This is a genomic window from Chloroflexota bacterium (assembly GCA_016235055.1).
Taxonomy (GTDB): Bacteria; Chloroflexota; Anaerolineae; order JACRMK01; family JACRMK01; genus JACRMK01.
The window spans coordinates 1-49469 of sequence record JACRMK010000028.1 but is presented as its reverse complement, the minus strand read 5'-3'; the positions used below and the strand labels follow the sequence as shown (position 1 = coordinate 49469).

43 protein-coding genes are annotated in these 49469 nt (G+C 66.2%); 33 read left to right on the top strand and 10 right to left on the bottom strand.

The genetic code is table 11. From position 1 onward, the window contains the following. The first annotated feature begins 239 nt into the window (after positions 1-239). The 9 genes from HZB53_07365 to HZB53_07325 all read left to right on the top strand — a co-directional run bounded on the left by HZB53_07365 (position 240) and on the right by HZB53_07325 (position 12011). Positions 240-740 carry a DinB family protein gene (locus HZB53_07365; GenBank protein MBI5877453.1) on the top strand — a complete coding sequence of 167 codons (501 nt, stop codon included), beginning with the start codon at positions 240-242 and terminating at the stop codon, positions 738-740. Between the two features lie 165 nt (positions 741-905). Beyond that, positions 906-4349 (top strand): chromosome segregation protein SMC, encoded by a 3444-nt coding sequence (smc, locus tag HZB53_07360; protein ID MBI5877452.1) that lies wholly within the window; start codon positions 906-908, stop codon positions 4347-4349. A 35-nt stretch (positions 4350-4384) separates the two neighbouring features. Beyond that, positions 4385-5503, top strand: a complete 1119-nt coding sequence (locus HZB53_07355; GenBank protein ID MBI5877451.1) for an aminotransferase class V-fold PLP-dependent enzyme — start codon at positions 4385-4387, stop codon at positions 5501-5503. Positions 5504-5551: 48 nt separating this feature from the next. Further along, positions 5552-8296, top strand: a complete 2745-nt coding sequence (locus HZB53_07350) for a PD40 domain-containing protein (protein MBI5877450.1) — start codon at positions 5552-5554, stop codon at positions 8294-8296. Between the two features lie 9 nt (positions 8297-8305). Further along, positions 8306-9139: a serine hydrolase gene (locus tag HZB53_07345; GenBank protein ID MBI5877449.1), complete on the top strand. Its 834-nt coding sequence runs from the start codon at positions 8306-8308 to the stop codon at positions 9137-9139. A gap of 338 nt (positions 9140-9477) precedes the next feature. Continuing rightward, positions 9478-10035, top strand: a complete 558-nt coding sequence (efp, locus tag HZB53_07340) for an elongation factor P (protein MBI5877448.1) — start codon at positions 9478-9480, stop codon at positions 10033-10035. 37 nt (positions 10036-10072) lie between these two features. Continuing rightward, positions 10073-11278, top strand: a complete 1206-nt coding sequence (gene xseA / locus HZB53_07335) for an exodeoxyribonuclease VII large subunit (GenBank protein ID MBI5877447.1) — start codon at positions 10073-10075, stop codon at positions 11276-11278. A gap of 32 nt (positions 11279-11310) precedes the next feature. Further along, a complete protein-coding gene (xseB, locus tag HZB53_07330) occupies positions 11311-11568 on the top strand; it encodes an exodeoxyribonuclease VII small subunit (protein ID MBI5877446.1) in 258 nt (85 codons plus the stop codon). After that, positions 11562-12011, top strand: coding sequence for a divergent PAP2 family protein (locus HZB53_07325; protein MBI5877445.1), 450 nt, complete (start codon positions 11562-11564; stop codon positions 12009-12011). Before xseB ends, HZB53_07325 begins: the two co-directional genes overlap by 7 nt. A gap of 6 nt (positions 12012-12017) precedes the next feature. Here the strand turns inward: HZB53_07325 and HZB53_07320 are convergent, their stop codons facing one another. Next, the gene (locus tag HZB53_07320) at positions 12018-13328 is read right to left on the bottom strand and encodes a hypothetical protein (GenBank protein MBI5877444.1); all 1311 of its coding nucleotides are present in this window, start codon (positions 13326-13328) and stop codon (positions 12018-12020) included. Positions 13329-13843: 515 nt separating this feature from the next. Between HZB53_07320 and HZB53_07315 the strand changes: the two genes are divergently transcribed. The 14 genes from HZB53_07315 (at position 13844) to HZB53_07250 (ending at position 30017) form a co-directional block, all read left to right on the top strand. Further along, the gene (locus HZB53_07315) at positions 13844-15541 is read left to right on the top strand and encodes a cyclic nucleotide-binding domain-containing protein (protein ID MBI5877443.1); all 1698 of its coding nucleotides are present in this window, start codon (positions 13844-13846) and stop codon (positions 15539-15541) included. Positions 15542-15577: 36 nt separating this feature from the next. After that, on the top strand, positions 15578-16807 hold the full coding sequence (locus HZB53_07310; protein MBI5877442.1) for a GAF domain-containing sensor histidine kinase: 1230 nt from the start codon (positions 15578-15580) through the stop codon (positions 16805-16807). Then, the gene (locus tag HZB53_07305; GenBank protein ID MBI5877441.1) at positions 16804-18819 is read left to right on the top strand and encodes a hypothetical protein; all 2016 of its coding nucleotides are present in this window, start codon (positions 16804-16806) and stop codon (positions 18817-18819) included. The genes HZB53_07310 and HZB53_07305 overlap by 4 nt, the downstream gene beginning before the upstream one ends. Before the next feature lie 490 nt (positions 18820-19309). Next, complete coding sequence (locus HZB53_07300) at positions 19310-20575, top strand: glutamyl-tRNA reductase (GenBank protein MBI5877440.1); 1266 nt, start codon at positions 19310-19312, stop codon at positions 20573-20575. Beyond that, positions 20565-21500 (top strand): hydroxymethylbilane synthase, encoded by a 936-nt coding sequence (hemC, locus tag HZB53_07295; protein MBI5877439.1) that lies wholly within the window; start codon positions 20565-20567, stop codon positions 21498-21500. The genes HZB53_07300 and hemC overlap by 11 nt, the downstream gene beginning before the upstream one ends. Continuing rightward, complete coding sequence (locus tag HZB53_07290) at positions 21478-22230, top strand: uroporphyrinogen-III synthase (protein MBI5877438.1); 753 nt, start codon at positions 21478-21480, stop codon at positions 22228-22230. Before hemC ends, HZB53_07290 begins: the two co-directional genes overlap by 23 nt. 41 nt (positions 22231-22271) lie before the next feature. After that, entirely contained in the window at positions 22272-23261 is a 990-nt protein-coding gene (gene hemB, locus HZB53_07285) for a porphobilinogen synthase (protein ID MBI5877437.1), read from the top strand. A 28-nt stretch (positions 23262-23289) separates the two neighbouring features. Continuing rightward, positions 23290-23988 (top strand): chlorite dismutase family protein, encoded by a 699-nt coding sequence (locus HZB53_07280; protein ID MBI5877436.1) that lies wholly within the window; start codon positions 23290-23292, stop codon positions 23986-23988. Further along, the gene (gene hemE, locus HZB53_07275) at positions 23985-25004 is read left to right on the top strand and encodes a uroporphyrinogen decarboxylase (GenBank protein MBI5877435.1); all 1020 of its coding nucleotides are present in this window, start codon (positions 23985-23987) and stop codon (positions 25002-25004) included. Before HZB53_07280 ends, hemE begins: the two co-directional genes overlap by 4 nt. A 4-nt stretch (positions 25005-25008) precedes the next feature. Further along, positions 25009-25998, top strand: a complete 990-nt coding sequence (gene hemH / locus HZB53_07270; GenBank protein MBI5877434.1) for a ferrochelatase — start codon at positions 25009-25011, stop codon at positions 25996-25998. A 91-nt stretch (positions 25999-26089) separates the two neighbouring features. Next, complete coding sequence (gene hemL / locus HZB53_07265) at positions 26090-27373, top strand: glutamate-1-semialdehyde 2,1-aminomutase (GenBank protein MBI5877433.1); 1284 nt, start codon at positions 26090-26092, stop codon at positions 27371-27373. 206 nt (positions 27374-27579) lie between these two features. Next, positions 27580-29565 (top strand): ferrous iron transport protein B, encoded by a 1986-nt coding sequence (feoB, locus tag HZB53_07260; GenBank protein MBI5877432.1) that lies wholly within the window; start codon positions 27580-27582, stop codon positions 29563-29565. A 1-nt stretch (position 29566) separates the two neighbouring features. Further along, positions 29567-29776 (top strand): hypothetical protein, encoded by a 210-nt coding sequence (locus tag HZB53_07255; protein MBI5877431.1) that lies wholly within the window; start codon positions 29567-29569, stop codon positions 29774-29776. After that, positions 29766-30017, top strand: a complete 252-nt coding sequence (locus tag HZB53_07250) for a ferrous iron transport protein A (GenBank protein MBI5877430.1) — start codon at positions 29766-29768, stop codon at positions 30015-30017. Before HZB53_07255 ends, HZB53_07250 begins: the two co-directional genes overlap by 11 nt. Before the next feature lie 402 nt (positions 30018-30419). Here the strand turns inward: HZB53_07250 and HZB53_07245 are convergent, their stop codons facing one another. The 9 genes from HZB53_07245 to HZB53_07205 all read right to left on the bottom strand — a co-directional run bounded on the left by HZB53_07245 (position 30420) and on the right by HZB53_07205 (position 38714). Continuing rightward, on the bottom strand, positions 30420-31181 hold the full coding sequence (locus tag HZB53_07245) for an SDR family oxidoreductase (protein MBI5877429.1): 762 nt from the start codon (positions 31179-31181) through the stop codon (positions 30420-30422). 164 nt (positions 31182-31345) lie between these two features. Beyond that, positions 31346-32245 (bottom strand): fumarylacetoacetate hydrolase family protein, encoded by a 900-nt coding sequence (locus HZB53_07240; protein MBI5877428.1) that lies wholly within the window; start codon positions 32243-32245, stop codon positions 31346-31348. A 74-nt stretch (positions 32246-32319) separates the two neighbouring features. Next, positions 32320-32736, bottom strand: a complete 417-nt coding sequence (locus tag HZB53_07235; GenBank protein MBI5877427.1) for a putative toxin-antitoxin system toxin component, PIN family — start codon at positions 32734-32736, stop codon at positions 32320-32322. A gap of 12 nt (positions 32737-32748) precedes the next feature. After that, positions 32749-33048, bottom strand: a complete 300-nt coding sequence (locus HZB53_07230) for a type II toxin-antitoxin system Phd/YefM family antitoxin (GenBank protein MBI5877426.1) — start codon at positions 33046-33048, stop codon at positions 32749-32751. 345 nt (positions 33049-33393) lie between these two features. Continuing rightward, positions 33394-34449 carry an Ldh family oxidoreductase gene (locus tag HZB53_07225; protein ID MBI5877425.1) on the bottom strand — a complete coding sequence of 352 codons (1056 nt, stop codon included), beginning with the start codon at positions 34447-34449 and terminating at the stop codon, positions 33394-33396. A 29-nt stretch (positions 34450-34478) separates the two neighbouring features. Then, entirely contained in the window at positions 34479-35336 is an 858-nt protein-coding gene (locus HZB53_07220) for an SDR family oxidoreductase (protein MBI5877424.1), read from the bottom strand. Continuing rightward, complete coding sequence (locus HZB53_07215; protein MBI5877423.1) at positions 35317-36672, bottom strand: 2-oxo acid dehydrogenase subunit E2; 1356 nt, start codon at positions 36670-36672, stop codon at positions 35317-35319. Before HZB53_07215 ends, HZB53_07220 begins: the two co-directional genes overlap by 20 nt. A 34-nt stretch (positions 36673-36706) precedes the next feature. Beyond that, positions 36707-37684, bottom strand: coding sequence for an alpha-ketoacid dehydrogenase subunit beta (locus tag HZB53_07210; GenBank protein ID MBI5877422.1), 978 nt, complete (start codon positions 37682-37684; stop codon positions 36707-36709). Positions 37685-37724: 40 nt separating this feature from the next. Continuing rightward, on the bottom strand, positions 37725-38714 hold the full coding sequence (locus tag HZB53_07205) for a thiamine pyrophosphate-dependent dehydrogenase E1 component subunit alpha (GenBank protein ID MBI5877421.1): 990 nt from the start codon (positions 38712-38714) through the stop codon (positions 37725-37727). A 272-nt stretch (positions 38715-38986) separates the two neighbouring features. On the opposite strand from HZB53_07205, the gene HZB53_07200 reads away from it, so the two are divergent. From HZB53_07200 to HZB53_07155, 10 genes are all read left to right on the top strand, one after another. Then, positions 38987-39769 (top strand): hypothetical protein, encoded by a 783-nt coding sequence (locus HZB53_07200; GenBank protein ID MBI5877420.1) that lies wholly within the window; start codon positions 38987-38989, stop codon positions 39767-39769. An 83-nt stretch (positions 39770-39852) separates the two neighbouring features. Further along, positions 39853-40509 carry a hypothetical protein gene (locus tag HZB53_07195; protein MBI5877419.1) on the top strand — a complete coding sequence of 219 codons (657 nt, stop codon included), beginning with the start codon at positions 39853-39855 and terminating at the stop codon, positions 40507-40509. A 28-nt stretch (positions 40510-40537) separates the two neighbouring features. Then, complete coding sequence (locus HZB53_07190; protein MBI5877418.1) at positions 40538-41488, top strand: dihydrodipicolinate synthase family protein; 951 nt, start codon at positions 40538-40540, stop codon at positions 41486-41488. 559 nt (positions 41489-42047) lie between these two features. Continuing rightward, positions 42048-43424, top strand: a complete 1377-nt coding sequence (locus HZB53_07185) for an extracellular solute-binding protein (protein ID MBI5877417.1) — start codon at positions 42048-42050, stop codon at positions 43422-43424. A gap of 141 nt (positions 43425-43565) precedes the next feature. After that, on the top strand, positions 43566-44450 hold the full coding sequence (locus HZB53_07180) for a sugar ABC transporter permease (GenBank protein MBI5877416.1): 885 nt from the start codon (positions 43566-43568) through the stop codon (positions 44448-44450). A 5-nt stretch (positions 44451-44455) separates the two neighbouring features. Further along, on the top strand, positions 44456-45307 hold the full coding sequence (locus HZB53_07175; GenBank protein ID MBI5877415.1) for a carbohydrate ABC transporter permease: 852 nt from the start codon (positions 44456-44458) through the stop codon (positions 45305-45307). Between the two features lie 73 nt (positions 45308-45380). Then, entirely contained in the window at positions 45381-46430 is a 1050-nt protein-coding gene (locus tag HZB53_07170) for a C-terminal binding protein (protein ID MBI5877414.1), read from the top strand. A gap of 41 nt (positions 46431-46471) precedes the next feature. Further along, complete coding sequence (locus tag HZB53_07165) at positions 46472-47218, top strand: ribonuclease activity regulator RraA (GenBank protein ID MBI5877413.1); 747 nt, start codon at positions 46472-46474, stop codon at positions 47216-47218. Between the two features lie 62 nt (positions 47219-47280). Further along, entirely contained in the window at positions 47281-48102 is an 822-nt protein-coding gene (locus HZB53_07160; GenBank protein MBI5877412.1) for an SDR family oxidoreductase, read from the top strand. A 378-nt stretch (positions 48103-48480) separates the two neighbouring features. Beyond that, positions 48481-49311: an SDR family oxidoreductase gene (locus HZB53_07155; protein MBI5877411.1), complete on the top strand. Its 831-nt coding sequence runs from the start codon at positions 48481-48483 to the stop codon at positions 49309-49311. The last annotated feature ends 158 nt before the right edge of the window (positions 49312-49469 follow it).

The following is a 49469-nucleotide window of genomic DNA, read 5'->3' as shown; positions in this document are numbered from 1 at the left end:
CACCTCCCCGTTAGCTTTTCCCCTGCTCCCCCGCGCGCGCGGGGGAGAAGGGGCAGGGGATGAGGGGGCATATTGGCAGCCGACTCCAAAATGAGAATTGCTGCGCGAGGTGCTGACGCGTTGACACTGCTTCCTATCTCGCCTATACTAGCCACGGTTGAAACTGGGCCATCCGCGCGTAGTCGCATACTGCGGATCTTCAGGCGTTTCATTACCATTCGGGCAAGAAAGAGCACGCAATGAATCTCAATGAGTTCCTGGTCGCGGAGTTGATGACGGCGCACAGCATTTTGGATGGCGTCATCAATGACCTGAGCGCCGAGATGCTGGCGGTGAGTTCGCAGGGCACGGCGAACCCGATCGGCGCAACGCTGGCGCATGTGATCGGATCGGAAGACCGCATGATCCACGCGCTGTTCCAGGGCAAACCGACGGAGTGGGAGCGCGGCGGATGGGGTGCGAAACTCGGCATGGCCGCGCAACCGCGCCAGTGGGACGAGTTGAAGTCGCTGGCCATCGATCTGCCCGCGTTTCGCGGATACATCCAGGCGGTGTCCGCCTCGGCGAAGGCCTATTTCGCAACGGTGTCCGAGGCGGATCTGGAGCGCACCGTGCCGTTCAATGGCCGTGACATGAAGGTGGGCCAGATCGCCGGGCTGATGCTGTTTCACCTTGGTTTGCATGCCGGCGAGATCGCCGCGCACAAGGGCATCCAGGGCGCCAAGGGCTTGCCGTTCTAACGCGCGCATCGCACGCAATGCACCGGGGCCGCAAGGCACGGGCAGTAGAAGTCTCGTCACCCATCCAGCCACACGCCGGTGAGAGCCGCGCAGGCGCACCTCTCACCTTTTGTTTGCGGCCGCGTCGCAGCGCGCACCGGCTGATGACTATCCGCGATTATTTCCATGCACCTCAAACGGCTTGAACTGCACGGCTACAAATCTTTCGCCAACCGCACCGAGTTCGTCTTTCACGATGGCGTGACGGCCATCGTTGGTCCCAACGGCTCCGGCAAGAGCAACGTCGCCGACGCCATCCAGTGGGTGCTCGGCGAGCAATCGTTCAGCAACCTGCGCGCCAAGAAGACCGAGGACATGATCTTCGCCGGCAGCGCCAGCCGCGTGCGCATGGGCATGGCCGAAGTGTCGATGACGCTCGACAACAGCACCGGCTGGCTGCCGATCGAGTTCAGCGAGGTCACGATCACGCGCCGCGCCTATCGCTCCGGCGAGAACGAGTACCTGCTGAACGGCACGCGCACGCGCCTGCGCGACATCAACGAACTGCTGTCGAAAGGCGGCCTCGGGCGCGGCTCCTATGTGGTCATCGGCCAGGGACTGATCGACTCCGCGATCTCGCTGCGGCCGGAGGAGCGCCGCAACCTGCTCGAGGACGCGGCCGGCATCAGCATCTACCAAACGAAGAAAGCCGATGCGCTCGGCAAGCTGGCCGGCACGCAGGAGAACCTGACGCGTGTGGGCGACATCCTGCGCGAACTGGAACCGCGCGTGCGCCGCCTGCGCGAGCAGGCCAACCGCGCCGGGCAGTTCAACGAGGTGCAGAAGAAGCTCGCCGAGCGCCTGCAGGAGTGGTACGGCTTCCAGTGGCAGCAGGCCGAGACGCAACTGGCCGAATCGAACGCCGAGTCGGAGCGCATGCACGCCGAGTTGCTGGCGTCCCGCGACGCGCTGCAGTCGTCCGACGCCGAGCGCACCGCGCTGCGCGAGCGTATCCAGTCCCAGCGCGCCGCCGTGAACGGCTGGCAGCAAGAGGCCAACGAGCGCCAGCGCGCGTGGCAGTCGCTCGCGCAGAAACGCGCCGTGGCCGAGGAGCGCACGGGCCTGCTGGCCCAGCAGCGCGACGAACTCCTGCGCGAACTCGATGCGCTGGCGGCGGATGCGCAGGCGGCAAGCGAAAGCAAAGCGCAGTTGGATGCCGAGCTGACGCAGTTGCAGTCGGCGCACGGCGAGACCGCGTCGCGGCTCACTGAACTGCGTGCGCGCGCCGCCGATCAGGACCGCCAACGCCGGCAGACGCAGGCCGCGCAGGCCGAGCGCCAGCGCGCCGCCGTCGACCTGGCCCGCCGCATCGCCGAGCACGGGCAGCGCATCGCCGGGGCGCGCGAGCAGTTGCGCCTGCTGGGTGGCGATCTGGCGCAGCACGAGCAGGGCGCGGCGGCCGCCGCCGCCGAAGCCAAAGCCATCGAAGATCGCCTGGCTGTAGCCACACTGCTGTTTGACTCGCTGACGATGCAGACCAGCGAACTGTCGGCTGACTTCAGCGCCGCGCAGCAAACGGCCGGCGAGGCGCAGAAGGCCGCCGCCGACCTGACGGCGCAATCGGCCGAAGCCGAAGCGCGCCGCCGCTCCGCGCAGGCTGAACTGACCGGCGCGCGCGAACGCGCTCAGCGCGCCGTGGCCAACCTGGCGAACGCCGGCAGCGCCGTGAAGGCGATCCGCACGCTGTACCATGTCGCCCCGGAACATGACCTGCTGGTGCGTGCCGCGCTCGGCGCCGCCGCCGATGCGCTTGTCGTGCCAGCCTGGGCCGACGCCATGCCAATCGCCGAGCGACTCAATGCCCGCCAGATGATCCTCGTGCTCGAATCGTTCGGCACGGACGGCGACAGCGCCGAAAGCGGCGATGTGCTCCCGCTGGTGCAGTGCGAATCGATCCACCGGCCGCTGTTCCGCTCGCTGCTGAACGGCATCCGGCGCGGCGACGACGGCGCCCCGCGCGTCACCTCCAACGGCCTGTTGATCGACCAGCACGCCATCACGACGCCCGACCGCGGCGCACCGAACCTGTCGGCGCTGGAAGCGGCGGCCGCCGAGCGCGAGGCGCGGGCGACGCAACTCGCAGCACAACTGGTAACCGCGCGGGCCGCCGCCGAAACATCCGCCACGCACCGCGACCAACTGGCCGGCCTGCGAACCACGCTGCAGTCCGATCATGCGCGCCAGCAGAATAACACGGCGTCGGCGCAGCGCGAACTGGAACGCATTCGCCGCGACCAGGAGCGCCAGGCGTCATCGCTGGAGCGGCAGCGCCACGAGCGGGCACGTCTTGAAAGCAACATCGCACAATGGGAACCGGCGCTGGAAGCGCTGCGGGCGCAGCAGGAACCGCTGTCGTCGGAGCTGCTGGTGGCCGCGAGCGGCGATAACGACCTGACCAGCGCGCGGGAACTGGCACAGCAGGAGACGCGTGTCGCCCTGCTCTCCCAGGAACTGAGTGCGCGCCGTCAGTCATTGGCACAACTGGGCGCGCGCATGGAAGTCGCTTCCGGGCAGACGCAGGCCAAGCGCACGCGCGCCGAGGCGCTGCGCGCCGAACTCGAGCGCCTGCAGAGCGAGACGGCGCAATACCAGGCGCAGGCCGACGCGCTGCGCGCCGAATTGGACGCGCTGAACGGCGAGTTGCAGCCCGCGGCCGCCGAACTGGCGGTGGACGAGGGCAACCTGCGCGCAATGGAAACGGGCGACAAGGCCGCGCGCGAGCGCCTCTTCGCCGCCGAGTCCGCACACAGCCAGGCGCTGGTCAACCTGCAGCGGCGGCAGGACCGGCTGGCCACGCTGCGCGACCAGATCGAGAGCGACTACGAGTTCGTCGCGTTGACGACCGACCTGCCGATGCAACTGGCGCTCGAACTCGGCGAGAACCGCGTGTTGCGCCTGCCTCATATCACGGCCGTGGCCGACACGCTCGAAGCCGAGGTACGGTCGCTCAAGAACAAGATGCGCTGGATCGGCAACGTCAATCTCGAAGCGCCGTCCGAGTACGCGCTCGAAAAGACGCGCCTGGAGTTCCTGCAGGTGCAATCGACCGACCTGCAGCGCGCATCGGAATCGCTGCAGCAACTGGTGCTGGAACTGGACACGCTGATGCAGACCCGGTTCCAGGAGACATTCCGGGCGGTCGCCAAAGCGTTCAAGGAGTATTTCACCAGGCTGTTCGGCGGCGGCTCGGCCGAGTTGGTGCTGACCGAACCGGAGAACATCGGCGCGACCGGCATCGATATTGTGGCGCACCCGCCCGGCAAGCGCCGCCAGCCGCTCGGGCTGCTGTCCGGCGGCGAACGCTCGCTGACCGCAGGTGCGCTGGTCTTCGCGCTGCTCAAGTCGAGCCAGGCGCCGTTCTGCGTGATGGACGAGGTGGACGCCGCGTTGGACGAGGCGAACGTCGGTCGCTTCCGTACCACCCTAAAGGAAGTCTCCGACAGCAAGCAGATCCTGATCGTGACGCACAACCGCGGCACCGTCGAAGTGGCCGGCTCCGTGTACGGCATTTCGATGGGCGCGGACGGCGCCAGCCAGATGATTTCGCTGCGACTAGCAACTAGCGACTAGCAGCTAGCGACTAGTCATTAGCCCAAGGAACGCTCATGAAACTCGAAACTCTCGCCATTCATGCCGGCAAGCACATCGACGCCGAGACCGGCGCGGTGACGCAGCCGATTCACATGTCCACCACGTTCGAGCGCGCGGAAGACGGTTCCTACCCGCTTGGCTACTCGTACGGGCGCGGCAACAACCCGACGCGCGCCGCGCTGGAACGCCGGCTGGCCGCGCTGGAAGGCGGCGCGGCGGCGGCGGCCTTCTCGTCCGGCACCGCCGCGATCAGCGCGATCCTGCAGACGCTGGCGCCCGGCGATCACATGATCGCCCCGCGCGACATCTACTATGGCGTCATCCGCACGCTGCGCGAGGTCTTCACGCCATGGGGCTTGCAGGTCACGTTCATCGACATGACCGACGAGGCCGCGCTGAAGGCCGCGCTTCGCCCTCAGACGAAGCTCGTCTGGGTCGAGACGCCGTCGAACCCGTTGATGCGCATCACGCCGATCGCGCGCGTGGCCGAGATTGCCCACGCGGCCGGCGCACTGTGCGTGTGCGACAACACGTTCGCCACGCCCGTGCTGCAAAACCCGCTGCGCCACGGCGCCGACGGCGTCATGCACTCGACGACCAAGTTCATGAACGGGCACACCGACATCATCGGCGGCGCGGTCATCGCGCGTGAAAACGGCGAATTCTTCCAAAAGGTCAAGAAGGTGCAGACCAACGTCGGCGCGATCCCGTCGCCGTTCGACTGCTGGCTGCTCATGCGCGGCATCGCCACGCTGCCGCTGCGCATGAAGGCGCACGGCGAGAACGCCATGCGCGTTGCGTCGTACCTGGCCGCGCACCCGAAGGTCGAAGCCGTGCACTACCCCGGCCTGCGCGACCACCCCGGCCACGATATCGCCGCGGAGCAGATGAGCGGCTTCGGTGGCATGGCCTCGGTGCAGGTCAAGGGTGGCCGCGACGAGGCCTTCCGGGCCGTGGCGCGCTTGCGCGTCTTCACGCGCGCCACCAGCCTGGGCGGCGTCGAAAGCCTGATCGAGCATCGCGCGTCCGTCGAGGGGCCCGGCTCGACCACGCCGGAGAATTTGCTGCGCATGTCGATCGGCCTCGAAAACGCGGACGACTTGATCGACGATCTGAAACAGGCGCTTGAATAACTGATTCGCACAAAGAAGGGACGCCGCACACCGACCATGCGCGCATTGATGACTTTGCTCTCCGGGCCTGCGCGGCGCGCCGGCCCCGTTTTGGCCCTACTGCCGGCGTTGCTGTGGCTGCTGGCCGCCTGCGACGCGGGCAGCACCACCGCGCCGTCCATCCCAACCGCAGTAGCGTCCACGACTGCGATTGAGGCGCCATCGGCGACCGCGTCGCCCGCGCCGGCCGGCACACCCAGCGCGACGGGCACGCCGTCGACCGGCACGCCGACCCCGGCCGCTGCCGCAACCGCTGCGCGTCCCACCGCCACGCCAGTGCCGGCCAGCCCGGCCGGTGCACGCGGCAACGGCAGCCTGATCGCATTCATCTCCGACCGTTTCGATCACCAGGAGATCTACCTCTACGACACGAGCCGCGACGAAGTTATTCAGTGGACCAACGATACGAGCGCCAAGCGCACCCCGGCCTGGGCGCCCGATGGTCGCACGCTGGCCTACGCCGCGCTGCGCGACGGCTCCTGGCAGATCTACAAGAAGAGCATCAGCGGCGGCCGCGAAGTCAAACTGACAAACCCGCCCGGCGACAACTATGAGCCGGCCTGGTCGCCCGACGGCAAGAGCATTGCGTTCACGTCGTCCCGCGACGGCCGCGAGCAGGTGTACGTGATGGACGCCGAGGGACGCACGCCGCGCAACCTGACCAAGTCGGCTGCGACCTCGGACTTCCAGCCGACCTGGTCGCCCGACGGCCGCTACATCGCATTCAGCAGCAACCGCGACGGCAACTGGGAAGTGTACGTGATGAGCGCCGACGGCGGCAGCCCGCGCAGTGTCTCGCGCTCGGCTGGCGGCGATTGGTCGCCGGCCTGGTCGCCCGACGGACGCCGCCTGGCATTCGTCTCCGACCGCGACGGCAATGAGGAGATCTACGTGCAGTCGCTCGACGCCGCCGACAATGGCGCGTCCGTCAATGTCAGCAAGTCATCGGGCAGCGACATCGCTCCGGTCTGGTCGCCCGATGGGAACCGGATCGTATTCGTTTCCAAGCGTGACGGCAACTTTGAGCTGTACATGGCGGACGGCGACGGCAGCAACCTGCGCCGCCTGACCAACGACCTGGGCGACGACACCGCACCGGCGTGGCGCTGGGAACCCGGCGCGGCGGTCGCGGCGCGCGTGCCCGCCCTGCCCACCGCCGCTGCCACACCGCGCTTCGACGAGGGACCCAAGCTCGTGACGCTCTGGCACCTCGACGACAATCCGAAGGTCGACGGCATGCGCTCCAGCACGCTGCAGGCGCTCGGCCAGAACGAGACCGCCTATGCGACCACCAGCGGCCTGGTGTACGGGTTCGAACCGGGCGACTGGTACCAGCAGATCTATGTGCGCGACCAGTCCTGGATGAACATCCCGGCCATGTACTTCTACCCGGCCCGGTACGCGCGCGATTCGGTCGAAGAGTTCCTGCGCCGGCAGTACACCGCCAGCCAGCCGATTCGCCCGCTGGCAACCACCTTCCCGGGCGACGGCGCCATCGCCGGCCTGTTCTCGCCGGAGATCACCTACGACAAGCACACAACCACGTCCGACGAGGAAACCAATCTTATTCGCGCGGCGTACATCTACTGGTCGCTGTCGGGCGACAACGCGTGGCTGAAGCACGACATCAACGGACAGACGGTGATTGCGCGGCTCAACCGGGCGATGGAGTGGCTGTTGACCAACCGCATCGACCCGGCGACCAGCCTGATCAAGCGCGCGCACACCACCGATTGGGGCGACGTCAAAATCGAGAAGACCGGCACGCCGACCGAGCTCGCGCCCGGCGACGCGCTGACTGCCTCACTCTTCGACCAGGCGATGGCATACCAGGCGCTGCGCAACCTGGCCGCGATGAACCAGGTCGCAGGCAACGCGGCCGAGGTCGGCCGCTATAGTACCGCGGCGAACGACCTGCGCAGCCAGTCCGAGAAGTGGCTCTGGCAGCCGACGCGCGGCTTCTACCGCACGCACTGGCATCTGACGCCGCTCGATCACAAGTTCGACGAGGATGCCATCGTCAGTATCGCCAACGCGCTCGTGCTGTACACTAAGATGTCGGACCGCATCGGTGCGCTCGACAAGCTCGAAGAGGCAGCCAGGTCGGTCGGGGCGATCAAGCCCGGCCTGAGCCTGAACCCGCCCTACCCGATCGGTGTGTTCGCCTACGTCCAGATGGCCGAAGGCGCCTACCAGAACGGCGGCCTGTGGGACTGGTGGGGCGGCACGCAGATCACCGCCGAGTTCGAGCAGGGCCTGCGCACACGCGCGCTGCGACACCTGTACCAGGTGGCCGACGACTGGGCGCGGCACCCGCGCGACATCTACGAGTGGCAGTACGCGCGCACCGGCGTCAACAAAGGCAGCGACAACTACGGCGGCTCGGTCGCGACCATGACTGAGGCGGTCGTGCGCGGCCTGTACGGCATCCGGCTGGAAGCGCAGAACCCCAGCATCTCGCCGCGCCTGGGCGACCGCACCGGCTGGGTGCGCGCGACCATTCCGGCCAGCGGGCTATATGCCGCCTACCGTTACAGCACAGGCCCCGGCAGCCTGCAGATCGCGTATGACACCAACCACGCCAAAGAGATGCCGTTCAGCGTGGCGATGCCCGACAAGACGATTGCCAGCAAGGTGACGGTGGACGGGCAGACCATGACATTCAAGACGGAGACGCTGAACGAGGACACCTACGCCGGCTTCTCCGCGCCGACCGGTTCACACACCATCGAGATCACGTACACCGCAAAGTAGAGGCCGCCCATGACCGCCAACCGCATCCCCGCGCCGATCCGGCGCATCGCTGAGTCGTTTCATGGCACGCTGGGACTCGCCGCGCAGGATGCCAGCGGCGACGAACCGCTGTTGATCAATGCCGACCGCATTTTCCCCACGGCCAGTATGGTCAAGACCGGCATCCTGCTGGAACTATACCGCCGCCGCGAGGCCGGGCAGATCTCACTGGACGAAACGCTGACGGTGCGGCGGGCCGATTGCGTGGGCGGCACCGGCCTGCTCGAAACGATGCGCCTGCCGCTCGAGATCTCGCTGTACGACCTCGCCGTGCTGATGAACGCGCTCAGCGACAATAGCGCGACTAACGTGCTGATCGACCGGCTCGGCATCGAGCCGATCAATGCGGCCATGCGCGACGCGGGCATGAAACACACGCGCCTCAACCGCAAGGCCTACGGCCTCGCCAAGCCGCCCCCACCGCACCGGCATATGGGCGTCGGCTCGCCGCGCGACTTCATGACGCTGATGCTCAACCTGTGCCACGGCCGCCTGCTGAACGATGAGAACACGGCCGCGATGCTGGAGATCATGAAGGTTCAGAAGCAGATGGGCAACCTGAAGCGCTACATCGACTTCGACGCCGGCGGGCGCGACAAGCAGGCGTGGATCGCCAGCAAGACCGGCGGCGTCAAAGGTGTGCGCACCGAGTGCGGCATCCTGCACAACGCGCGCGGCGCGCACGTCATCGCCGTGATGACGAAAGGCTGCCCCGACCTGCGCTGGACGCCCGACAACGAGGCGATCGTCGCGATCGCGCGCATCTCGCAGACCGTCTATCGGCATTACCGGCCGGCGGCGTAGCGCCGGCGCGGCGCGACGGGTATACCGCAAAAGTGTTGGGATCTCACGGAGAGCCAGACCGTCATTCCGGCACGTCGTTGTCCGCTGGCCTCACGCCAGCGGACGGTGAACGATCAGCGGCGGGAAGCCGCTGACCACCGCCGGAATCCACTCAAATAGGTGGCACCGGTTATGGAGATAGTGGATGCCGGCTAACTACATGCCGGCATGACGATCCCTTGAGTCCCCGACAGTTTGTCAGTATACCCCGGCGCGCACTTGCCTTCGAGCGCTTGGCGCGCCATGTGGTATAATGGCCGACGCAAAGATTTCCCGCGAACTTAAGGAGATGCAGTCGTATGATCGGCGTAGAAGACCTTCGCAAAGGCGTTACCTTTCGGCATGAAAATCAGATCTGGCGCGTGCTGGAGTACTCGCATGTCAAGCAGGGCCGCGGCAACGCGACCATCCGCATCCGCGCGCGTAATATTCGCACCGGAGCCACCCTCGAGAAGTCGTTCTCATCGGGAAACAAAGTCGAGGATATCAGCCTCGATCACCACGAGATGACCTACCTGTACCATGACGGGGATTTCTACTTCTTCATGGACACCGAGACGTATGAGCAGCGCCCGCTGACCGAGAAAGTGCTCGGCGACTATGCGCACTACGTGAAGGAGAGCCTGCAGATCAAGGTTTCATTCTTCGAGAACGACCCCGTGGACGTCGAGTTCCCGTCGACGGTCGATCTCAAGGTGGTGGAATCGCTGCCGGGCGTGCGCGGCGACACCGCGACGAACGCGACCAAGCCCGCGACGCTCGAATCAGGTTACACGGTGTATGTGCCGCTGTTCGTGCAGGAAGGCGACACCATTCGCGTCAACACCGAAACCGGCACGTACGTGACGCGCGTCTAACCGGCCGCCAGGGGCGGCGCGACGCGCCGCCATCGCGATGCAACCTCTGCTCTTCCCCGTATCGCCGACGAAGACAGTCGGCGAACTGATGCGCCACCTCAAACAGGTGCTGAACGACGATGCGGTGGCGCCCGATGTCTGGGTGCGCGGCGAGATATCGAATCTCACACGCGCCGGTTCAGGGCACCTCTACTTCTCGCTCAAAGACAACGAAGCGTCCATCAAGTGCGTGATGTGGCGCGGGCAGGCCGCCGGTCTGCCGCGCCTGCCCGCCAACGGCGACGCCATCCGCGCGCACGGCTACGTCGGCCTGTACGAAGCGCGCGGCGACCTGCAGTTGTACGTTAACGAGGTCGAGTTCGACGGCGCGGGAACGCTCTGGCAGCAGTATGAGGCGCTCAAGGCTAAGCTTGAAAAAGAAGGGTTGTTCGGCCGGCACCGTCCCCTGCCGATGCCGCCGACCACGATCGGCATCGTTACGTCGGAAAGCGGCGCGGCCCTGCAGGACATGCTGCGTATTTTGAGCGCGCGCTGGCCGCTGGCCGAGGTCGTACTGTCGCCCTGCATGGTACAGGGCGCGGACGCGCCGCCACAGATTGTGCGCGCCATCAAGGCCCTGAATCGCCGGCGCGGCGTCGATGTGATCATCGTGGCGCGCGGCGGCGGCTCGCTCGAGGACCTGTGGGCGTTCAATGATGAGGCGGTCGCGCGCGCCATCCATGCGTCGCCGCAGCCGGTCGTGTCCGGGGTCGGGCACGAGACCGACTTCACCATCGCCGACTTCGTGGCCGACGAACGCGCGCCGACGCCGACGGCGGCCGCGCAACTGGTGACGCCCGACCGCGCCGAGTGGCTGCGCGGCCTGCACGGCTCGCGCATGCAGTTGTTCCGCGCCGCGCGCGAGCGGGTCGCCGCCGAGCGGACGCGGCTAACCGACACGCAGCGCGCACTGCGCCGGCTGGCGCCGCGCAACCTGATCGACTTCCACCGCCAGCGTGTCGACGACGCGCGGCGCGCACTCGGGCTGGCGATTGCCCACGCCGTGCAGTCGCGGCGCGAACGGCTGCACGGGAAGCGCGCCCACCTGGAAGCCGTCAGCCCGCTCGCGATCCTTGCGCGCGGCTACGCCATCGTGCGCAAGGACGGGCGCGTCGTCGCGCACGCGGCGCAGGCGCGTCCCGGCGACGAGATCGCCGTGCGCGTCAGCGACGGCGAATTCGGCGCGACCGTGCGGCACACCTGATGCCCCTGCGGGGGATCGAACCGAGGTTTGTGATGCCTAAGAGCAGCAGCAAGGCGCCGTCCTTCGAAACGGCGTTCCATGAACTGGACAGCACGGTCGAAAAGCTGGAGCGCGGCGACCTGTCGCTGGAAGAGTCGATCGCGCTGTACGAGCGCGGCATCAAGCTCGCCGCGCAGTTGGAGAAGCAACTGGAAGAGGCCGAGTTGCGCGTGCGCAAGCTGCAGCCCGAACCTGGCGAGGCCGGCGATGCCGACGCCTTCGCGGATGACGCAGAAGACGACGAATCGTGAACGATATTTCTAGCAATCCGGTCCTGGTCTCGGCGTTCTGGGGCTGGCTGATCGCGCAGGTGCTGAAATTCGCGCTCTACACCGTGCGCGAGCGCCGCATCAACTTCAAATACCTGGCGACCATGGGCGGCATGCCAAGTACGCATTCAGCAACTGTCGCCGCCACGGCCACTGCCGCCGGCATGCGCGAGGGCTTCGGCTCGACGGCTTTTGCCGTGGCGTTTGTGCTGGCCGTCGTCGTCATGTACGACGCGGCGGGCGTGCGCCGCGCGGCGATGACGCAGGCGCGCATCCTCAACCAGATCATCGACGAACTGTTCCAGGGCCACCCGATCAGCGAGACACGCCTGCGCGAACTGCTCGGCCACACGCCGATGGAAGTCGTGGCCGGCGCGCTGATCGGCATCGCAGTCGCGTACTTCCGGCCGCTCGTGATCCGTTAGCCGCCGTTAACGTTTGCCCTCCGGCACCCCCAACCGCCGCAGCAACGCCCGATACTCTTTGAAGTTCGACACATAGGCGATATTGTCGAGGAACGCCTTCAGTGAACCGCTGGCGCGGCGCAGCCGCGTCAGTTCCCCGCCGATCGGATTCTCCGCGCCCACCCCATCGCCCGTGGCATACGAGCCGTAGAACGCGAAGTACGCCTGGTTCAGCTTGCGCAACGCGTGGCCGTGCGACACAAACAACTTGCGCCGCTCCTCCATGTAGTCCGCCGCTTCCGCGATCTTGCCATCTTTCAACAGCGACTGCACGGCGGCGTAGGTGTCGCGCATTTCGCGGTTGTAGTCGAACTCGGGCGGCGTGCGCGGCTGGGGAGACGACGCTCGCGGCCGGTCCGGCTTGTCGGCGTAATCCGGCGGCGGCAGGCCGCGCGCACGCAGGGCAAGCTCCTGCCCGCTGATGTTGGCCACCGTTTCGTTGATCGTGCGCATGACGCCGTTGTCCGCCTCTTCAGCATAGTTCATGCCGAGCGGCCGCGTGTCCAGGTAGTTGTGCGTCCACTCATGCGCGACAACCTCCATCGTCCACTCCTTGGACGACGTTTCCAGCACCATGGTCGGATACGTGCCCATGCCGCCAATCGGCACCACCAACGACACCACGTTCAACCGGTCGGCCTGACCCTCAACGCGCTCCTGCTCGCCAATTGACATGGCCGGCTGCAACTGTACCGTCTTCTTCTGCATGATGTGGTCGGGCGGCGACATGACGAGCAGCAACGGCGGGGCGACAAACTTGAACGCAACCGGCGGCAGAATGATCTGCGGGTTCAGCGGAAGGTCATAGGTCAGGCCTTCGGCCTGCGCCGAGTGCTCGATCTGTTCGGCGATAATGCGTTCAGCGTCGTGCTCCAGTGCCAGTTTCTCGCTACGCTTGGCTGCCACCTGCTTGTCGAGCGCGGCAAGCTCGCCAGCCGGCGCGGAAGCCGCCGTCTGCTGTAGCAGCTTGCCCCGCAGTTGCTCTTCCTCGGCCGCCAGCGCAAAGTAGTGGTCGACCAGTTCCTGCCGTTGCGCCGTGCTCCAGGTCGATGTGGCATCGGGGAACCGGTCGCCGAGTTTGCCGACAAAAGCAGACACAATCCACGTCGCCAGGTCGAAGCGGTATTCCGGCGCTACGGTACGCAGGTAGACATCAAAGCGGTCAGCGGGCGCAAAGTGGTCCGGCGTGGCCGCCAGCGTCAACGCGAGGCAGAGGCCAACGCCCCACACAAAACTCTTTATGGCGCGTGTGAAGAAGGAAAGTACCTTAAGTACCATTGCATCCTCGTGTCAGGGATTGTATCATGGAAACAACCGCAGCCGAAGGGCTGGGCCTTTCCGCCGCTATTCCGGGCGCGTCCGTGCGTGCGATGGTGTTTTCGCGCAACGGGCGGCGGACACTGGCGGGTCGGGGCCAGTGAACCCTGACAGTTCAGAGTCTTTTCAAAGTCGGATTTGCCCTCTCCCCAACCCTCTCCCGCGACGCGCTGGTCAGCGGCTTCGCGCCGCTGACCGATAAGCGCGGCGGGGCCCGAAGCCCCGCCGCATCGCCGGCGTCGCAGGCGAGGGAATTGACTCCCTTCCCGCGTTCGCAATTGCGGCGAACAGGGGAAGGGAGGGTTGGGGGCCGCGCACGCTTGGACTTTGGAAAAGCCCTGCCTGACGGCTTCATTGTATTGCGTCCGCCTTCCAACGGCGGTATAATTCCCGCAATGGCGCGGAGAAACGAGCTGCGGTGCTGATCCGGCGAGCCGCAATGGCAGTCGCTCGTCATCGTTGCATGGGAGAGCCGTATGACCGTTCTTTCCGCTCCACTGATTATGTCTGAATCAAACTTGGCCGATTTACGCCGTATCCCGTTTTTCAGCGGGCTGCCGGACGATATCCTGCGCACGGTCGCCGCCAATTTGCACCGCGAGCGATTCGCGAAGGACGACGTGGTGTTCGTGCAAGGCGGGCTTGGCAATGCGATGTACCTCATCGAGTCCGGCCAGGTGGCCGTAATAGCCCAGTCTGGCACCGAGGACAAGATCCTCTCCTACCTCGGCCCCGGCAGCTATTTTGGCGAGATGGCACTGCTGCTAGGCGAGCGCCGCTCGGCGACCGTCAAGGTCACCATCGATGCCGAGTTGCTCGTGCTCCACAAGACCGACCTGGACAATCTGCTGGTGCAGTTTCCGTCGATCTCGCTGATGTTCAGTCGCGAATTGAGCCGCCGGCTGTCATTTACCGATCACCGGCCGGTCATCGTCAAGTCATACAAGATCGCGGCGATCGTCGGCGGTAAGATTGAGGCGCTGGCCGACAGCCTGGCGCAGCAGACGGGCGGAACGGTCTTTGCGCTCAAGCTGGACGGCGGACAGGCGCCGGTCGGCCCGGTGACCAACCCGGCTGTCAAGATCGTGGACGCGCCGGTAACCATGAGCGCGCCGGGACTGTCCGAGGCGTTGAGCGCCCAGGTCGATCACTTCGACTGGATCCTGATGCATCTGATGCCGCGCGCGACCGAAGTGACGATGAAGGCGATGGAGTTGGCCGACATCACGGTGCAGGTCGGCGCTCCCAACGCACAGTGGAAACAGGTGCTGGCCGCGCACAAACACTGGGTGGTGGCGGACACGCCCGACGAGATCGGTCCGCTGGCCCGCCGCATCGCGCGCAAGTCGGTCGGGCTGGCGCTGTCGTCGGGCAGCGCGCGCGGCATCGCCCATATCGGCGTGCTCAAAGTCCTGCAGGAAGCCAAGGTCCCGATCGATATGATCGCGGGCACCAGCGCGGGGGCGCTGTTCGGCGGCTTTTACGCCGCGGGCATGACGATCGACGAACTGACCGGCTTTGCGCTGGATCTGCAGCACATGGCGGGCCTGAAGGCCGGGCTGTGGGACTTCGCGTTTCCGCCGCGCTCGGGGCTGATTCGTGGAAACCGCACGGTCAACTACTTGAAACGCTTCATCGGCAACCGGCGCTTTGAGGAGCTTAAGATCCCGATGCACATCGTCGCCGCCGACGTCGTGTCCGGCGAGGAAGTCGTGTTCTCGGAAGGCCTGATGGTGGACGCCATCCGCGCCAGTATGTCGGTGATCGGCGTGTTTGCGCCGGCGCGCGTCGAGTCGCGCTTCCTGATCGACGGCGGCGCGATCAACCCGGTGCCGACCAGCGTGCTGTCCGGGCGCGGCGCCGATGTGATCATTGCCTCGGTCGTGATTCCGAGCCTGGAAGACCGCCTGTCGCGCAAAGCGATGAAGCGCGAGGGCAAAGAGCCGAACTTGCTCGGCGTGCTGATGAGCATGATGGAAGTCATGGAATCGGAAATGATCCGCACGCGCATGAGCCCGGCCAACGTCGTCATCCGGCCGAGCGTGGAGATCTACAACTCCACCGAATTCGAGCGCGCGCGCGACTTTATCCGTCTGGGCGAAGAGGCAGCCTACCGGTCGCTGGATCAGATCAAACAGTTGTTCCAGACCCAGCCGCAGGCCCGCCTGAACTAGCCGCCAATCGGGGTGAGACAACCGTCCGACATCGCCATGAACTCAACGCTCGACGTGCAGACGCCGGCGATCAGCGCCGGCGGCCCCCTGGCCGCGCTGCAGGCCGTGCAGACGATTGCACAGCAGCTTTCGTCGGGGCTCGACCTCGATGTATTGGTGCAGCGCGTGCTGCAGGCCGGTTTGCAGGTGATGCAGGCCGGCGGCGGCACGCTCTTCCTGCACGATGCGTCCACCGACGAGTTAGTCTTCGAAGTCATCGAGGGCGACGGCAAAGGCCAACTGGAAGGCAAGCGCCTTAGCCCCACGTCGGGCATCGCCGGCTGGTCGTTCACGCACGGCGAGACGCTGATCGTGAACGACGTCAGCCGCGACCCGCGCTTCAACGCCAGCTTCGACAAATCGTCGGGCTACCACACCCACGCGCTGATTGCCGCACCGCTGATCGTCGCCGGCAAGACGATCGGCGTGCTGGAGCTGCTGAACAAGCGCAGCGGCGAGCCGTTCAACAACGACGACGCCGGGCTGCTCGCCGTGCTGGCGGCGCAATCGGCGGTCGCTATCGAGAACGCGCGACTGTACCGCCACCTCTGGAACGAGCGCAATCGCATCCTGGCCGTGGAAGAAGAAGTGCGGCGCGAGCTCGCGCGCGAGATTCACGACGGCCCGGCCCAATTGCTGTCGGCGATGGTCATGAATGTGCGCTTTGCGCAGGCGCTGCTGGCCGACGGCTCCACCGCCATGGTGCAGGACGAGTTGACCGGCCTGGAAGATCTGGCCACGCGCGCGCTCGTGCAGGTGCGTGGGCTGCTCTTCAGCCAGCGACCGGTGGTGCTGGAAACGCAGGGACTCTTCCCCGCGCTGGAGATGTTCGTCAAGCGCCTGCAGGACGCCCGCGAACTCAACGTCGGGCTGGAAGTCGGTTGCGCGCCGCTGCACCTGCCCGGCCGTGGCGATCAGACCGTCTTCTCAATCGTTCAGGAAGCGGTGGGCAACGCCAAGAAGCACGCGCCCGGCGCGCGGGTGCGCATCATCGTGCAGCGCGACGGGGACCGGCTGGTGGTTGTCATTGCAGACGACGGTCCCGGCTTCGACGTAGCTGCCGTGCGCTCCACCTACGACAAGCGCGGCAGCCTGGGGCTGCTCAATATGTCCGAGCGAGCGGAGCAGTTGGGCGGCAGCGTCGACATCCAGTCGACGACCGGCCAGGGCACGCGGGTCACACTGTCGGTGCCCGACGCGGCGCTCGCCGCGCCGGCCATTCCGTGATGCGCCTGCGCCGCGCCGCCGCCGGGCTGCTCCTGTTCGGAGCCACACTGTTGGCGGGACTGCTGGTCGCGCCGCTGCACGCCGCCGGCCCCGAACCCGGTCTTAAGAGCGCCATCGTCACGCTCGCGCCGATCACCGGCACCCGCAACGTGGAGATGGCCGCGCAGATCTTCGACCTCGCCGTGGGCGACGCGGGCGCGGCCACCGTCGTGACCGGCGTCCTCACCTTCAAGCTGCACAACACCGACAAACTGACACAGGCCGTCATGCTGCTTGGCTTTCCAGCCTGGGGCGGCGGCGGCGCCGAATGGAACGACCGGTCATTTTCGCAGTTCGCCGTCTCCGTCGACGGCAGTCCGGTCGCGCTGCAGCCGCTGACACAGCCGCTCAAGATTGGCAGCGAGACGCGCAACGTGCGCTGGCTCACCTTCCCGATGACGCTGACCGAGGACGACCGCGGCACGGTCGAGGTGCGGCTGCGCCAGGATCTCGGCGACGGCGTGCTGCCAGTCGTTGCGATGGCGCAAGCGCCCGCCATCAACTGGAAAGGCTTCGTCAGCAGCGCGCGCTTTACGGTGCGCTTCCCGGCGCTCACCGCGTCCGAGCAGTTCCGCGCCGTCACGCCGCCCGGCAGCAGCTTCGACGGCCGTGCCATCAGTTGGCTGTTCAGCGACTACAATCCTGACGCGCCGCTCGTGGTGCAGATGATCAAGCCGCGCCTCTGGCGCGAGATCGCCGGTGCGCGCACCGCACTGGCGCAGGGACCCGACGCGCGCGCGGCGCTGGCGCTAGGCGCTGCATTCGAGCAGCTGGCGCGCACGACCCAGAGCGCGGTCGATTTTGCGCAGGCGGCTGCCGCCTACCAGCGCGCCGCCGAGGTCGAGCCGGCCGTGCTCACGGCCACGCTGGAATTGGCGCGATTGTACGATGCGCGCCTGCGCGGCGACTTTGGCCCCGTGTTCGATGCGAACGGCGCGCGCGCCGCCACGCTCGATCAGTGGCGCGCCGTGCTGAAGGCGGCCCCGGCCCTGACCGAGGCGCGTGATGCGGTGGCGCAGCATGCCTTCGTGCTGGCCCAGGCGGCGCGGCGCGGCGGCCTGTTTGCCGGCGCGCTGGAGTTGCTGGACATGGCGCGCAGCGCCAACTCGGCCCGGGTCACCAAGGCGCAGATCGACGCCGAAGCGCGCGCCGCCAACGCCGGGCTGGTGATGCAGCGGCTCGACGCGGGCCAGTGGACCGAGGCGCTGCGGATGATCGCCGCCGAGGCGATCGGCCCGGAAGCCAACGCCGAACGCAGCGCGTACCAGCCGCAATTCAACCACATGCAGGCGACCATCATCATCGCCGGCGACGAGCAGACGATTAGCCTGCGCGCGCTCCCGTTCCCGGGCGCATCGGACGCGCACCGCGACCTCCTGCAAGCGTATGTGGATCGCGTACCGTCCAACGGCGGCAGCGTGTCAACCGACGGCGATGGATACGCGCTCACGCTGCGCCTGCCCGTCGGCCCTGTGGCCGCCGCCGACCTGCCGGCCGCGCCGGAACTGGCGCTCCTGCGCGCCGTGCTTTCCCCTCCGGTGCTGGCCGTGTCGAGCGAGTCCGGCGCATTCACGTCCGATGAACGGCTGGACGCGCGCTATGATCTGGTCGAAACACTGCGCCTGGCGCGCGACAAGCTGGCCGCGATCGACCGTGTGCTGGCGGCCCTTGCGGCCCCGTCCGGCGACGAGACGCTGGAGCTGGCGCGGCGCGTGCGGCTGCGCGCGCTGGAGCAGTATCGCGCCGGCTGGCAGAGTCTCGGCGCGACAAGTAACGCGCGCGTGACGTGGCAAGCCGGCCCCGGCGCATCGCCCCAGACGTGGGACGTGCCAGGCGGACAGAGCCAGGAGATCCACAGCGCCCGCGAAACGTACCAGACCACCCTGCTGATCACGGTCGCCTGCCTCGGCGTTGGCGGGATCGGGCTGCTGGTCACCGGCGCGCGGCTCTGGCTGGCGCGGCGGCGCGCGTAGAGCATGTCTGTTCCCGCTCACCGCCGGCAGCGCCATCAGTTCGTGTCAGCGGCTTGCACGCCACTGCCGCCAGACACACATAATGCACAGCCCAGGTGCACCGACGCGCATCACGGCGGTCGGCACCGATGCCCCGTGGATTCCGGCCGATCCCCAGACCGGCGATAGTCCCCCTCAATTTCCCGTAACATTCCTGTGGTTTGCGTCTGATTTACGGAAGCTCGCTCCCAATTTCAGACCCAAATACATACCCATTTTGATTGACATAGGATTAATTGTGTCATAGAATCTGTGCAATGTTTTGTCAATTCTGTCTCTTGTTCAGAATTACATATATTTCACGAATCCATGTATCGGCGCATGGCCTGTAGTCGTTTCTATTAGCGTATCGAAGTGCATTGATACTCCCAGACGCGAGATCCATCCGAGCTGTTTCTCGCGCTGTGGCAGTTGATCTGTGCCAAATCACTCGAGCATGGAGCCTCCCCTGATGCGTATTACTGTGATGGGTGTCAACTTCGCCAGCGCGCCGGTCGCGCTGCGTGAGCGGCTCACCTACACTGCTGAATCGCGCCGCGCCGCATTGTTGCAGTTGCTAACCATCGCGCCGGAAGCCGTCATCCTGGACACATGCAACCGCAGTGAACTGTACGTCGCGTACCCGGCCGCGTCTCCGCGACCGGCGCTGGATCGATTCCTCGCCAACTTCCACCATATCGACCTGGCCTTGCTGCGCAGTCACCTGTTCGCGTACTCCGATGGCGACGCGGCGCGCCATGTATGTGCCGTCGCTGCCGGCGCCCGCTCACTGGTTGTCGGCGACCAGCAGATCATGGCGCAACTGCGCGACGCGTTCGAGTTTGCAGCGGACAATGGCACCTGCGGACCGGTGCTGTCGGCGCTGTTCCGGCAGGCGCTGCGCGCCGGCAAGCGCGCCCGCACCGAGACGCACATTGCGCAAGGCTCACTGTCTGTCAGCGCGGTGGCCGTGGCGCGCGCGCAGGAACTGATCGGGCCGCTGGCGCCGCTGGCCGTGCTGCTGGTCGGCGCCGGCAAGATGAGCCTGCTGGCGGCGCAGAGCCTGCACGCGGCAGGCGTCACGCAACTCAGTGTGGCCAATCGCACGCCGGCGAACGCCGCCGTCCTCGCCGGACAGTTCGGCGGGCGCAGCGTCAACCTCAGTGCGCTGGCCGGCGAACTCGCGACGCATGACCTGGTGGTGACGGCCACCGCCGCCACCGGTCCCATCCTGACCGCCGATATGGTTGCAGCCGCCGTCACCCGGCGGGGCGCGCCGCTCTGCATCATCGATCTGGCGATGCCCCGCAACGTGGAACCCGCCGTGGCGGCGCTGCCGGGCGTGCAACTGGTCGACCTCGACGGACTGCGCGACATCGCCGCGCGCAACCTCGATCAGCGCCGCGCCGAACTGGCGCCTGTCGGGCAGATCGTCGAAGCGGAAGCCGACGAGTTCGAGCGCTGGCGTTGCGCGCTGGCCGTCGCCCCGACGATTTCGGCGCTGCACCAGCGCGCCGAGCAGATCCGCCAGAGCGAATTGACCGATCACCTCGGCAGCCTGCAAGAACTGACACCTCACGGGCGCAGACTGGTCGAGCGGATCACGGCGGCGATCGTCGGGCGGCTGCTGCGCGAACCGACGCTGCGCCTCAAAGCGCACGCGCAGGAAGCCGACGGCCCGCAGGTCGCCGCAACGCTCCGGCAGCTTTTTGCATTGGACGAGTCGCATGGCCATTAACGTCGGCACGCGCGGCAGCCCGCTGGCGCTCTGGCAGGCGCAGGAGACGATCCGGGCGATTCGCGCCCACTTCCCGGCCGTCGAGTGCGAAATCGTGATCGTGCGCACCGAGGGCGACCGCAACCGGATTGATTCGCTCGCTACGCTAGGCGGCCGCGGCGTCTTTGTGCGCGACATCGAAGACCGCCTGCTGAACGGCGAGTTCGACCTGGCGGTCCACAGCCTGAAAGACCTGCCGGCGACGCAACCCGCCGGACTGGTGCTGGCCGCCATCACGGAACGCGCCGATATGCGCGACGCGCTGGTCACACGCGACGGCGCGCCGCTGTCCGGCCTGCGCAACGGCGCGATCGTCGGCAGCAGCAGCCAGCGCCGCAGCGCGCAACTGCTCGCCATGCGGCCGGATCTGGTCGTCGCATCGATCCGCGGCAACGTAGAAACGCGCCTGCGCAAGCTCGATGAAGGCCAATATGAGGCGGTGGTGCTCGCGGCCGCCGGCTTGATCCGGCTGGGACTGGCCGGGCGCATCAGCCAGTATTTCGGCGCGGATGAGATGCTGCCCGCCGCGGGCCAGGGCGCGCTGGGAATCGAATGCCGCGCGGATGACACCTCCACGCGCAACATGCTGCATGCCGCGCTCGAGAACGCGCCGATGCGCGCCGCCGCCGATGCGGAACGCGCCTTCCTGCGCGCGCTCGGCGCCGGGTGCACGCTGCCGGTCGGCGCGTATGCAACCTGCGCGGGCGACACCGTCACCTTGCGCGGGTTGATCGCCCGTCCCGATGGGCAACAGATCGTGCGCGGCGCCTGCGACGGCCCCATCGCGAGCGCCGAGGCGCTGGGCGCGCAACTGGCCGCGCAGTTGCTGGCGGCGGGCGGGCGGGCTTTGATGGAGACCGCGCATGACCGTGCGCCGTCCGCTTGACGGCCTGCGGATCGCGATTACGCGCGCGGCGGAGCAGTGCGCCGAGCTATCAGCGCGCCTGCGCGCCCACGGCGCCGAGCCGCTGGAGTGGCCGCTGATTGCGTTCGCGCCGTCTGATTCGGCGGCGGCCGACGCGGAAGTTGGGACGCCGGCGCAATACCATTGGGTCGTCTTCAGCAGCGCGAATGGCGTGCGCTTTTTCTGCGACCGGCCGGGCATGGGCACATGGCCGGGCCGTGTGCAGGTCGCCGCGGTAGGGCCGCAGACCGCGGCCGCGCTCGACCGGCGCGGCATACGCGTCGACGCGATGCCGGCCGAGTACCGCGCCGCACAGATCGCCGGAGCGATTGGCGATGTGCGCAACCTGCGCATTCTGATTGTGCGCCCGGCTGACGCGCCGCGCGACCTGCCCGTCTCGCTCACGAACGCGGGTGCGGACGTGGCCGAAGCGATCGTGTATCGCACGGTTGGCGTCGCGCCCCCGCAGACGCTGGATTCACTGCGGCCCGATGCGATCACGCTGGCGAGCGGCTCGGCCGCGGCAAGCCTGGCCGCACTGCTGGCCGGGAAGCCGCTGCCTGAGAGCACCCTCATCGCTTCGATCGGGCCTGCAACCACGGCTGGCGCAAGACGCGCCGGCCTGCCGGTGCATGTCGAGGCTGCTGAACACACGCTAGACGGCCTGGTCGCCGCTTTGGTCAAACACTACGAACGAAAGGTCTCCGCATGACTGTACTGTCCCAATCCCTGCGCACGACCGCCGTAGCACCCATGGCGGGCGCGGCGCCCGCGCCGCTCCACCGCCCGCGCCGCCTACGACGCACGCCCGCGCTGCGGCGCATGGTGCGCGAGACGTCATTGAGCGCCGATGCGTTCATATACCCGCTGTTCGTCGTCCACGGCAGCAACATCCAGGCCGAGATCTCTTCGATGCCCGGAAACTACCACTGGTCGCTCGACCGCCTGCCCGCCGAGGCCGAATCGATCGCGCGGCTCGGCATCCCATCGGTCATCTTGTTCGGCCTGCCGGCTCAAAAGGACGAGGTCGGCAGCGAGAACTACGCCGACGACGGCATCGTGCAGGAAGCGGTGCGCGTGATCAAGCGCGCCGTGCCCGAGCTGGTCGTCATGACCGACGTCTGTATGTGCGAGTACACCAGCCACGGACACTGCGGCATCATCCGCGACGGCAGCGTGCAGAACGACGAGACGCTGGCATACTACCAGCGCGTGGCGGTCTCGCACGCCGCGGCCGGCGCCGACGTCGTCGCGCCGAGCGGCATGATGGACGGGCAGATCGCCGCTATTCGCGCGGCACTCGACGCCAACCGGTTTGAGAACGTGCCGATCCTGGCGTACGCCGCGAAGTTCGCCTCGGGCTTCTACGGCCCGTTCCGCGAGGCGGCCGACTCGCCGCCGCAGTTTGGCGATCGCAAGTCGTACCAGATGGATCCTGCCAACGCGCGCGAGGCAATGCGCGAGATCGCGCTTGACGTGGCCGAGGGCGCCGACGCCGTGATGATCAAGCCGGCGCTGCCGTATCTCGACATCGTGCGCCAGTGCCGCGACGCCGTCGATCTGCCGGTGGCGGCATACAACGTGAGCGGCGAGTTTGCGATGGTCAAAGCCGCCGCGCGCAACGGCTGGATCGACGAGCGCACTGTGACGCTGGAGCTGCTGACCGGCATTCGCCGCGCCGGCGCCGACATGATCATCACCTACCACGCCAAAGACGCCGCGCAATGGCTACAGGCGCAGTAGATCATCCCCTTTTTCAAGGACGGAACACGTGACGGTTGACGAAACTCCCCAGCGCACGCTGAGTCACTTTGCGCTGGTTACGTTCAAGGACGCCTACTGGACGCTCGCCAAACCGGCGCGCGCCGAGCTGTGGCAGCGCTGGATGGCGAGCCTGCGCGACGCCGCGCAGAAAATTTTCCTGTTTCAGGTTTTCCCGACCGAGCACGGCGCTGACCTGCTGGTCTGGAGCGCGCTGGCCGCCGACGATACCGGCGCGGCACAACACTTCTTCGAGAGCTTTGCGCGCGCCACCAATCCGCATCGCGCCTACCTCGAAGTGACCCGCACGCTCTGGGGCTTCACCCGCCCGTCGCAGTACTCCAAGTCGCAGCGCTCCGCGCAGGAGATGGACCCGTTCGGCGACGCGCGCAAGCCGTACCTGGTCATGTACCCGTTCACCAAGACGACCGAGTGGTACCTGATGGGCCGCGAGTCGCGGCAGGGCATGATGAACTCGCATATCCGCGTCGGCAAGCAGTACGAAGAGATCAGCCAGTTGCTGCTCTACTCGACCGGCCTGCAGGACCAGGAGTTCGTCGTCGTGTACGAGATGGACAACCTCGCGCGCTTCTCCGAACTGGTGACCGAGCTGCGCAGCACCGACGCGCGCGCCTACACGCTGAGCGACACGCCACTGCACACCGCCACGTACCTGAGCGCCGAAACGGCGGCGGCGATCTGGCAGTGACCGCGCGCTTCCTGAGCGCCTGCCGTCGCGAACCAGTGGACTGCACGCCCGTGTGGTTCATGCGGCAGGCCGGCCGCTACCTGCCCGAGTACCGCGCTATCCGCAAGAACCTCTCCCTGCTGGAGATCTGCGCCCGCCCGGACGTCGCCGCCGAAGTCACGCTGCAACCGGTCGATATTCTCGGCGTCGACGCGGCGATCCTGTTCGCCGACATCCTTTTGCCGCTGGTGCCGATGGGCATTCAGTTGGAGTTTGCTGCCGGCGAGGGACCGGTGATCCACAACCCGGTGCGCACGGCCGCCGACGTGGCGAATCTACGTGCGGTTGATGCGGCCACCGACCTGGACAACGTCATGCAGACGATTCGCCGCCTGCGCCGCGCGCTGGAGAGCCGCGATGTGCCGCTGATTGGCTTCGCCGGCGCGCCGTTCACGCTGGCGTCGTACCTGATCGAGGGCGGCGCAACGCGCACCTTCCGGCGCACCAAGCAACTGATGTATGGCGACCCGACGACGTGGCACGCACTGATGGACCGGTTGGCTACAGTGGTCGCGGACTACCTCAACGCACAAGTCGCGGCCGGCGCGCAGGCCGTGCAACTGTTCGATAGCTGGGTCGGGCAGTTGTCGCCGGACGATTACGCGGCATACGTCCTGCCCTACTCGCAGCGGATCCTGCGCGCCGTGAGCGGCGTGCCGACGATTCACTTCGGCACCGACACAGCGACGCTGCTGCCGCACATGCGCGAAGCCGGCAGTGACGTGGTCGGTCTCGACTGGCGCGTGCCGCTCGACCAGGGCTGGCAAACGGTTGGCGACGTCGCGGTGCAGGGCAACCTCGACCCGCTCGCGCCGTTCGCGCCGCGCGACGTGTTGGAAGCCAAAGTGCGCGACGTTCTGCGCCGGGCCGGCGGACGCCCCGGCCACATCTTCAATCTCGGCCATGGCTTGCTGCCGGAGACGCCCGTGGACAACGTGCGCGCGGTGGTGGACATGGTGCATGAATGGACGAACTGAACCCATGACGAAACCGACGGGTGTGATGCTAATGGCCTACGGCGGCCCCAATTCGCTGGACGAGATCGAGCCGTACCTGCTCGACGTGCGCGGCGGGCGGCCGATACCCGCGCCGTTCCTGGCCGAGATCCGGCACCGTTACGAACTGATCGGCGGGCGCTCGTCGATCCTGGAACTAACGCAGGCGCAGGCGCGCGCGCTTCAGGCGGCGCTCGGTGACGGCTTCCGCGTCTACGTCGGCATGCGGCACTGGCGCCCGTATATCAAGGACGCCATGGCGCAGGTCGCCGCCGACGGCATCGAGAAGCTGGTGGCGCTCGTGCTGGCGCCGCACTACTCGAAGATGAGCGTCGGCGCGTATCACCAGCGCTTGCAGGAAGCGCGCGACCAGCTTGCGCCCAACGTGCAGGTCGCCGAAATCACATCGTGGAAGACGCACCCACTCTTCCTCGACGCGCTGGCCGAGAAGACGCGCGCCGCGCTGGCGCGCTTCGACGGCGCGGACGTCGAACTGATCTTCAGCGCGCACAGCCTGCCGGAGCGCATCCAGGCGAGCGGCGATCCATACCCGCAGGAACTGTTGGACACGGTGAGCGCGCTGTTGCCGCGCATCGGCCGCCCGGTCAGCCACTGCTTCGCCTTCCAGAGCGCGGGCAGCACCGGCGAGAAGTGGCTCGGCCCGGAGGTCGGGCAGGTCATGACCGAGTTGGCCGGGCAGGGCAAGCGCAATTTCCTTGTCCAGCCGGTCGGCTTCATCTGCGACCACGTCGAGATCTTGTACGACATCCTCATTCCCTGGCCCCTTCTCCCCCGCGCGCGGGGGAGAAGGGGCAAAAAACTAACGGGGAGGTGCGCGGCGGCTACGCCGCCGCGCACCTCCCCAGTGACTTGCTCCCCCCTCCCAGCTTCGCTGGGAGGGGGCCGGGGGGAGGGCAGAACTTGGCGGCGTGCCGCGTGCTCATGCGATATGCACGTGGAGACATTTTCCATTTGAAACAGTATAAGCAAGCCGTCCTACTATCGCAGCCATACTACCGCCCGCAGACTCGCCGGCCATGGCGACCGGCAGAAATACCAATTCAACTATGAACACTGAACGATCACAGGCACTATTCACTGAAGCACAATCGCTGATCCCTGGCGGCGTCAACTCGCCGGTGCGCGCGTTCAAGAGCGTCGGCGGCACGCCGCGCTTCATCGACCGCGCCGAGGGCCCCTACCTGTTCGACGTCGACGGCAACCGCTATGCCGACTACGTGCTCTCGTGGGGGCCGCTCATCCTCGGACACGCGCATCCCGCCGTCGTCGAGGCGATCTGCGCGCAGGCGCCGCGCGGCGCGAGCTACGGCGCGCCGACTGCGCTGGAAGTCGAACTGGCGCGCCTGATCACCGGCGCGATGCCTTCGCTGGAACTGATACGCATGGTCAACTCCGGTACTGAGGCGACGATGTCGGCGCTGCGGCTGGCGCGCGCGTTCACCGGCCGGGCGAAGATCATCAAGTTCGCGGGCGGCTATCACGGCCACGCCGATCTGCTGCTGGCGCAGGCCGGATCGGGCGTCGCCACGCTCGGCCTGCCGGATTCGGCGGGCGTGCCGCCGTCCACCGTGGCCGACACGCTGACCGCGCCGTATAACGATCTGCCGGCGGTCGAGCGCCTGCTCGACGCCAATCGCGGGCAGGTCGCGGCGATCATCGTGGAGCCGGTGGCCGGCAATATGGGCGTGGTGCCTCCGCAGCCTGGCTTCCTGGAAGGTCTGCGCGCACTGACGACCGCGCATGGGGCGCTGCTCATCTTCGATGAGGTCATCACGGGCTTTCGCGTCGGCCTCGGCGGCGCGCAGGCGCTGTACGGCGTGCGCCCCGACCTGACCTGCCTCGGCAAGATTATCGGTGGCGGCTTGCCGGTCGGCGCGTACGGCGGTAGGCGCGACATCATGCAGATGATCGCGCCGAGCGGCCCAGTCTACCAGGCGGGCACGCTCTCCGGCAACCCGTTGGCGATGGCGGCCGGCATCGCGACGCTGCGCGTGCTGCATGGCGACGGCGTCTACCCCGCGTTGGAACGCATGGCGACCGACCTCTGTCGCGGCATCGCCGATGGCGCGCGGGCGGCGGGCGTACCGGTGCAGCAGAACCGCATCGGCGGCATGTTTACCACGTTCTTCAGCGAAACACCGGTCACCGACTACGAGAGCGCCAAGCGCTCGGACACGAAGCGCTACGCGCGCTACTTCCACGCCCTGCTGGAGCGCGGCGTGTACGTCGCGCCGTCGCAGTTCGAGGCCGGGTTCGTCTCGACCGCGCACAGTGACGAGGTCATCGCGGAGAGCGCCACGGCCGCCCGCGCAGCGCTGACCTCAGATTGATGGAGATACGGGCCATCGTCCCGCCGAGGAGGTGCGCTCCGGGCGCATCGACCAGTTTTCCCCTGGACACCCAGGCACCACAGAATTAGGCATATTGGGGACAGTTCCGCGTTTCTATGTTTTGTCCCATAAAAATAGTGACATTCGTCCCTGCCCGTACATACGGAATTGACCATAATAGGTAGTGTCAGTATGTGGAGATACCTATGACCTGCCACTCCCCTTCGACTCTTGCCGCCTCAAGCGGCGGCTCCAACATCGTTCTGGTCGGCAACCACAACGTCGGCAAATCGGTCATCTTCGGCTGGCTGACCGGGACCTACGCGACGGTGGCCAACTATCCCGGCACGACCGTCGAGATCATGCGCGGGCGCTCGCGCACGCAGCCGGACCGCACCGTCATCGACACGCCGGGCGTCAATTCGCTGCAGCCGCTGTCGGACGACGAGCGGGTGACGCGCGATGTGCTGATCGACGAGAGCGCGCACGCGGTTGTGCAGGTCGCCGACGCCAAGAACCTGCGCCGCGCCCTGCTGATCACGTCGCAACTGGCTGAAGCGGCAGTGCCGCTGATCGTGACGCTCAACATGGCCGACGAAGCGCGCCGGCGCGGAATCCGCGTCGATGCCGCCGCGCTGTCGCGGCGGATCGGCGCGCCAGTGGTGACCACGACCGCGACGAAACGCGAGGGACTGGCTGAACTGCTGGCGGCGCTCGACGCGCCGGCGCCGGCACGCGCGCTGGTCCGGTACGATGCGCCGATCGAGGCCGCCATCGCCCGCATCGAGGCGGTTTGGCAGGCGCGTCACGCGGGCAACGCGCTGCCCCTTGCGAACCTGCGCGCCATCGCCGTCATGTTCCTGGCCGGCGATCCAACCATCGACGAATGGGTCCGTTCACACGCAGGCGCTGCCGCGCTGGGCGATCTGGTCGCGGTGCGTACCGAATTGCAGACACAGCGCGCCGAGCCGCTCTCGCGCGCCATCCAGAACAGCCGCACCCGCTGGATCGACACGATCGTGCCGGCCGTCACGCAGCGCGATTTCGGCGCGGACGACTCGCTGGCGGCTCGCTTCGGGCGGCTGGCGGTGCACCGGGTCTGGGGCATCCCGATTCTGCTCGCCGTGCTGGTGGCGATGTACATGTTCGTCGGCAAGTTCGGCGCGGGCACCCTGGTCAACTACGTCGAGGGCACGCTCTTCGGCGAGTGGATCAATCCGGCGGCCGTCCGCCTTGTCCGCGACTGGGTGCCGTTTCCACTTGTACAGGATTTCCTCGTCGGCGATTACGGCGTCATCACGGTGGCACTCACCTACGGCTTCGCGATCATCCTGCCGATCGTATTCACCTTCTTCATCGCCTTCGGCATCCTGGAGGATTCCGGCTATCTGCCGCGGCTGGCAGTGATGGCCGACCGCGTCTTCAAGGCGATGGGGCTGAACGGCAAGGCGGTGCTGCCGATGGTGCTCGGCCTCGGCTGCGACACGATGGCGACCATGACGACGCGCACGCTGGAGACGAAGAAAGACCGCATCCTGGTCACGCTGCTGCTGGCGCTCGGCGTGCCGTGCTCGGCGCAACTCGGCGTGGTGCTCGGTATGCTGGGCGGGCTCGACGCGCGCGCCACGCTGATCTGGACGGGAGTCGTCGCCGGCGTCCTGCTGGCGGTCGGCTGGCTGGCGGCGAAGGTGGTGCCGGGCAACACGTCGGACTTCATTTTGGAGCTGCCGCCGATCCGCGTGCCGCGCATCGGCCCCCTGCTGGTCAAGACGCTGGCGCGCATGGAGTGGTATTTGAAAGAGGTGCTGCCGCTATTCGTCGGCGGCACGGTGTTGCTCTTCCTGCTGAACCTGTCCGGCGCGCTGACCGCACTCAAGGCGCTGGCAACGCCGCTGATTGTCGGCTGGCTCGGCCTGCCCGAAGTCGCCACCGAGGCGTTCCTGATCGGGTTCCTGCGGCGCGACTACGGCGCGGCCGGCTTCTTCCTGATGGCGCGCGAGGGTCTGCTGACGCCGAACCAGATCATCGTCGCGCTGGTCACGCTCACGCTGTTCGTGCCGTGCATCGCCAACTTCTTCGTGATGGTCAAGGAGCGCGGCTGGCGCACGACGCTCGCGATCACGGCGTTCATCTTCCCGTTCGCGTTCGCGGCCGGCGGCGTGCTCAACCTCGTGCTACGCGCGTGGTCATAAGATGAAATGCCCGTTGTGCAGTTTTGAGTTCGACCCGGCCGCCGGCGACGCATGTCCAAGCGCGTGCCCTCTGCACGGCGCGTGCTCGTTCGTCTGCTGCCCGCGCTGCGGCTACCAGATCGCCGACGCCGACCGGGCGCAGAGCGTGCAGATGATCAAGCGGCTTTTGAACCGCTTCGCCAAAGCGCGACAGGCACCCGATGACGCCTGACGCATCCGGCAGCGTCCTGACGCTGGCCGACCTCGCGTCGGGCCAGTCTGCCTGCGTCACACATCTAACCGCGACCCACCCCGGACGCAGCGAACGCCTGATGGCGTACGGCATTGCGCCGGGCCAGGTCATCACCCTCGTACAGCGCCACCCCGCTTTTGTCGTGCGCGTCGACGAGACCGAACTCGCGCTGGATGCCGACGTGGCGCGCTGCGTCGCTGTCGATCCGGCGACGGCGTAGCGTGGCTGCTTGCGCTTGAGCCTCTGACCCGTGCAAACCTGTGTCAATTTGAGAATGTCCAATTGACCTGTCGTGCATGTCCTGTGCACGACAAGCCCGCGGTACAATCTCGACGCGGATTGGTATTGTACTGTTTTGTGATGGGCATGTCCCCATGCGGTTGTTGTATGTGTCAGCACTGTATAGCAATCGCCACCCTCCCCCCGGCCCCCTCCCAGCGAAGCTGGGAGGGGGAGTGAGTAAAAGGGGATTGGCGCGGCGGCAAAGCCGCCGCGCCAATCCCCAATCAGCTTTTCCCCTTCTCCCCCGCGGGCGGGGGAGAAGGGGCCAGGGGATGAGGGGGTGACAACCGCTATTACCACCAGGTATGGGGACATGATCAAACTGAAACAGCATTACCGCCTAAATCAGCAGGTCTGCGCCGTTGATGTCGATGGTCGCCCCCGCAATGTATGACGACTCGTCCGAGCAGAGGAACGCGACCAGATTGGCCTCGTCCTGCGCCGTGCCGAGCCGCCGCAGCGGGATCTTGCGTTCCTCGGACGCGAGATGCTCCGGCGTGGCCCGCTCGCGCACCATTTCGGTGTCCATGCTGCCCGGCGCCGTCGCGTTGACGTTGATGTTGTAGGGCGCGGCTTCGCGCGCCGTGTGCCGCGTCAGGCCGAGCACCGCGGCCTTCGAGGTCGTGTAGTGCGCGCCGCCGAACGTGCTCGTGCTGCGCCCGGCCGACGACGACATGTTGACGATCTTGCCGTAGCGCCTGGCCTGCATGATCGGCAGGACCGCCTTGGTGCAGTTGAACACGCCCTTGACGTTGATCGCCATCATCCGATCCCACTCGTCGCCCGCGATCTGCTCGAGCGGCGTGGTGTGGCCCAGTATCCCGGCGTTGTTGACCAGGATATCAACCGTGCCGAAGCGCGCCACGGCCGCCGCGACCATCGACGCCACCTGATCTTCGCGGCTGACGTCGGCGGCGATGCCGATCGCCTGGCCGCCCGCCGCCGCAATCTCGGCGGCGACCGTCTCCGCCCACGCCGGCTGCACGTCGTTGACGACGACCGAGGCGCCCTCGCGCGCCAGTTGCATTGCAATCGCGCGGCCCATGCCGCGCCCCGCGCCGGTGACAATCGCCACCTTGCCCTCAAACCGTCGCTGACTCAAGTGTACGCCTCCTGGGTTGTTCATCACCACGGCGAACGACAGATATCAATCGGCGTGACTGCGCAGTTGATGTCACTCCCGGATTGTGCCGGTACCACCAGCGTCTGCGCGGCCCGGGCGCGCTCATGGCCGGCTCGATAGCAGCGTTCAACGGCGGCATCGCCCTACTCGTAGATGACGACGACCTTGCCGATCGCGCCATAGTCGACATCAAGCCGGTCGCCGGGCGCGGCGAAGAAGTGCCCGGTGCAGGTGCCGGTACTGACGAACTCGCCGGCGTGCAGCGTGCGGCCGCGCTCGCGCAGCCAGTTCGCCATCCACGTCAGCGAGGTGAGCGGGTTGCCCATCGCCGCGCGGCCGTGGCCGGACTTGATGTACTGGCCGTTCAGGTACAGGTCGATCTTGGCAGCCGCCAGATCGAGCCGCCGCCAGTCGCGCACCGGCGCGCCGTACACGAACGCCGCCGCGCCGCCGTTGTCCATCGACGAACCCTGGTAGCCACTCGCGCCGTACCAGTCGTCGAAGACCGTGTCGCCGATTTCGACCGCCGGCACCAGCGCCTCGACCGCGGAGGCGACCTCGTCCTCGCTGTAAGGCGTTGCGCGCGGCGGCAGCCCCTCGCGCATGCGGAAGGCGAACTCGCACTCCGAGCAGCGGTAGTTGATGAACAGGTGGCGCGGCATGTGCGCCGGGCTTTCGCGCACGCCGTCGCGGCTCAGCAGGCCCGGCGCCGGCCCCGGCACGCCCTCGGCGCGTTGGATCTCGACGGCGGCCGCGCCGACCTTCCAGCCGGCCGGCGGCCACGCCAGCTTCGCATTGAGCGCGTCCATCACGGCCATGATCGACTGCCAGTGCCGCGTCTTGAGCCGCTCCGGCAGTTCGACCGAGTGCCGCTCGGTGCGGCCGCGCGCAATGATCGTAGCGATTTCCGCGATCTCGTCGGGCGAGAGCGCCGACTCGCGCTTGCAGCGGATGCCCTGCCCTGGCAGCGTCGGGCCGTGGATGCGCCGCCCCCAGAGGGTGATCTCCGACGCGGAGCCGGTATTCGTGGTGTTGTCAGTCACTGTCTACCTCGTTGGGTGAACCATCGTCCATCGTCAAACGAAATGTGTATGCCAGCGCACGACCAGAACGCATTCTAGCCGAGAATCGCCAAGAAGCGCCTGGGCGACACGATCTGTATTCCCTCGTAATGAACCATGCTCAAGAGGTGTTCATCGCCGGAGACGATGTAGTCGGCGTCTCCGGCGACCGCACACGCGATGATCTTGTCGTCGTCTGGGTCACCAGGTACAACCTGCAACGCCTGCACATCCGGCGCCAACCTGACCGCATCGCCCAATGCGATAACCAATTGATCGATCTCGCCAGCGGTCAACCGGTGATGCTTTCGGATGCGTGGATAGGCTAGCACCCGGCGCAGATCGTCCAGAATCGGCAGCGACGAAAGCACATCGAAGCGCCCGTCGCGCCACGTTTCCAGTATCTGCGAGGGATGGCCATCCGCTCGTATGATGGCGCTGACGAAGATCCCGACATCGAGCACGACGCGCATGGGCGGACCAGTCTACCGCGCTGCCGCTTTGCTGCGGCGGGGCTTTGCCCGCGTCGCGCGCACGGCGGCGCGCACATCGCGCTCGACCGTCTCCGCAGGCACGCCGGCTGCGCCCTTGCGCGCCTTGTCCACGAGCGCGAACAGCCGGTCTTTGGCCTGGCGCTGCCATTTCTCGTAGTCTTCGACCGACACAATAACCGCCATCGGCCGACCCGAACGCTCGATGATGAAGGCATCGTTCTTGTAGAACGCCTCTTCGATCAGCTTGCCCAGACTGCGCCGGGCCTCAAATGCGCCAATCGTCTTTTCCATGGTACTCCTTCGTCTATTAACCCCTCATGGAAACGAATGTCATGTAACTGTGCTAACATCACAATTATGACAGTTATGCAACCGCAGGTCAAATAGACTGGCAGGACGTCTTTTTCAGATTAGAGCGAGATCAGTGCGCATTACTACGCGGCAACGCGCGCCGTCGCTCCCGCGAATGCGGGAGCCCAGGGTCAACATGCCTGGATGCCCGCTTTCGCGGGCATGACGACGGATCAACGATGCCCTGTCGCAAGTACATGGCAACACGCTATGCCTCCGCATTGTGCGCCGCAAAACAAAAACCCGCCGGAGCCTGGGGCTTCGACGGGTTCGTATTCAGTTTGCTTACCAGGGCTGCGCGACGCCCAGGTCTTTTGCGAGCTTCTCCAGTTGCGCCAGCATCGTGACCGGCATCGGGATGCCGTCCTTGCGCCGCTGGTCGGCCAGCCGGAACTCGCGCTCACCCGGCATCAGCACCTGGCTGCTGCCCGCCTCCAGTTCCGAGGCGCGCACCATGCGCGTATAGTCGTCGACGCGCGCCTTGAAGTCGTCCACCGCGATGAACGCCGATACATCGATCGCCTGGAAGTAATGGCCGATGTTCTGGTCCTGCCCGCCGCGCACGTTCGTCATCACCTCGGGGCCGATCGCCGCGCCGCTCAGCAGCGTCGCCAGCATGTCCACCATCACCATCAGCCCGTACCCCTTGTAGCCGCCGAACGGCAGCAGGCGGCCGGCCAGGCCGTGCTCCGGGTTCGTGGTCGGGCGGTCTTCGCTGTCGAGCGCCAGGCCGGGCGGCACCGGATCGCCGCGCACCGCGGCCCAGGCGAGCTTGCCGCCGGCCAGTACGCTGGTCGCCATGTCGAGCACGACGGGGTACTCGGTCTTGGCCGGCACCGTAATCGTCCACGGGTTGGTGCCGAACATGCGCGTGCGCCCGCCGAACGGCGCGATGATCGAACCGGCGCTGGTCAGCACAATGCCGATCATGTTCTGCTCGGCCGCCATCAGGCCCCAGTACGCGCCCGCCGCGTAGTGGGTGCTATGAAAGACGCTCGCCACGCCGACGCCGGATTGCTTTGCCTTCTCGATCGCCTTCGCCATCGCCTGCCTGGCGATGACCTGCCCCATGCCGTTGTCGCCGTCCATCAGTACGCCGCTGGGCGTCTCGCGCACAATACTCGGCTTCGGCTGCTTGTTGACGCGGCCGGCGCGAATGTTCGCGATGTAGCCCGGTATCAGCATGACGCCGTGGCTGTGCACGCCGCGCAGGTCGGCCTCGATCAGCGAGTCCGCGACGAGCGCCGCATCGGCTTCCGGAATGCCGGCTCGAGCGAACAACTGCGCCACAAAGTCGCGCAGGGCATCGGCCTGAATCGTGATTTCCTTGACGGGGGGCATCGGTCGTTTTCTCCGTGTTAAATTGCGGCCTACACGCCGCTGAATGCGCCGAATCCGCCGTCGATCTGGATGACGGCGCCGTTGACAAAGCTGGCGGACTTGCTGCACAGCCAGATCGTGCCGCCGACCAGTTCCTGCGGGTCGCCGAAGCGCCCGCTGGGCGAGTGGTCGATCACCGCCTGGCCGCGCGCGGACCACGAGCCGTCCGGGTTCAGCATGAATGGCTTGTTCATCTCGGCCAGGAAGAAACCGGGCGCGATCGCGTTGACACGCAGGCCCGGGCCGTGCTTGCGCACCAGTTCGATCGCCAGCCAGCGCGTGAAGTTCTCGATGCCGGCTTTGGCCGCGCCGTAGGCGACCACGCGCGTCAGCGCGCGCGGCACCGACAGCGACGAGATGTTGATGATGCAGCCGGCGCGCTGGCGCGCCATCGGCGCGCCAAAGACCTGCGTCGGCAGCAGCGTGCCCATCAGGTTCAGGTCGATGACGTTCTGCAGGCCGTCCTGCGTCAGGTCGAAGAACGAGCCGTCGACCGCGACCGTGCCGGCGGTGGAGTTGCCGCCCGCGCAGTTGATCAGGATATCGATGCGGCCCCAGCGGTCGAGCACCGACTGGCAGGCCGCGTCGAGCGCGGCGCGGTTCAGCACGTCGGCAACCAGCGGCATCGCCTCGCCGCCGCTCGCCGCGATTTCGCTCACGCGCGCTTCGGCGGCGGACGTGCGACGGCCGAGCACGCCGACCTTCGCGCCCGCGCGCGCCAGGCCGACCGCCATGGCGCCGCCGAGCGTGCCGGTGCCGCCGGTCACGACCGCAACCTGCCCGCTCAGATCGTAGAGGCTGGCGAGGTAATCGGGAACGCCGGGCGAATTAGCGGGTGAGCCAGGCATAGGGCCGCTCCACTAATTGCTTGATGCGCTGCAGGAAGCGCGCCGCCGGCCCGCCATCGACCAGGCGATGATCGAAGGTCAGGCTGAGCGCGACCATCTTGCGCACGGCGACCGTCTCGGACGCCTCGTCCACGACGACCGGCCGGGCAACGATGCGCCCGACGCCGAGAATCGCGCACTCCGGCAGGTTGATGATCGGCGTGAACGCGTCGATCTCATACATGCCGAGGTTGGTGATCGTGAACGTGCCGCCGCGCAGGTCGTCGGGCGAGATCTTGCCGGCCCGCACCTGCTCGAGCAGCCGCGCCGACTCGGCCGCGATCGCCTGCACCGACTTGCTCTGCACGTCGCGCACGACCGGCACCAGCAGGCCGCGCTCGGTATCGACCGCCAGGCCGACGTGCACGGCCGCGTGCTGCACCAGCCCGTCGCCAATCAGCGAGACGTTCAGCGCCGGATGCTCGGACAGCGCGACCGACACGATCTTCGCCAGCAGGTCGTTATACGTCGGCGTCGCCGCGTTGGTGCCCTGCAAGTCGTCGGCAATCGCGCGGCGCAGGCGCACCAGTTCGGTGGCGTCGGCTTCCGTCGTCAGCGTCACCGGCGCGGTCGTATGCGCGCTCGTGCCCATGCGTTCGGCGATGATGCGGCGCACTCCGCTGAGCGGCCCAGTCGCGTCGGTGGTCGGCTGTGCGGCGGCTGCGGCCTCGATATCGGCCACTTCGATCCGCTTGCCGGGTTGCGCCGCGACCAGGCGCTGTAAATCCACGCCAAGCTCGGCCGCGCGCCGCTGAGCCAGCGGACTGATGCGCAGTTGGCCGCTCGCCGGGACGGCCGCGGGCTTTGCTGCCGACGCTGCCCGCACGTCGCGCTCGACAATGCGGCCGGTGCGGCCGCTGCCCTTCAGGCCTTCCCATGCCACGCCGAGCTCACCGGCGATGCGCCGGGCACGCGGGCTGATCGTCGGCGCGTTACTGCGGGCCGGCGCGGCAGATTGGGGGGTTGTCGCCGGCGCGGCCGCCGTCGCAACAGGTGCAGGAGCGGCGGCCGTCGCCGGGCTGCCCCCGCCCTTCTCAAATGGAGCGGTCTCGCCTGGCGCGACGATGTAACCGAGCAGTGTCCCGACTTTGATCTTCGCGCCGGGCGGTGGCGCATCCGGCGGGATGCGCAGCACGCCGCTCTCGAACGATTCGATTTCGTTGACCGCTTTGTCGCCCTCGACCTGGCACAGCAGGTCGCCGATCTTTACCGCGTCGCCGTCGTGCATGAGCCATTCGAGGAAGACGCCTTCTTCCATCGTCCAGCCCAGGCGCGGCATGACTATCTCGTATGCCATCCGGGTTCTCCTGGCGCCAGATCGGCGCTTCGCACTACTCGGCCAGCAGTTCGCGCAGGGCGGCCGCGATGCTGCCGGCGCCCGGCAGCATCGCGCCTTCCAGCGTCGGGCTGTACGGCACCGGCACCGCGCTGCCATTCAGTCGGCGGACCGGCGCATCGAGGTCGTCGAAGCCGCGATCCACCACCTGCGCCGCGATCTCGGCCCCGACGCCGCACATGGCAGGCGTCTCGTCGACCACGAGCAGGAGACCGGTCTTGTGCACCGACGCGAGGATCGTGTCGATGTCGAGCGGCGAAATGGTGCGCGGGTCGATCACTTCGACCGACACGCCTTCCTTAGCCAGCGCATCACTCGCCGCTAGCGCTTCCTGCACCATTGCCGCGATCGCGACGACGGTCACATCTTTCCCTTCGCGCGAGATTGCCGCCTGGCCGAACGGAATCAGGTATTCCTCTTCCGGCACCGGCCCCTTGTTGTTCAGCAGCAACTTGTGCTCCAGGAAGATGACCGGGTCGTCGCTGCGGATCGCCGTCTTGAACAGCCCCTTGGCGTCGTACGGCGTCGTCGGCACGACGACGCGCAGGCCTGGCACGTTCGCGAAGATCGAGTAGTAGGCGCCGGAGTGGTGCGTGGCGGCCGCCTTGCCGATGCCGATGCTGCCGCGCAGCACGATCGGCATCTTGATGCGGCCGCTGCTCATGTACTGCATCTTGGCGGTCTGGTTGATGATCTCGCCCATCGCGTCGAGGATGAAATCGACCATCATGAAGTCCACGATCGGGCGCGCGCCGGCCATCGCCGCGCCGGTGCACATGCCGATGAAGCCGCGCTCGGCGATCGGCGTGTCGCGCAGGCGCATTGGCCCGTACAACTCATACAGGCCCAGGGTCGTTCCAAAGTTGCCGCCGCGCGGGCCGATCCCCTCGCCGACCACGAAGATCGTTGAATCCCGCGCCATTTCCTCGGTCAGCGCCTCGCGGGCGGCCGCCGTGTATGTCAGTTCGCGCATCGGGGTTCCTCGCTAGATGTGAGCGTCCAGCCTGCGGTCGCTACCGGTTAGTCTCTTCAGCGAAAACATGCGTGAGCGCAGTGGCCGGGTCCGGATACGGGCTTGCCTGCGCAAACTTCGCAGCCGCCACGGTGCCGGATTCGACATCGCTCTCGATCTTCTGCAGTTCCGGTTCGCCGGCGTCCTCGTCTTCCAGCAGATGCTTGCGGAACGTGGCAATCGGGTCGCGCTGCTTCCACGCGTTGATCTCGTCCTGCGAGCGGTAGCCGGCATCGCGCATGCCTTCCGCGTGGGCGCGCGTGCGGTAGGTCTTGCACTCGATCAGCGTCGGGCCCTCGCCGGCGCGCGCGCGCCGCACGGCCTCTTCCGCCGCCTTGTAGACGGCCAGCACATCGTTGCCGTCGACCGCGACGCCCGGAATGCCGAACGAGGCCGCCCTGGTCGCGACCTCCGGGTTGGCCGTCACCGATGAATAGGCGATCTCGGTGGCGTACAGGTTGTTCTCGCACACGAAGATGGCGGGCAGCTTCCAGGCCCCGGCCATGTTGATGCCTTCGTGGAATGCACCGTTGTTGGATGCGCCGTCGCCGAAGAAGGCGACGCCGACGTTGTCCAGCCCCTTCAGCTTGAAGGCGTAGGCTGCGCCGGTCGCCTGCAGGATGCACGGCGCGACGATGCCGCTGGTGCCCATCATGCCGACTTCCGGCGAGAACAGGTGCATGCTGCCGCCGCGCCCGCGTGACACGCCGGTCTCGCGGCCCAGCAGCTCGGCCATCAGCGCACCGGGGCTGACGCCCTTCGCCAGTGCGTGGCCGTGGCCGCGGTGCGTGCTGAAGACCATGTCGCCAGCGCGCAGGTGCGCGCAGACGCCGGTCGCCACCGCCTCTTCGCCAACGTAGGTATGGCACGCACCATGCACCAGGCCGGCCGCAAACATCTTGGCGAGTTGTTCCTCGCTGCGCCGGATGGTCAGCATGACGCGGTACAACGAAAGCAACTGATCAGAGGTAGGTTTCTTCTCCATCGACAAGAACTCCTCCTGTAACGTGGCTCGGCCACCGTCATCCGTTATAAGCTTGGCGGCGAGTATACATTTAGCGGTTATGATTGTCAATCAGTGACAATATTCCAATTGACAATCGATTTTCGGAGTGTTAGAATCGCGCCACCATCCCGCTCGAGCGCCGCCTCCCAAGCAACCGACGCGACCCAGACCGCATCTCCCTCTACCGCGAAGCGTGTCTTTCGAATGATGCGATCGGAGCCGAGCGCACGGGTTCGCGCGCGACAGAGCAGTTGACCATGACCACCCTATTGGCTATCGATCTCGGCACCTCGTTCCTCAAGGGGGCCGTGCTCGACCTTGATGCACTGTCTATCACGCATCTGCAGCGCCTGCCGTTCCCCGATCCGGTTGGCGGCCTGCCCGACCTGTTCTGCGAAATCGATGTCGAGCGCGTCATCGACGCCACGCGCACGCTCATTCGCGCGCTGCTGCCGAACGCGCCGGGCTGCGAGGGCATTGTCGCCTGCGGGCAGATGGGCGGACTGGTGCTGTCCGACCGCGACGGTGCGCCGCTATCGAACTACATCTCGTGGCGCGACCAGCGCCTGCTCATGCCGCATCCGTCGCGCCAGAGCACTTACTGGGACCGGTTCGCGCGCATGATTGACGATGTTGACTCGCGGCAACTCGGCCGCGAAGTACGACCGGGTCTGCCGGTCAGTTTCCTGTACTGGCTGCGCGAGCGCGGCGAACTGCCGGCGAACGCCGCCATAGCCGCGTCGCTGCCGGACTTCGTGCTCGGGCGCCTGTGCGGCGCGCGTCCGGCGACCGATATCACCAATGCCGTCGGCGCGGTCAACGTGGAGAGCGGCGACTGGCATCATGATCTGTTCGAGCGGCTGGGACTGGGTTCGATCGGCTGGCCGGTGCTGGGCGATGTGCGCACGGTGGTCGGCACGCTGGAGATCGATGGCCGGCGGCTGACCTGCTACGCGCCCGCCGGCGATCATCAGACGGCGCTGGCCGGTGCATTCATCGCCCCCGGTGAACTGTCGATCAATAGACTCTATCTGAAATAGCGACGTAGCATCGTAAGCCTGTCGAAGCATGCGGTCAAAGCACTGGTACTAGCCACTTTTCCGCATGCTCCGACAAGCTCAGAATGGTGGATCCCTTATTTCGAATAGAGTCTAATATCTCGACTGGCTCGCAGGCCAGCCGGTTGGCGCCGCGCGCCGCGCCTGGCCCGTACCAGGTCCGGCCGTTCTTCGACGGCATGTTTCTGAATACGATAACGCATATTCCCGCCGGACGCTCGCTGAACGTCCTGCTGGGGTTGCTGAATGAGCTGGCTAGCGCGCAGCAGATGCCGGCGGCCGACCCGTGGCCGGTCATCAACCGCGCCGTCGCCGAAACGCCGGAGACCGACCTCGCCATCGACCTCGCGTTCTTCCCCGGCCCGCTGGGCGAACGCGGCGCGATCACACATATCCACGAGGGCAATCTGCGCATCGGCCATCTGTTCCGCGCGGCGTTCCACGCCATGGCCGCGAACTACTGGACCTGCGCCACCCGCCTGTCGCCGGCGCGGGACTGGACCCGCCTCGTCTTTTCCGGCGGCCTGGCGCAGCACGTCGCCGTGCTGCGCGACCTGATCGTCGCGCGTTTTGGCTGTGACTACCGCCTGTGCGCCTCGTCCGAAGACACTCTGCTGGGCCTGCTGGCGCTCGGCATGACTGCGACCGGGCGCGCTGCCTCCGCGCAGGCCGCCATGCGCGAACTGAGCACGCAGGCGCAACCAGGGCACTGGCCGGCCTGACCGGCAACCAAACGAAGGAGTAAATCACATGACCTATGCCATGCACGAGCGCCTGACGCGCGACAATCTGCGCGGCATCTGGGCGGCGATTACGACGCCGTTCGATGCGCACGACCGCTTCGACGCCGACGTATTCCGCGAGAACATCCGGCGGCTGCACGCGGCCGGCGCGCACGGCATCTACACGACGGACAGCGATGGCGAGTTCTACGCGATCGAGCTTGACGAGTTCAAGCAGATCGTCGCGGTGTTCGCCGAAGAGACGCGCCGGCTGAACTTCCCGACCATGGTCGGCGTGACCTGGACCAACACCAAAGGCATGCTTGACCGCATCGAGTACGCCGCGGCGCAGGGCATCCTCGGCGCGCATATTGGCCACCCGTATTTCATGCCGATGACGGCCGAATCGTATCGCGCCTTCTGGCAGGATATCCGCGGCGCGGCGCCCGACTGGTTCGGGCTGATTCACTACAACACCCCGCGCGTGCATAACTACCGGCGCGGCCCCGACTACGTCGAACTGCTGGACATCCCGAACTTCATCGGCACGAAGCACGTCGGCTCGGATTTCCCCGAGTTCATGACCCTGATGGCGTGCGCGCCGCAGGTGGCCCACTTCACCGGCGAGCATGCCATGACGCCATACATGCTGTTTGGGGCGCGCGGCGTGTACTCCTGGTTCGTGAACTTCAACCCGCGCTACATGCTGGACTGGCACGCCGATATCGTGAACCAGCGCTGGGAGCAGGCGAAACACCGCCAGCAGCGCATGCACGCCTTCATCACGCAGATACGCGCCGTGCTGGAAGATGGCGGCAACTTGCACGGCATCATCGGCAAGGCCGTCTCGGCCTCGTCGCCGTTCCTGGTACCGGCCAATCGCACGCGGCGGCCGTATCTGCGCATCGCCGACGAGCGTGTGGACGCCTTTCGGCAGATTGTTGAGACGCAGTTCGCCGACATGTTGTGGCAGGGGTAGCATCTGGCCGCAAGCCACTTCCGTGCCGTCTGATGCATAGATGTCATCGCCCTCGACAGAACCGACGTATACTGCGGCAACCGATTGTCATTTAGTGACAATCACCCAATTGACAATTGATTGTCAGCGTGATAGAATCGCGACAATTCCAGAGTGGCCTACTACACGGTCATTCACGGTCATTCGGGCCGAGATGGACGCTAGGATTGCTCGCAACTCAACGCTCATACTCTTGCTTGCACGACGGGCGTTTCGCGGCTACGTATGCTGGGCCGAGTTCCCCCACTCAGCGAGCGATCTGGCGACTGCCGCCTTCCCTGCCATCCCCGGCGCTCAGGCAGAGCCGATAAGCAGTCGGCGGTGATGCAGGTCAGTTTGCGCGTCAGGTTTATTTCGATGTTTTTGCAGCCCACCGGGCGGGAGGTGACTTCATTGCCTCATCCATTCTGAGGCAACACCTTAACGTCAACGTCAGTGTCACGCAGACAGCGCACAACCAAGCACAACAGCAGCAGCGGAATCGGACCTTTCTCAATCACAGGCTGGAGGAGGAAACTCAATGTCCACCAAGCAACATCCCGTTATTACTCGTCGCGAATTTCTGAAGGGCGCCGCCGCCGCCGGCGGCGTGGCCGGGCTGAGCGCGATCATGGCGGCGTGCGGCGCCACGCCGACCGCCGCGCCAGCCGTAGCCACCATGGCCCCCGCCGCCGGCGCCACCAAGGCCCCGCCAGTGCTCAAGGGCGCAACCGTGAAGTTCCTCGGCGGCCCATGGTCGTTCCTGCCGGAACTCGACCCGGTCATCGACAACTTCGCCAACGACTGGGCAAAGCAGAACGGCGTCACATTCTCGCGCGAGCTGGAAGGCACCAACCTCCCCGCGAAGATTCAGACCGCGATCGAGACGAAGAGCGGGGCCAATATTATCCAGAGCGCCACCCCGCCGGCGGCTTATGCCAAAGCCCTGGCGGATGTAAGCGAAGTGGCGGAAGCGCTCGGCAGCGCCGGCGGCGGCTGGCTGCCCGCCGCACCGTTCAATGCCGTCCAAGACGGCAAATGGATCGGCGTGCCGATCGGTCAGCACAACTGGTTCATCAACTACCGCCTGGATTGGTTCAAGGAAGAAGGATACGAAAAGTTCCCGGACACGTGGGAAGAGGCGCTCGCCGCCGGCAAGAAGCTCAAAGCCAAGGGGCACCCCTTCGGGATCACGTTCTCCGACAAAGCCGCCGGCGACGGCAACGCAACGCCGTACCTGTTCCTTTGGGCGTTTGGCGGCAAGGAGTTCAATCCGGACGGCTCGCTGGCGCTTGACAGCAAGGAGACGATTGCAGCCCTTGAGTTCGCGATCCAGTTGCACCGGGACGCCGGCGACCCGGGTGAGGTGGCGTACGATGACGGCGCCAACAATGCCGCGTTCCTGGCCGGCAAGATCTCGATGACGCCCAACGTCAATACGATCTACCTGCCGGCGTTGAAGAGCAACCCGGCGCTGGCGGCGGCGATGAATCACTCGATTCCGCCCAAGGGGCCGGCCGGGCGCTTTGGCGCAGCCACGCTGCCCTGGTGGGGCATTCTGAACCACACGAAGGGTGCCGATCTGGACGCCGCCAAGGACCTAATCTTGCAGTTCTTCTCGATCAAGAACCTCGGTGCGTTCTACAAGGCCGGGCAGGGTTACATCCTGCCGATGCTGCCGAAGTACGAAAACGAGCCGATCTGGCCCGCGGATCCGAAACTGTCGGTTGCCAAGGAAATGTTCAAGCTGGCGCTACCGGCCGGCTACAACCTGAAGAACCAGACCAAGCTGTCTTCGCTCATGCAGGACAAGATCATCATCGGCAAGCTGTTCTCGCAAGCCTGCTCAACGGGCAACGCGCGCGCGGCGCTCGACGGCGTCCTCAAGGACATCGCCGACCTGAAGTTGCTCAGCTAGGTTCGTCACTCCGCCGGGTGCAGAACACCTGGGTGGGCTTATGCACACCCGGGCGCTCTGCACCCGGTCACACCGAGATTTCGCCGGGTGAAACCGATGACCCCTTCCCCTCAAGCGCAGCCCCGCACGCTGAGTTCTATCGTGGCCGGGTTGTTGCACAAAGAATCCTCGCTGGGCTACATCCTGCTGGGACCCGGCTTTGTGTTTCTGGCCGTGATGATGGCGTACCCGTTTTTCTACGCCGTCTTTCTCAGTTTCACCGACAAGCAGATGGGCGCCGATGCGAACTTTACGGGCCTGGAAAACTATGCCAAGTTGCTGGGCACCAACCTGTTTTCCAAGACCGTCGTGAACTCGCTCGTGTATACGCTGTTCGCGCTAGTCTTGAAGTTTTGCGGGGGACTGGTGCTCGCCGTCATGCTCAACCGCCCGTTTGTGGGGCAGCGCGCGGCGAAGGCGCTCTTCTTATTGCCGTGGATCATGCCGACCGTCTTCAGCACGATGATCTGGTCCTGGATCTATCACCCGGCGTTCAGCATCGTCAACGAAGTGCTCATCGGCAAGCTGCACCTGCTCTCCGAGCCGATCCCCTTCTTGCGGCAAGAGACATGGGCGATGGCATCGCTCATATACGTCAACGTGTGGCGCGGCGTGCCGTTCTTCGGGATCACTTTCATGGCGGCGATCCAGGGCGTTTCGACGGAGATTCTGGAGGCGAGCCGCATCGACGGCGCCAATCGCTGGCAGTCGTTTTGGCAGATCACCTTTCCGATGATTCTGCCCGTTGTCATTATCGTGTCGCTCATCTCCACGATCGGCACGCTGGGCGATTTTGACCTGCCGTTCCTGCTGACGCGCGGCGGACCCAACGACGCCACAACCCTTTTCTCGCTGACGGCGTACACCCTGACGTTCTCCTCCGGGTTCGTTGGACTGGGTGCCGCAGTCACTATGACGATGTTTCCACTGTTAATATTACTGGTCATCGCCTCGCTGATCAGCGTGCGCCGCCAGGAGGCGAACTAACTACCATGAACCTTGCGCGACATTCCCGCAAAGCCTTCCGGGCGACGCCCTTTTATTTCTTGCTGGCGAGCGTGGGCTTCATCCTGCTGTTTCCGTTCTACTGGGGGTTTATCTCCTCTCTGAAGTTCGAGAAGGATATCTACGATTTCAGCGGCAACTTCCTGTTGGCGGAAAGACCGAACCTGCTGAACTACGGCACCTTGTTCGGAACGCCGCATGTTTTTACCTGGTTCTGGAATACCTTCTCCGTTTCCGTCGCCACCACGGCGATCGCGGTGACCATTTCCGTCATGGCCGGTTTTGCCATTGCGCGGCTGCGCTTTCGCGGCGCGGCGATCGCCGGCACGCTGGTGTTCATCACCTATCTCGCACCGCGCACCTTCCTGTTTGTGCCGCTCGCGCAAATACTCAACGGCTGGGGGCTGCTGGGCACGCTGCCCTCGCTATGGCTCACGTACCCCACCTTCCTGATTCCGTTTTGCACCTGGCTGTTGAGCGGCTATTTCGCCAATGTGCCGCACGAGCCGGAGGAGTGCGCCATGGTGGATGGCGCCAGCCGGGTCAGCGCGATTGTGCGCATCACGCTGCCGATGGCGATGCCCGGCATCATCACCGCGGCCATTTTTTCCTTCACGGCTTCGTGGAACGAACTGCTCTACGCGATCGCCTTTGTGAGCGGCGGCGATAACAAAATGCTGACGAACGGGATTGTCGGCGTATTCATCGGCGGCGACTATTTCTCGTGGGGGCCACTGATGGCAGCCGCCACCGTGTCATCATTGCCGATTGCTATCCTGTACTTCTTTTTCACGGACCGCTTCGTCAGCGGCATCACGGCCGGCGCGACGAAGGGCTAACAGCAAGTAAATAGTGAACCGTGAACGGTATGCAATCACTGTTCACGGTTCACTGTTCACAGTTCACTGAACAATGTCCGACTATTCGCAATTCAAACTCGTGCGGTTGACCGCCAGGATTTTCTTCCCAGGCGAGTATGAACTGGGGCGCTACCGGTCCGCGGGGTTGAGCATCGTCGAGGTGCCGGATGAAGACCCCGCCGCTATCGCGCGGCAGACCGGCGACGCCGACATCGTGATTGTCGTCGGCACACCGATGCCGCGGCTGGTCGTGGATGCGCTCGCGGCAGGCCAATGCCGCGCCATCGCGCGCATGGGCACCGGCACGGACAAGATCGACGTGCCGCGCGCCACCGAGCATGGCATCCTGGTCGCCAATACGCCGTACTTCTGCATTGAAGAGATGGCCGACCACGTCATGGCGATTATGCTGGCGCTGAACCGCCAGTTGGCCGTCATGCAGCGCGCCATGACCGACGGTGAGCTGGTGGCGGCACGGCGCATGACCGCCACGATCCCGCGCATGAGCGCGTGCACCCTGGGGCTGATCGGCTTCGGCCGCAGCGCAGTGCACACCGCCCGCCGCGCGCGCGGCTTTGGCATGCGCGTGCTGGCCACCCGCCAGAACGTCAACGCGCCGCGCGCCGATGCGCACGCGCTCGGCGTGGAGATGACCGACCTCGACACCGTGCTGCGCGAGTCCGACTATGTCTCGCTGCACGTGCCGCTGACCCCAACCACAAAATACATGATCGACGACGCGGCGCTGCGCAAAATGAAGCCGACCGCCTGCCTGATCAACACGTCGCGCGGCATGCTGGTCGACGAGGCCGCGCTCAAGCGGGCGCTTGACGAAGGGCGGCTGGGCGGCGCCGGGCTGGACACGTTCGGCTCGCTCGACATCTTTGTCGATCGCATCGCGCCACCCGTGCATCCACTGGCCGGCCGCGACAATGTCATCCTGTCGCCGCACGTCGCCGGCGGCTCCATTCAGGCCAAGTTCGATATGTTCGATGCGGGCGTGCAGAACCTGACCGCCATGCTGGACGGATTCCTGCCGCCGCCCGAAAACATCGTCAATCCGACCGTCAAGCCGAGATTCCCTTTCAGACCGCGGGACTGACTCCCGCGCGACGCCGGCACAGCAGCGCACCCCACAACCCTATGATCACCACACCCGATATTGTCCGTCCCGACCGAGCGCTGATCGAAGCGCTGCGCACCGTGGGCACGGCCACGGCCAGCGGCGAACTGTACAAGCTGGGCATCAAGAACCCACACATGCGCGGGCTGACCACCTGGCACCAAGGCCGGAGCGTCGTCGGCCCGGCACTGACGCTGCAGTGGATGCCGAAGCGCGAGGACATGAGCGCCAACAGCGAGTACGCCGACACCGAGCTCCAACTGCACCGACACGCCATGTACCACACCCAGCCCGGCGACGTGATCGTGGTGGATGCGCGCGGCGACATGGCCTCGGGCGTCTTCGGCGAGATGATGCTCACTTATTTCAAAGGCCGCGGCGGCGTTGGCGTCGTGATCGACGGTTGCGTGCGCGACTGGACTCACGCACAGGAGCTCGCGCTCGGCATCTGGATGCGCGGCGTGACGCCCAATCACGGCTGGCAGGGCGGCATCATGCCGTTCGCCGTCAATGCGCCGGTGGCGTGCGCGGGCGTGCTGGTCATGCCCGGCGACATCGTCATGGCCGACGACGACGGCGCGATCGTCGTGCCGGTGAAGCTCGCGCCGGAGGTGGCCAAGTTGGCCGGTGAGAAGAACGAATGGGAAGAGTTCACGCGCATGAAGCTGGCCGAGGGTGGCGATCTGCGCAAATACTATCCACTGAACGACGAGGCGCAGGCAGAGTACGAGGCGTGGAACGCCGCACGCCAACCGGGCGCGCACTAACACGGGACGGGGCGGGGCCGCTTGCTCCGCGCATACCGCACATCGCTTGAGGAGCGAATCGCATGAACATGTTTGATCTGAGCGGCCGCGTGGCCGCCGTGACGGGCACCGCCCAGGGCATGGGCCGCGCGACGGCGACCGCCTTTGCCGAGGCCGGCGCCAATCTGCTGCTGCTCGACCGCAACGCGGAGGGTAACGAGCGGACGGCCAACACGCTGTCAAAGCTGGGCGTCAAAGCCATTCCGTTTTCCGGCGACATGACCGACATCGCGCACATCGACAAGGTCTACGAGACGATCGACAAAGAGTTTGGGGGGCGCATCGATGTTCTCGGCAACATCGCCGGCGAAGCGTACGCCGGCCCGGCCGAGGACATGACGCTGGAACAGGTGCAGAAGACGTTCCACAATCTGGTCATCAGTCGCTTCTACTGCACGCAGCAGGCCGGGCGGCGCATGCTCAAGCAGGGCAAGGGCTGCATCATCAGCATCGGCTCGATCGCCGGCTGGTCCTCGCTGGGCCGCACACAGGCGATCTACGGCATGGCGATGGCCTCGGTCATCCACATGACGAAAGAGCTGAGCACGGAATGGGCGGGGCGCGGCGTGCGCGTCAACTGCATCCTCCCCGCGCAGGTGCTCGGCAGCGGCGGCCTTGAGCATCGCATGGAAGTGGACCCCTACCTGCGCGATACGTTCCTGCACGGCATTCCGCGCGGGCGCTTCGGCCAACCGGACGACATCAAGGGCCTGGCGCTCTGGCTGGCGTCCGACGCGGCCGACTGGATCACCGGTGCGATCATTCCGATGGACGGCGGCAACCTGGCCAAGAACGGCGGCGGCGGCCTGCTGGCGCCGATCATCGAGAAGTACGTGAAGAAATAATACCGTTTCGATTTATGGATGTCCTAATCCGTCATGTATGTCCTGTCCACGGCGGGCACAGGATGAAGCGCGAAGGCAGGGCTTATGTCCTGCGGCTCGTTACGCGCGCGAAGCATCTGAAATGCTGCATCCCAGATTCTTCGCGCGCGAAGCGTGTTGCACTCCATCGGCCTTGCCTCTGCACTGCTCAGAAACTTCGCCAAGTCCGGCGATAAACCGTCGCAGGTTGTCGCCCCGGCGAAAGCCGGGGCCCAGGGTCAACACCTCTGGCTTCCGGCTTTCGCCGGCATGACGACTTGGAAATTCCGCGCCCAAGTTTCTGCCGCATCGCATACCGCCGCCGGTATGGACCATCTCAGAATGACAGTGGATTAGGACATGCTCAACGCAAAACAGTATAACGGTCGTCACAATCAGAAAGCGGGCGCCGGCATGAAACTGCAAAACCAGGTCGCACTCGTCACCGGCGCCAGCCGCGGCATGGGCCGCTCGATCGCGCTGGCATTCGCCGCCGAGGGCGCGCACGTCGCCGTGACCGGCCGCGCGGAAGCGGAACTGGCCGAAGTCAGCGCGGCGATCAGCCAGGCGGGCGGGCGATGCATCGCTTTGGTAGCCGATCTGTCCGAGCCGGGCGCAGCACGGGGAGTCTACGACCAGGCCGTGTCTGCGCTCGGTCCCGTCGATATCCTTGTCAACAACGCGGGCATCGGCAGCAGCGCCGACCCGCGCCCGGTGCTGGAGTTCGACGACGCGTTCTGGGACCGCACGCTCTACGTCAACCTGACCGTGCCCTACCTGCTCTGCAAGTGGGTGCTGCCATCGATGATCGCCAAACGGCACGGGCGCATCATCCAGGTGGCGTCGATCGCGGGAAAGGTTGGCACCATGCACGGCGCGGCATACTCGGCCAGCAAGCACGGCCTGCTGGGTCTGAGCCGCACGCTGGCCATGGAGACCGCCGCGCACGGCATCACCGTCAATGCGATCTGCCCCGGGCCGGTACACACGCTGATGAACGACAAGCGCATCGCGTACGACGCTCAACGCACCGGCAAGACGCTCGAAGCGGTCGCCGCCGGCAGCACCCCGATCGGCCGGCGGCTCGAACCGGACGAGATCGCGCCGCTGGCCGTGTACCTGGCCAGCCGCGAAGCGTCGGTCATGACGGGACAGGCCATCAATATCGATGGCGGCGTCCTGATGAGTTAGAGCGCCGCACCAAATGACTAATAGACTCTATTCAAAATAGGCATTGGATCGCTTGTGGCGATAGCGTCGTCTGGTCCGGCGAAAGTTATGCAATGCGGTAGCAATACTCATCACCAGGTCTGACAACCCCGCGGCGAAATTGCGAAAGCGATCCTTGG

Bases quoted from the DNA above. Each gene is read 5' to 3' on its own strand.
- HZB53_07365 (MBI5877453.1), top strand. From the start codon at position 240: ATGAATCTCAATGAGTTCCTGGTCGCGGAGTTGATGACGGCGCACAGC.
- smc (MBI5877452.1), top strand. From the start codon at position 906: ATGCACCTCAAACGGCTTGAACTGCACGGCTACAAATCTTTCGCCAAC.
- HZB53_07355 (MBI5877451.1), top strand. From the start codon at position 4,385: ATGAAACTCGAAACTCTCGCCATTCATGCCGGCAAGCACATCGACGCC.
- HZB53_07350 (MBI5877450.1), top strand. From the start codon at position 5,552: ATGACTTTGCTCTCCGGGCCTGCGCGGCGCGCCGGCCCCGTTTTGGCC.
- HZB53_07345 (MBI5877449.1), top strand. From the start codon at position 8,306: ATGACCGCCAACCGCATCCCCGCGCCGATCCGGCGCATCGCTGAGTCG.
- efp (MBI5877448.1), top strand. From the start codon at position 9,478: ATGATCGGCGTAGAAGACCTTCGCAAAGGCGTTACCTTTCGGCATGAA.
- xseA (MBI5877447.1), top strand. From the start codon at position 10,073: ATGCAACCTCTGCTCTTCCCCGTATCGCCGACGAAGACAGTCGGCGAA.
- xseB (MBI5877446.1), top strand. From the start codon at position 11,311: ATGCCTAAGAGCAGCAGCAAGGCGCCGTCCTTCGAAACGGCGTTCCAT.
- HZB53_07320 (MBI5877444.1), bottom strand. From the start codon at position 13,328: ATGGTACTTAAGGTACTTTCCTTCTTCACACGCGCCATAAAGAGTTTT.
- HZB53_07315 (MBI5877443.1), top strand. From the start codon at position 13,844: ATGACCGTTCTTTCCGCTCCACTGATTATGTCTGAATCAAACTTGGCC.
- HZB53_07310 (MBI5877442.1), top strand. From the start codon at position 15,578: ATGAACTCAACGCTCGACGTGCAGACGCCGGCGATCAGCGCCGGCGGC.
- HZB53_07300 (MBI5877440.1), top strand. From the start codon at position 19,310: ATGCGTATTACTGTGATGGGTGTCAACTTCGCCAGCGCGCCGGTCGCG.
- hemC (MBI5877439.1), top strand. From the start codon at position 20,565: ATGGCCATTAACGTCGGCACGCGCGGCAGCCCGCTGGCGCTCTGGCAG.
- HZB53_07290 (MBI5877438.1), top strand. From the start codon at position 21,478: ATGACCGTGCGCCGTCCGCTTGACGGCCTGCGGATCGCGATTACGCGC.
- hemB (MBI5877437.1), top strand. From the start codon at position 22,272: ATGGCGGGCGCGGCGCCCGCGCCGCTCCACCGCCCGCGCCGCCTACGA.
- hemH (MBI5877434.1), top strand. From the start codon at position 25,009: ATGACGAAACCGACGGGTGTGATGCTAATGGCCTACGGCGGCCCCAAT.
- hemL (MBI5877433.1), top strand. From the start codon at position 26,090: ATGAACACTGAACGATCACAGGCACTATTCACTGAAGCACAATCGCTG.
- feoB (MBI5877432.1), top strand. From the start codon at position 27,580: ATGACCTGCCACTCCCCTTCGACTCTTGCCGCCTCAAGCGGCGGCTCC.
- HZB53_07255 (MBI5877431.1), top strand. From the start codon at position 29,567: ATGAAATGCCCGTTGTGCAGTTTTGAGTTCGACCCGGCCGCCGGCGAC.
- HZB53_07250 (MBI5877430.1), top strand. From the start codon at position 29,766: ATGACGCCTGACGCATCCGGCAGCGTCCTGACGCTGGCCGACCTCGCG.
- HZB53_07235 (MBI5877427.1), bottom strand. From the start codon at position 32,736: ATGCGCGTCGTGCTCGATGTCGGGATCTTCGTCAGCGCCATCATACGA.
- HZB53_07230 (MBI5877426.1), bottom strand. From the start codon at position 33,048: ATGGAAAAGACGATTGGCGCATTTGAGGCCCGGCGCAGTCTGGGCAAG.
- HZB53_07225 (MBI5877425.1), bottom strand. From the start codon at position 34,449: ATGCCCCCCGTCAAGGAAATCACGATTCAGGCCGATGCCCTGCGCGAC.
- HZB53_07220 (MBI5877424.1), bottom strand. From the start codon at position 35,336: ATGCCTGGCTCACCCGCTAATTCGCCCGGCGTTCCCGATTACCTCGCC.
- HZB53_07215 (MBI5877423.1), bottom strand. From the start codon at position 36,672: ATGGCATACGAGATAGTCATGCCGCGCCTGGGCTGGACGATGGAAGAA.
- HZB53_07210 (MBI5877422.1), bottom strand. From the start codon at position 37,684: ATGCGCGAACTGACATACACGGCGGCCGCCCGCGAGGCGCTGACCGAG.
- HZB53_07200 (MBI5877420.1), top strand. From the start codon at position 38,987: ATGACCACCCTATTGGCTATCGATCTCGGCACCTCGTTCCTCAAGGGG.
- HZB53_07195 (MBI5877419.1), top strand. From the start codon at position 39,853: ATGGTGGATCCCTTATTTCGAATAGAGTCTAATATCTCGACTGGCTCG.
- HZB53_07190 (MBI5877418.1), top strand. From the start codon at position 40,538: ATGACCTATGCCATGCACGAGCGCCTGACGCGCGACAATCTGCGCGGC.
- HZB53_07185 (MBI5877417.1), top strand. From the start codon at position 42,048: ATGTCCACCAAGCAACATCCCGTTATTACTCGTCGCGAATTTCTGAAG.
- HZB53_07175 (MBI5877415.1), top strand. From the start codon at position 44,456: ATGAACCTTGCGCGACATTCCCGCAAAGCCTTCCGGGCGACGCCCTTT.
- HZB53_07170 (MBI5877414.1), top strand. From the start codon at position 45,381: ATGTCCGACTATTCGCAATTCAAACTCGTGCGGTTGACCGCCAGGATT.
- HZB53_07165 (MBI5877413.1), top strand. From the start codon at position 46,472: ATGATCACCACACCCGATATTGTCCGTCCCGACCGAGCGCTGATCGAA.
- HZB53_07160 (MBI5877412.1), top strand. From the start codon at position 47,281: ATGAACATGTTTGATCTGAGCGGCCGCGTGGCCGCCGTGACGGGCACC.
- HZB53_07155 (MBI5877411.1), top strand. From the start codon at position 48,481: ATGCTCAACGCAAAACAGTATAACGGTCGTCACAATCAGAAAGCGGGC.